We start from the raw sequence: 56,925 nt of genomic DNA, 5'->3' as shown, positions 1-56,925 counted from the left end.
CTTGGGTCGCTGGCGTGCTCTAAGCGCATGGGGCGCCGAAAGCTTGCCGTTGGCCAAGATCCTGGAAGCGCATTACGACGCCCTCGCGATCCTCCAGGAATCAGGAGAGCCTCTGGCGCCGCCCGGCACAGTGTGGGCGGTTTGGGCATCAGGTGGCCCTGACGACTCGGTCCAGTTCGACGCGGAGCGGGGGACCGTCAGCGGCATCAAGCCCTGGTGCAGCGCGGACGAGGCAGTGGTAACCCACGCGCTGGTCACCGTCCAAAGCGGGGCCACCCGGCCGCTTTGCACCGTGGCGCTCGAATCGCGCCATTTCCGGTTGAACGCCCACGAATGGCACGGCCCGGGGATGCGAGAGATTCCCACAGGGCAGGGGCGGTTCAGTGCCGCGCCCGCCCGCCTAGTAGGCGATGCGCGCTTTTACCTGGATCGGCCGGGCTTCTGGCATGGCGGCGCCGGGATCGCCGCGTGTTGGTATGGCGCAGCGGCCGTCATCGCCAGCCGCGTACGCGATTCCAACCGGGCCGCAAACAATCCCTTTTTCGCCGCACATCTGGGTGCGATGGACGAAGGGCTGACCGCCGCCCGCCTCATGCTCCACGACGTGGCTGGAGCCATCGATCGAAACCCGAGCGACAGCCACCGCCTGGCTGTCACCCGGCTGCGTTGCTTCGTGGATCGGATCTGCCGCGATGTCATGGAGCGTGCGGCCCTTGCACTGGGTCCGGCGTCGCTCTGCACCGATGCCGAACACGCGCAGCGCTGCGCTGACCTTGCCGCCTTCATACGTCAGTGCCACGGCCAGCGCGACGAGCAGTGGATGGGCGAAGCCCTGCATCAGGACGGCAGCGAATGGGCGCTTTGAGAGGCGAGCGGATCGAGGGGCAGGGCGTGGATGAGGCGCAATGGGCGGCCTCGCGCCAGCTTGCCGCCCTCAAAAGCGTCACCCCGGACGCGTTGCTCGGCGATGCCAAGCGGCTGGTGGTCGTGGCTCCGCATCCGGACGACGAAGTGCTCGGCTGCGGTGGCTTCATGGCGCTTGCCCACCAGGCAGGCCTGCACGTCCTGGTGATATCCGTCACCGATGGAGAGGCTGCCTATCCGACCGAAACCGCCTGGCCGCCGGAACGGTTGGCCAGGGTGCGTCAGGCCGAGTTGATCAACGCGCTGGCGGCGCTGGGTATCGCCGAGGGCAACATCGCGCGGCTCGACGCTGGCGATGGCGAAGTGGGAGGGCATGGCAGTGAGATGGCCACGCGTTTGGCGCAGATCTTCGTTCCATCCGACCTGGTGCTGGTGACCTATTCGCGCGATGGGCATCCGGACCACGAGGCGTGCGCCGACGCCGCGGCCGATGCGGCGTCGCGATGCGGGGCGCGGCTCGTGCAATACCCGGTCTGGGCATGGCATTGGGACGATCCCGAAAACAGTTCGTTTCTGGATGCGGCGGTCCGACTGCCGCTTCCGGAATTCGCGCATCAGGCCAAATCGAAGGCCATCAAGGCCTTCGAATCGCAGACCGGGCACATCAGCCCCGCGCCCAGCGCTCCCATCCTTCCCCCTTGGGCCCTGGCCCGGTTCCAGCGCCCGTTTGAGGTCTTCATCCGATGAACGCGCAAGAAAGAGCGGACTACTTCGACACGATCTACCAGCAGCAGGATCCGTTCGGATACGGCACCAGATGGTATGAATCGCGAAAGCGCGACATCCTGTTGGCCACCCTCCCGCGTGCCGGATTTGCCCGAGCCTGGGAGCTGGGCTGCTCCAACGGCGAGACCACGCGCGGGCTTGCGGCCCGCTGCCAGACCCTGCTGGCCACGGATATGTCGGGCGAGGCGGTCGCACAAGCCGCGCAACGAGTTGGCGCGTGCAGCAACGTGGAGATCGTGCAAGCGTGCCACCCGCAGCAGTGGCCCCACGGCAGTTTCGATCTCATCGTCGTGAGCGAGGTGGGCTACTACCTCCAGCCCGATGAGCTGAAAGATCTGGTGGAGCGTGTGGAAGACAGTCTCACGACGGAGGGTCTGCTGGTGGCCTGCCACTGGAAGCATGCGTTCGAGCAAGCCCACCAGGATGGCTTGGCCGTGCATCACTGCATTGGACACCTGCTATCGCTTCCGCTGGCCTACCGCTACGAGGACAGCGACTTCCTCTTGGAAGCCTGGACAGCCCATCCGCTTTCGGTGGCCCAACAGGAAGGCTTGAGGTGATTGGCGTCATCATTCCCGCCCATAACGAGGCCGAGTGCATCCAGGCCTGCTTGGCGTCGATCGGGGCCGCCATCGCGCATCCCAAACTCCACGAACGCGTGCAAGTCATCGTCGCCGTGGACCGATGCTGCGATGCGACTGCGGCGATTGCGATGTCCATGGGCGCGGTGATCGTGGACGTGGCAGCGCCCGGCGGCGTGGGCGCAGCCCGTGCAGCAGCGGCTGCCAAGGCGTTGGAACTGGGCGCGGATTGGTTGGCGGTGACCGATGCCGATTCGCGGGTGTCCGACGATTGGCTGGTTGGCCAGAGAAACACAGGCGCAGACGCCTTCTGCGGGATCGTCGAGGTAGAGGACTGGCTGGATTTTCCCGACACCGTGCGCCTGGCCTTTGCTCACACCCAGGCGCGAGGCGTGGGACACGGCCGGATCCACGGCGCAAACATGGGCGTCAGCGCCGCGATGTACAGCAAGTGCGGCGGGTTCCCTCTACTTGGATGTAACGAGGACGTCGGGCTGATCCGAGCCTTGGAGGCGCAATGCGCGCGGATCGCTTGGGCATCCGAACCGGTGGTGTGGACGAGCGCTCGCAGGAGCGCCCGCGCGCGTGGCGGCTTTGCTGACTTTCTAAAAGCATTGGAGGCCGCCCAAGTGCCGACGCTCAATGCTTCGACCCAGCCCGTGTAAGGAGTAGCGCCATGACGACCAGGAAATCGATGTCGAAATAAAGCGCAACGAAGCGTCGGCGAAGTCCTTCCGCGCCAGCGCTTTCCCATTCGGTCCCGCTCATAAGGAGACACACGTGAACACGCCGACAACCGAACCCAACGAGCACAGCGATCAGTCAAAGGGTCACACCCCAGACAAGGTTCTCAACGACGAAGAGGCCTTGAAGAAGAAGCGCGACAACCCGGACGATCCCGACCAACCCAAGGTCGACCCCGAGCACGATTACGCCGATCCAAGCGGTCAGCGCGATTGAGCGACTCCTTTCGCGCATCCCCTTGCGCCTGGATGGCAGCGACCGTCCTCAAACTCAGGAACATTTAATGAAGGCATTGACCTACCACGGATCGAAAGACGTTCGGGTCGAAACGGTCCCCGATCCCACGCTTGTCGAGTCAGACGACATCCTGCTCCGCGTCACCGCCACGGCCATCTGCGGCTCGGACCTTCATCTCTTTCATGGAAAGATCCCCGAAACCAAGCACGGGGACATCTTCGGCCACGAGTTCATGGGGATCGTGGAAGACGCGGGCCCGGGGGTCTCGGCGGTCAAGAAGGGAGACCGCGTGGTGATCCCCTTCGTGATTGCCTGCGGCAAGTGTTTTTTCTGCGAGAACGATCTCTTCGCGGCGTGCGAAACCACCAATCCCGATGAAGGCGCGAGCCTGCGCAAGCGGTCCAAGATGACGCCACCAGCGGCGCTCTTTGGCTATTCCCATCTTTATGGGGGCGTGCCGGGCGGCCAGGCGGAGTATGTGCGGGTCCCGAAAGCCAACGTCGGCCCGTTCGTGGTGCCCGGCAGTCTGGCCGATGAAAAGGTGTTGTTCTTGTCTGACATCCTGCCGACCGGCTACCAGGCTGTTCTCAATGCCAAGGTCCAGCCGGGGTCGACCGTCGCGATTTTCGGAGCAGGCCCGGTGGGCCTGATGGCGGCCGCGTGTGCCCGGATGCTTGGCGCAGAGCAGATCTTCATGGTCGATTCGGAGAAGTACCGCCTGGATTTCGCCGCTTCCACCGACGGCGTCATTCCGATCAATTTCGACGATGGCGACCCCTCGGAGCTGATTCTGGAGAAGACCCACGGACGCGGTGTCGCTGCCTCGATCGATGCCGTCGGGTTTGAAGCCAAGGGCAGTACCACGGAGACGTTACTGGGCACGCTGAAGCTCGAAACAAGCTCGGGCGAAGTGTTGCGGCAGTGCATTACGGCGACCCGTCGTGGCGGCGTCGTCAGCGTTCCGGGCGTCTATGCCGGCTTCATTCATGGCTTCCTGATTGGTGATGCTTTCGACAAGGGGCTGACCTTCGCCCTCGGCCAGACGCATGTGCACAAGTATCTGCCCGAGCTGCTCGAGTTCATCGAAAACGGGGATCTTGCGCCGGACGTCATCATTTCCCACCGCATGAAACTGGCCGAAGCTGCCGAGGGCTACAAGCTCTTCGACGAGAAGAAGGACGACTGCCGCAAAGTGGTCCTGACGCCTTGAGTTGGCGTCAGCGGCGTTGGGAATGACTGCGCCGCAGAATGCGTGCGTCCAACGCAGGCAGGCACGTTGAAGCTGGCGAGTTCGACGGCATGGAACCAACACCTGCGTGGCCAATCTGTCGTATCGGCTGGATGAGGAAGCCGATGCGATGGCGCTACAGGAGCTCAATGTCACCCATCAAAGGTGCGCCATTCTGCTGTCCGGGCACGGTGCATCCCGGCCCGGGGTTGCTTAGTCGCCCGGTAGTGTCAGATCCGCAGGGGGCGCGCCGTCCGGGGCCTTGATTTCCTTGGTCACTACATAGGTGTAGTAGCGCGCGATCCCGATCTCCTCGCTCAGCAGGCCCTCCATGAATTGCTGGTAGTGGTCGATATCGCGGCAGTGGATCATCGCGATGTAGTCGATGCCGCCACCGGTGGCGTAACAGAACGCCACTTCCGGGGCCTGGGCCATGCGCGCGGCGAAACGGCGCATGGCATTACCTCCGTGCATGCCCAGTTCGATCTGCACCAGGACCTGGCTGGTGCGGAACATACGCTGCCAGTCGATCACCGCCTGGTAGCCCCGGATCAACCCGCGCTCTTCCAGCTTGCGGACCCGCTCCCAGGTCGCGCCGACCGAAAGGTTGACCGAGACCGCCAGATTCGACTTGGTGACCCGCGCGTCGCTGGACAACACGCGCAGGATCTTCAGGTCGTAGCGATCCAGCCGCAGCGGAGCAGCGGAGCCGGGAGAGGGCGTTGTCGGGCGGGAGCTGGACATGAGGGCGTGGGTCAGTGGCCGGACATTGCGTTCGGTCCCCCGCGCCTCAGGCGGCCCTGCGCAGGCCGGGGGTGTGGCGTGGCGCGGAGGAAGGAGCGTGACATGGCGATTGGGGCGCAGCGCCCCTGTGCGTCCCGTACCCGCCGGCTCAGCGCTGTGACAGCAGGGGCGCCAGCACCGGTTCCAGATGCTCGCGACGCCAGCCCGACAGGGCGGCCGGCCACTCGCCGCGCTCCATCAGGGCCTCCAGCCAGCGCCGCGAGGCGAGGATGCCGTCGGGCAGCTCCAGCTCGGCCGAGGTCCTGGAGACGGCGTCCTGGAGCTTCTTGAGGCGGTTTCGGTCGCTGTCGCTGGCCTTGGCCAGCGGCGCCTGGTCCTCGTCAGGCAGCGGCGTATCCAGCGCCGTCCAGATCGGATCGGTGAGCTTGCGCGGCGCCTTGGGCAGGGTCTCGAAGAGCTTGGCCAGGGCCTCGCGCGTGGCCGGGGGCGTGCGCGCGAGGGTGGCGGCCAGCTCGTTGTCCAGGATCCAGCTCTTGGGCCGGTCGCTGCTGCGGGCCTGGGCTTCGCGCCAGCGCAGCAGGCGCAGCAGACGCCGTTGCGCGGCGGCGTCGAGGAACTGGGCACTGCGCATGGACAGGTGCGGCCAGCGCTCGCCGTTGTCGTCGCTGGCCTGGGCGACCATGCGCGCGCAGTCGGCTTCCAACCAGGCGCTGCGCCCGCGCGCCTGCAGGCGGGAGGACAGGGTCTCGTACAGTGCGCCCAGGTGGGTCACATCGTCGGCGGCGTATTCCAGCTGGGAGGCGCTGAGTGGACGCTTGAGCCAATCCGAACGGGTCTCGCCCTTGGACAGGGTGACGCCGGTGATCTCGGCCACCAGCTTCTGGTAACCCATGCCGCCGGCCAGGCCGGACAGCGCCGCGGCGATCTGGGTGTCGAAGATCGGGCTGGGCAGCACGCCGCAGGCGCAACGCAGGGCGATCAGGTCCTCACTGGCGCTGTGCATCACCTTGACCACGCCGGTGTCGGTCAGAAGGGGGGCGAGTGCCTCGCACATCCCGGGGACCAGTGGATCGACCAGCAGCGTGGTGTCGCCGATCGCGATCTGGACCAGCGCCAGCTGCGGCCAGAAGGTCTTTTCGCGGATGAATTCGGTATCCAGTCCCACCCAGGCGGGCAGCGTCTGCAGGTGCGCACGCAGCGCGTCGGGGGTGTCGATCCAAAGGGGCACGCGGGTCTCGAGTGGTGAATGCGGGGTTCGCCGGGTCAGGCGACAATAGCCTAACGTCCTTTGTCCGCCGGGACCCGGAAACATGATGGGAGGCACATTGCGGTACATCGCCCCCGGGCTGATCTTGCTGCTGCTGCTGGCGGCCTGTGGCGAACGCCCGCAGGCCGTGGCGCCGGTCTCTTCGCCGCAGGCCTCGCCCGCCGCGCAGGTGACCACCTCGCGCACGCCCAGCGTCACCGTGCGCGACGACGACACCACCGATGCCGGCCTGAACTGGGATGCGCCACAGGTGGAGATCGCCGACGACGCGGTCCGCCAGGCCCGACGCGACGCTGCCGCGGCGCTGCGTGCGGGAGATCTTTTCGAACAGTCGCGCGATGCGATCCCCCTGTACCTGGCCCTGTTGCGGCGCGATCCGGAGGACAAGGTCGCCAGTCGCGGACTGGCGCGTGCGGCCACCGCGCTGCTGGCCCAGGGGGCCAAGGCGGTGGCCGCGGCGGAGGACGATTCCGAGGCACTGGCCCGGGCGGTCAGGATCGCCGCGGTGGTGCGCACGGTCCTGCCGGACGATCCGCGCACCGATCCGTTTCTGTCCCAGGTCGACCTGGCCGAGCAGCTCGCCCGGCTCAACGCCACCGGGGAGAGCCAGTTGCGACAGGGGATCCTGGGCGAGGCGGGCGGGGACGGCGCACTGACCACGTTCCGCAACGTGCTGCAGCTCGCGCCGGGACAGGCGCGGGCCACCCAGGGCATGGCGGCCACCGAGAGCGCCTTCATCGGTCGGGCCGAAGCGGCCGCGCGGGCGTCGGATTTCGATGCGGCAGCGCGCTGGCTAGGGCTGGCGGCCAACATCCGCAAGGACGCCCCGACCGTGGCCGATGCGCAGGCCCGGATCGAACAGGAGCGCGCGCGACAGATCGCGGCCCTGCGTGATGCGGGGCTGGCCGAACTGGGCACACCCATGGGGCTGAAGAGCGCGCGGGAGAAACTGGCGGCCGCGCTGCGTATCGCCATGCCGGGCGACCCGGTGGCCGCCGAGCTGCGCCAGCGCATCGACCTGGCCACCCATTACGGCCTGTTCCGTCCCGGACAGGCCTTCACCGATGCGATGTCCTCCGGCGGCCGCGCGCCGACCATGGTGGTGGTGCCGCACGGCGGCTTCCGCATGGGCGCCGAGGACGACGAGCCTGGTGCCAGCGACGCGGAGAAGCCGGCGCATTACGTCCGCTTCGATCGTGGCTTCGCGGTCTCGCGCACGCCGGTGACGGTGGGCGAGTTCCGGCGCTTCGTCCAGGCCACCGACTACCGCGCCCGTGCCACCCGGCGCGGGCATTCCATCGTCTACGACGAGCGCAGCGGCAACTTCGTGCGCCGCAGCGGGGTGGACTGGCAGTCCGGCTACGACGGCAGCAAGGCCGCCGACGACATGCCGGTGATCCATGTCAGCGTGCGCGATGCCGAGGCTTACGCCGACTGGCTGGCCGAGCAGACCGGGCGCGGCTATCGCCTGCTCAGCGAGGCGGAGTTCGAGTACATCCTGCGCGCCGGCAGCCAGGGGCGCTATCCGTGGGGCAACCAGTCGCCGCCTCCGGAGGGGGTGGCCAACCTGACCGGGGGCAACGATGCCTCGCCCAGCGGGCGCCACTGGGCCAACGCGTTCTTTGGCTATGGCGATGGGTACTGGGGACCGTCGCCGGTGGCGACCTTCAAACCCAACGCGTGGGGCCTGTACGACGTGGGTGGCAACGTGAGCGAATGGGTCGCCGACTGCTGGCATGCCAGCTTCCGCCGTGCCCCGGACGATGGCGTGGCGTGGTTCAATCCCGGCTGCCGGGCTCGTGTGGTCCGGGGAGGAGCCTGGGCCAGTTCGCCGCAGCAGTCACGCGCGGCCTGGCGCGGCTCGCAGGACTCGGACATGACCAGCGCCCGCGTCGGCTTTCGCGTGGTGCGCGGAATCTAGGGGAATCGCATGCAGAACCCGGCCTACGGCAATCGCGGCATGCGGCGTCGCCGCGGCGGGGGCATCCGCTGGTGGATCCTGCTGGCCTTCGCCGGCTATGCCGCCTTCAGCTGGTTCGGTAGCCGCCAGACCGATCCATACACCGGCGAGGATGCCCACTACGGTGCCACCCCGGCCGAGGAGTCCGAGCTGGGCGTGCAGGCCTACCAGCAGGTGCTGGGTGAGGCCCGCCAGCAGGGTGCGCTGTTGCCGGCCAGCGACCCGACCAGCCAGGAGGTGGCGACCATTGCCCAGCGCCTGGTGGCGGTGGCCCCCCAGGTCGCGGCCGATCTGGCCAAGGCGCATGGTCAGCAGCCTCCGGACCTGTCCTCCTACCAGTGGCAGGTCAGCGTGCTGAACTCGGACCAGGCCAATGCCTTCTGCCTGCCGGGCGGCAAGATCGCGGTGTATACCGGGCTGATTCCGATCGCCCAGACCCGCGATGCGCTGGCGGTGGTGATGGGGCACGAGATCGCCCATGCGCTGCTGCGCCACGGTTCCCAGCGCATGGCCCAGCAGAAGCTGGTGCAGATGGGCCAGATCGCCGCGGGCATGTCCGGGATGGACCAGCAGACCATGGCCGCACTGGGCGCCGGCGTGCAGTACGGCGTGGTGCTGCCCTACGGGCGCGGGCACGAGACGCAGGCCGACGAGGTCGGCCTGATGCTGGCGGCAGCGGCCTGCTACGACCCGCGCCAGGCGATCCCGCTGTGGGAGCGGATGTCACAGCTGGACGGCGGCCAGCGCCCGCCGGAATTCGCCTCGACCCACCCCGATCCGGCCAACCGCATCGGCCACCTCCAGCAGCTGATGCCGCAGGCCCAGCAGTTCCATGATCGTTACTGCGGTGCAGGAGCCTTGCCGGCCGATCAGGCGCTGTAGATCGCCAAGGGCTTCAGAACCCCATGAACAAGCCGCCGTTGACCGGCAGGTTGGCGCCGGTGATGTAGCCGGCTGCGTCCTCGCAGAAGAACGCCACCGCGCGCGCGATGTCGGACGGCTCGCCCAGGCGCCCGGCCGGCACCGCGGCCAGTGTCTTCTCCAGCACGTGCGCCGGCATCGCGGCGGTCATCGGCGTGCGCACATAGCCCGGCGACACGCTGTTGACGGTGATGCCCTTGGCCGCGACCTCGCGCGCCAGCGACATCGTCAGCCCGTGCAGTCCGGCCTTGGCCGCGGCGTAGTTGGCCTGGCCGAAGTTGCCGGTCTGCCCGCTGACTGAGCTGATGTTGACGATGCGGCCATGCCCGCGCTGGATCATGCCGTCGATGGCGTGGTGGCACAGCTGGAAGGCACTGGTCAGGTTGACCTGCACCACCGCATTCCACTGCGCCAGGTCCATCTTGCGCAGGGTCGCGTCGCGGGTGATGCCGGCGTTGTTGACCAGGATGTCGATGGCGCCTTCGGCGGCCTGGATGCGTGCAATCAGGTCGGCGCATTGCGCCTGGTCAGACACGTCGGCCGGTTCGAAGCGGACCGCGCCCCCGGTGGCCTCGGAAAAGGCGGCCACGCGCTCGGGCGTGGCCGGCAGGTCGGTGGCGATCACGCGATGGCCGGCATCGGTCAGCGCACGGCAGATGGCCGTGCCGAGGCCGCCGATGCCGCCGGTGACCAGGGCGATGCGTTGGGTCATGGGAGTCCTTCTGTACGGAGAAACAAAAAACCCGCCGTTGAGCGGGTCATGGAACGCGTGCGGGACGGGAGCGTCAGCGTCGCGACTTGCCGGACTCGCGCGGCGGCGGTTCCTTGGTGGCTGACGGGCGCGCGGTGGGACGCCCCATCCCGGCGGTCATGTTGCGCTGGAACTCCTGCCAGATCTCCAGGTTGCGCTCGGTGAGCTGGTTCATCATCGCCCACGGCGTCTGCCCCAGCAGGTTGCCCATCTGCTGGCGGAACTGCGCCTGCTGGTCCATGAACATCTGCATGCTGCGCTCCAGGTAGTTGCCCATGAAGCCCTGCAGCGAGTCGCCGTAGAAACGGATGATCTGGCTGAGCAATTGGGTGGAGAGCACCGGCTCGCCGTCCTGCTCCTGCTCGCTGATGATCTGCAGCAGGACCAGGCGTGTCAGGTCCTCGCCGCTCTTGGCGTCGCGGACTTCGAATTCCTCGCCGTCGACGATGAGCTGGCGGACGTCCTCGATGGTGATGTAGCTGGAAATTTCAGTGTCGTAGAGACGACGGTTGGGATATTTCTTGATGATTCGGGTCGCAGCCATGTAGCGGTCACCTCACTCAATGTGCGCGGAGCATGCGCCTGGGTTTTTTGCGGCGCAACCATACTTTTGGCGCGTCTGTGGTCCGGATGGTCCGGTTCCGATGTGCGCCGTGACAGGTTTCGGACGGGGCTGAATCGGGCTCACCAGCCCATGTACTGGCCGCCATTGGCCGAGAGGTTGGCGCCGGTGATCCAGGCCGCCTCGTCGGGCACGAAGAAGGCCACCGCATAGGCGATGTCGTCCGGCGTGCCCAGGCGGCCAGTGGGGATCTGGGCGACGATCTTGTTGCGGATGTCCTCGGGGACGGCCATCACCATGTCGGTGCCGATGTAGCCGGGCGAGACGGTGTTGACGGTGATGCCGAACTTCGCGTTTTCCTGTGCCAGCGAGATGGTGAAGCCGTGCATGCCGGCCTTGGCCGCCGCGTAGTTGGCTTGCCCGTATTGGCCCTTCTGTCCGTTGATCGAGCTGATCTGGACGATGCGGCCCCAGCGACGCTCGCGCATGCCGCCGATCACCGGCCGGGTCATGTTGAACACGGAGGTGAGGTTGGTGTCGATCACCTCGCTCCACTGGTCCGCTTCCATCTTGTGGAAGGTGGTGTCGCGGGTGATGCCGGCGTTGTTGACCAGGATGTCCACCGGGCCGAGCCGGCCGGTGACCTCATCGACCATGGCCTGGGCCTGGTCCCCATAGCGGACATCGCCAGGAACCAGCAGGATGTCCAGGCCTTCGGCGCGCATCTTCTCCTGCCAGGCCATGGCCCGGTCGCGATCGCGGTAGTTGGTGGCCACGCGGTGGCCCAGGGAGGAGAGCTTTCGGCAGATGGCCGTGCCGATGCCACCGGTGCCGCCGGTGACCATTGCAACGCGAGACGTCATGGAGAGCAATCGCTGTAGAAAGGCGTGGGCCCAACGATTCTAGGGTGCGCCTGCAGCATGGCTATTGTGCGCTGCAGCGTAAAGGCCGGTGCTGCGGGGCAATAACGCCGGGTCGAAGTGCTCTGCCGCCGCTTGCAATGCCTGCAATGGAAGCTTGGCGTTGTCCAGTCGACCGGACGCTTGCCCCAGCTGCCGCCAGGCCGCACGCAGGACCGGCAGCGCCGTGGCCGGCGTCAGGGCGTCGGCGCCCTCGGACTTGGACAGCTTCTGCCCGTGCGCATCGAGTAGGAGCGGCAGGTGCAGATAGCGTGGCGTGGGCAGGTCGAGCGCGCGCTGGAGCAGGATCTGGCGCGGCGTGGAATCGAGCAGGTCGGCCCCGCGCACCACGTCGGTGATGCCCTGCGCGGCATCGTCCACGACCACCGCCAGCTGGTAGGCCCACAGGCCGTCCGCGCGGCGCAGCACGAAATCCCCCACCTCATGTCCGACATGCTGACTTTGCGGACCTTGCAAGCCATCGTCGAAGGTGACAATGCAGTCACCGGGCACGCGCAGCCGCACGGCCGGATCAGGCCTGCGCCGGCGTGCCACGCAGTGGCGATGGATACCGCCGGTGGCCGCCAGATCGGCGCGACTGCAGTGGCATTCGAATGCCAGTCCACGCGCCAGCAGCGTGTCCAAGGCGGCTGCATAGGCGGCACTCCGGGTGTGTTGCCAGAGCACCGGCAAGTCGCTTGAAAACCCCATGATTTCCAGCAATTCCAGCTGTGCCCGGGCGGCCCCGGGCATCTCCCGCGGCGGGTCCAGGTCCTCGATCCGCAAGAGCCATTCGCCGTGCGCATGGCGGGCCAGCAGCCAGCTGCCGAGCGCGGCCAGCAACGAGCCGGCGTGCAGGGGGCCGGTGGGCGAGGGCGCGAAACGGCCGCGGTACGGAGCAGGGGACATGGCGGAAAACGGGCGGGAAATCGCTGAATGCGCGGTCAGCTTCCAGCTTGAAGTGAAAGGGGGGCGTCCACAAGATTCATGCCAGCCAACTTCATTCCCCGGAGTCCACCGTGTTCACCCGTATCGCGCTCTTCATGCTGACCAACTTGGCGGTGCTGGCCCTGGCCAGCGTCGTGATGGCGGTCTTTGGCGTCAATCCGTCCAGCATGGCCGGGCTGCTGGTCGTGGCCGCGCTGTTCGGCTTTGGCGGCTCGATCATTTCCCTGCTCATGTCCAAGTGGATGGCCAAACGCGCGACCGGCGCGATGGTCATCGAAACGCCGCGCAACGAAGCCGAGCAGTGGCTGGTCCAGACCGTGCGCCGCCAGGCCGAGGCCGCCGGCATCGGCATGCCGGAAGTGGCCGTCTACGACGCCCCGGAGATCAACGCCTTCGCTACCGGCGCCAGCCGCAACAACGCGCTGGTGGCCGTGTCCACCGGCCTGCTGCGGCAAATGAACCGCGACGAGGCCGAGGCCGTCCTGGGCCACGAAGTCAGCCACGTCGCCAACGGCGACATGATCACCATGGCCCTGCTGCAGGGCGTGCTGAATACCTTCGTGATCGTGCTGGCTCGCGTGATCGGCGGCGTGATCGACAGCTATCTGTCCGGTAACCGCGAAGGCAACAGCCGCGGCATCGCCTACTACGTCATCGTGTTCGCGCTGGAGATGGTGCTGGGGCTGTTCGCCACGATGATCGCGATGTGGTTCTCGCGTCGTCGCGAGTTCCGTGCCGACCACGGTGGCGCGACGCTGGCTGGCCGGCAGAAGATGATCGCCGCGCTGGAGCGTCTGCAGGCCAACCACGCCACCAGCACCTTGCCCTCGCAGGTCGAGGCCTTCGGCATCGCCGGCGGCGTTGGCGAGGGGCTGAAGAAGCTCTTCCTGAGTCATCCGCCGCTGGAGCAGCGCATCGCCGCGCTGCGCGCGACGCAGGCGCGCGCGGCGACCGTGGCCTGATCCTCGGCTTCTTGATCCGAAAAATGAAAAGCCCGCCGATCAGGCGGGCTTTTTCGTACGCGGCCGCGATGCGGCGTCGACGGCGCCCAGCGCTAGAAGTCGAAGCTCATCTCGGGAGTGGCGTGTCCCACGAAATGCCCCTCCACGTAGTGCAGGCCGGCGCCGAACAGCAAGGACATTGTTGCCGGATCCTGCACATGCTCGGCGATGGTGAGCATGCCGTCGTTGGCCGCCCGCGCGGTGATCTCGCGGATCTTGTCCTGGCTCTCCACCGCGCGGGCGTGATCCTGACTGAAGCTGCGGTCCAGCTTGAGGAAGCTCGGGGTGAAATGCGCCAGCAGCTGGAACGAGTCCAGGCCGGTGCCGAACTGCTCGAGGCCGACGCGGCAGCCAAGCCCCGCGGCGGTGGTGAGGAACTGCTGAGCGCTGCGCAGATGGGTGAACACCTTGGCCTCGGTGGTCTCCAGCCAAAGGCGCTCGCCCGGCACCCCCTGGGCCGCCAACTCGCGGGCGATCACCTCGGTCAGGCGGGTGTCGGCGAAGGAGGCCTGGCTGACCTTCACCATCAGCCGGGTCGGGCGTCCGGCGCGCTCGCGTTCGCCCAGGACGGTAATGGCGCGTGTGATCACCCACTGGTCGATCTGGGCCAGCAGTCCGGCGTCCTCGGCGATCGCCAGGAAGGTCACCGGGTTGACCTTGTCGCCGCCGCCCGATTCCAGGCGCAGGAAGGCTTCGTAGAAATCGCCCGGCTCGCCCAGCAGCGGAATGATCGGCTGGAAGTGCAGGGAAAAGCCTTCGCCGGCCAGCGCGGTGTGCACCAGGTCCAGGATGCGCTGGATGCGTTCCTCTTCGGCGCGATCCACCGCGGAGGGGTCGAAGATCTGCACGCCGTTGCCACCCAGGCTGGCGACCGATGCGAGGTTCTCGCTGGCGCGGGCCAGGACCTGGCTGACGCTGGCGATCTTCTCGCCGACCTGCACGCCGCCCAGGCTGATGGTCACCGTGACCGAGCGCTGGCCGACCTCCAGCACATGGGAGGCGAAGGCCGCGCGCAGCGACTCGGCCAGTGCGGCGGTGCGCGCATGGTCGCCGCGGCACAGCACCGCGAAGCCATGCTCGGAGAAGCGGGCCGCGAGCATGTCCGGCTCTAGCGTGGCCGCGAACTTGGCGGCCATGGCCGCGATCAGCGCGTCGGCCGCGTCCAGGCCGATATCCGGCAGCAGCCGCGCGTAGTGGTCTGGCTCGGCCAGCAGCAGGCCGTACTGGCTGTCCTCGCCGACGCCGACCGCGGCCACGGCGTCTTCCAGCGCATGCAGGAAGGTCGGGCGATTCAGCAGGCCGGTGACCACGTCGCGCTGGCGCAGGTCCTCGACCTCGCGGGCCAGCTCGGTGTCCAGCTCGCGGCGGCGGAACACCACCTGCACGCAGGCCTCGCCCTCATAGGTGGCGGTAGCGAATTCCATGACCGCCGGGAACGCCTCGCCCTCCATCGTGCGGGCTTCGCATTCGTAGCGCGGCGGGGGCGGCTCGCCCTTGCCCAGGCGCTTGAGCAACTGCTTGAAGTCCTCCACGTCCTTGGGCGCGATCAGGTCGAGCAGGGACAGCCCTTCGACGTCCTCAAACTCCTGGAAGCCGAACATCTCCAGGTAGGCCTCGTTGGCCCGGATGTGCATGCCTTCGTGGATATAGGCGATCGGATCACGCGAGGAGGAAATCAGCGCATCACAGCGGCGCTCGGTCTCGCGCAGCTGCGCTTCGAGCCGGCGCAGGCTGCGCCGGGACTCCAGGTCGCTCCATTCCTTGCGGGCCACCTTGAGCAGGTGGTCCGGGCGGCTGCGCATCGCCACGGCGCGGGCGCCGCCCACCAGGTCGTCAATCACGCTGGCATCGCCGACCGCGTCGATCATCACGATGACCGGGATGTCCTTGCTGCCGGCGCCGACCTGGGCCAGCACGGTGGGTACCGGGATCGCCGAGGAGCCCTTGGCCACCAGGATCAGGTCCACCGGCTGGTGGCTGAGCTGCTGGGCGAGCTCGGACGGGTCCAGGGGGCGCAGCGGCCGCACCGCGATGCCATCGTTGCGGAAGGTGCTCACGACGGCCTCGGCCGCTTCGCCGCTGTCGTCCACGATCATCAGCCGCACGGGGGTGTCTTTGCCGATCTGCATTGCGCTGGTTCTGTCGGGGGACGCCGTTTAATACAGCATGGCCGGCACAGCGTCCATTCCGGAACGGCCCGGGCGCGACCTGTCGCAGCGTCCGCCCGAGGCGCTCACAACGGGCGTTTGCCGGTGTCGCCGGGGATCTCTCGGACCAGCTTGGGCACCAGGTAGCCGGACAGTCTGGCCGACAGCTGGGCATGCAGCGCCAGCGCGGTCGCGTCATCGATCTCGAAGTGCGCCACGCCCTGGACCCGGTCGAGCTGATGCAGGTAATAGGGCAGCACGCCTGCGGCGAAGCCGCGTTCGGACAGGTCGGCCAGGGCCTGGACGCTGTCGTTCACCCCTCGCAGCAGCACGGCCTGGTTGAGCAGGCTGGCCCCGGTGCCACGCAACGCGGCCAGCGCCATATCAACCTCGGCGTCGAACTCGTTGGCGTGGTTGGCGTGCAGGACAAAGGCCACAGGCCACGGCAGCGCGGCCAGCCAGCGCAGCAGCGGCGCGTCCACGCGCTCGGGCAGCACCATCGGCAGTCGGCTGTGGAGGCGCAGGCGCTTGAGATGCGGGATCTGCTGCAGCGCGTCGGTCAGTTCGGCCAGCTTGGCGGTCGACAGCGACAGGGGATCGCCGCCGGAAAGGATGACTTCATCGATGCTGCTGTCCTGCCGCACGCGCGCCACGGCCTCGGCCCAGTGGCCGCGGGCGGCGGTCTGCTCGCCGTAGGGGAAGTGGCGGCGGAAGCAGTAGCGGCAGTGGATCGCGCAGCTGCCGGTGGACACCATGAGCGCGCGTCCCTGGTACTTCTGGATCACGCCGGTGGCCGAGCGCGCCGCCGCATCGCCCACGGCATCCAGGCCAAAGCCCTGTACCTGGCGCAGTTCGGCATCCAGCGGCAAAACCTGGCGCAGCAGCGGATCGTGCGGATCGCCGTGGCGCATCCGGCCGATGAAGCCGCGCGGCGCCAGCAGCGGGAACTGCGCCGCCGCCTCGCCGGACATCGCCGGCACCAGGCCCTCCAGGCCCAGCAACGCCAGCAATTCGGCCGGGTCGCGGACGGCCTGGCGCAGCGCCTGCTGCCAGCCGGACGGCTGCAACGGGGCGGGCGAGGAGGCGGGCGAGGCCGGGACCGGCTGTCTGGAGACGTGTGCTGCGGGTATCATGGCGGTTTCAGAAAGCAAGCGCCCGCCGGTCGCGGCGGGCGTTCCCATTGTATCCGGCCGGTCGCCCTGCGCGGCGGGTTAGCCACACCTCCAGGAGTTTTGCGCATGGCCAGTTACGGCATGAACGACGTCAAGAACGGGATGAAGATCCTGGTCAACAACGAACCCGCCATCATCACCGAAACCGACTACGTCAAGCCGGGCAAGGGCCAGGCCTTCACCCGCATGCGCTTCCGCCTGATCCGCTCGGGCCGCGTGCAGGAGCTGACCCTCAAGAGCACCGATGCGATCGAAGCGGCCGACGTGGTCGATACCGACATGCAGTACCTGTACACCGACGGTGAGTACTGGCACTTCATGCAGCAGGAGACCTTCGAGCAGGTGCAGGCCGACGAGGCCGGCATCGGCGATGCCAAGAAGTGGCTCAAGGGCGAGGAGTCCTGCGTGGTCACCCTGTTCAACGGCAACCCGATCCAGGTGACGCCGCCGAACTTCGTCGAGCTGAAGATCACCGAGACCGACCCGGGCGTGAAGGGCGACACCGCCGGCACCGGCGGCAAGCCGGCCACGCTGGAAACCGGCGCGGTGGTGCGCGTGCCGTTGTTCGTGGGCACCGACGAGATCATCAAGGTCGACACCCGCACCGGCGAGTACGTTTCGCGCGTGAAGTGACCTGATGGCGCGGACGCCGCAGCGCGGCGTTCGCCTTTGCCATCACCGGCGGGGGCATGCCTCCGCCATCCCCGCCGACGTGGGGACGACGATCTGAAGGTTCGACGACGAACTGACTGCCTTCCGCTTCCTCGCCTTCCGCGGCCGGGAGGCACTCCTTCCCAAGCGAGCCAGCATGAGCGAATCCACCGGCGTTCCCGAATCCTGTGACCTGTTGATCGAGGCCGGTTTCGTGGTCCCCGTGGAGCCGCATGCGGTGGTGCTGGAACAGCACGCCGTGGCCATCCGCGACGAGGCCATCGTCGCCATCCTGCCCACGGCGCAGGCCCGCGCCCGCTTCGAAGCCAAGCAGGTCGTGCAGCGGCCCGAGGCCGCGCTGATCCCAGGCCTGGTCAACGCCCACACCCACAACCCGATGACGCTGCTGCGCGGCATCGCCGACGACCTGCCGCTCAAGGTCTGGCTGCAGCAGCACATCTGGCCGGTGGAAGCGGCGGTCATGGCGCCGGACTTCATCGCCGATGGCATCACCCTGGCGATCGCCGAGATGCTGCGCGGCGGCACCACCTGCGTCAACGAGAACTATTTCTTTCCCGACGTGCAGGCGGCCACCTACAAGCACCATGGCTTCCGCGCCCGCGTGGGCCTGCCGGTGATCGACTTTCCGACCGCCTGGGCCAGCAGCGACGACGAATACTTCGAGCGCGCCGGCGAGGTCCACGACCAGTGGCGCGACGATCCGCTGATCAGCATGGCCTTCGCCCCGCACGCGCCGTACACGGTCAGCGATGCCAATTTCGAACGGGTCCGCATGCTGTCCGACCAGTTGGACGTGCCGGTGCACCTGCACCTGCACGAGACCGCCCAGGAGGTGCAGCAGTCGCTGGACGACTACGGCCAGCGCCCGATCGCGCGCTTGGACCGCCTGGGGCTGTTCAACGACCGACTCATCGCCGTGCACATGACGCAGCTGACCCAGGGCGAGATCCACCTGTGTGCCGAGCGCGGAGTGTCGGTGGTGCATTGCCCGGAATCCAATCTCAAGCTGGCCTCGGGCTTCTGCCCGGCCTGCGCACTGGCCCGTGCCGGGGTGAACCTGGCCATCGGCACCGATGGCTGTGCGTCCAACAACGACCTGGACATGTTCAGCGAGACCCGCACCGCGGCGATCCTGTCCAAGGCCGTGGCCCAGGACGCCGCCGGCCTGGACGCCTTTGCCGCGCTGCGCGCCGCGACCCTGGGGGGCGCGAAGGCGATCGGCCTGGACGCGCAGGTCGGCACGCTGGAAGTCGGCAAGCGCGCCGACATCGCCTGCGTGGACCTGTCCGCGCTGGAGACCCAGCCCCTGCACCACGTGGTCAGCCAGCTGGTCTACGCCACTGGCCGCCACCAGGTTACCGATGTGTGGATCGATGGGCGCGCACGCCTGATCGAGCGCCAGCCGGTGGGGATCGACATGGCCGGCGTGGTCGCCAATGCGCGCCAGTGGCGCCAGCGCATCGCCGGCCTGCATCCGGGCTGATCACGCCTGGCGACGCGGCGACCCCGCATGCTGGTCGCCGTTTTCCGCAGCCACGTGCTGCGACGTTCCAAGAGGAATTGCGATGAATCCCGCTCCCAACGCCCACGCCAACTATCACCAGGCCGAGCTGGACAAGTTCGGCGCGCTGGCCACCCGCTGGTGGGACCCGGACGGCCCGCAGAAGCCGCTGCACGCGCTCAACCCGGTGCGCCTGCAGTACGTGGCCAGCCGCCTGCCGCTGGCCGGCAAGCGCGTGCTGGACGTGGGCTGCGGTGGCGGCCTGCTCAGCGAGGCCCTGGCCGCGGCGGGTGCACAGGTGGTCGCCATCGACCTGGCGCCGGAACTGCTGAAGGCCGCGCGTCTGCACAAGCTCGAATCCGGTGTTGAAGTGGACTACCGCGAGATCGCGGTCGAGGCCCTGGCCGAGGCCGAGCCGGAAAGCTTCGACGCGGTGACCTGCATGGAGATGCTCGAACACGTCCCTGACCCGGGCGCGATCATCGAGGCCTGCGCGCAGTTGCTCAAGCCGGGCGGGCAGCTGTTCCTGTCCACGCTCAACCGCACCCCGGCCGCCTTCGCCCTGGCCGTGGTCGGCGCCGAATACATCGCCAAGCTGCTGCCCAAGGGCACGCATCGCTATGCCGACTTCATCAAGCCCTCCGAGCTGGCCGCCTGGGTGCGCCGCAGCGGCCTGCAGATGACCGATGTCAGCGGCTTGGTGTACGAGCCCTGGCGCGGCGTGGCCCGCCTGAGCCGGCGCACCGAGGTCAACTACCTGGCCTGCGCGAGCAAGCCCTGAGCCGGTCTTCGATGTCGCACGCCCGTTTTCCGAAGGTCGCCCTGTTCGACCTGGATGGCACGCTGCTGGACAGCGCGCCGGACATGCTGGCCACCGTCAACCGCATGCTGGCGATACGCGGGCGGGCGCCGATGACGCTGGACGCGATCCGTCCGCACGTGTCCAAGGGCGCGCGGGCGATGTGTGGCGCCGCATTCCCGGAACTGTCCATCGAGGCGCGTGACGCGCTGGTGCCGGAATTCCTGCGGGTCTATGCCGAAGAACTGGGCAAGCACGGCGTGGCGTTCGACGGGATCGAGCCGATGCTGGCCGCGCTGGAAGCGGCCGGCAGCCGATGGGGCATCGTCACCAACAAGCCCGAAGGCCTGGCCCGCGACCTGATGCCGCTGCTGGGCTGGCAGGACCGTTGCGCGGTGCTGATCGGCGGCGACACCCTGCCCGAGCGCAAGCCGCATCCGCTGCCATTGCAGGAGGCCGTGCGCCGACTGGAGGCCGACATCGCCGACTGTGTCTACGTGGGCGACGACGAGCGCGATATCCAGTCCGCGCGTGCGGCGGGCATGGCGTCGATCGCCGCGCTGTGGGGCTATCGGCTGGTGCACGACGATCCACGCAACTGGCAGGCCGATGTGATGCTGGAACAGGCCACCGAACTGCTGGACCCGACGGTCTGGCCACAGGGCGGGGCGCGCTGATGTCCGAGGCGCTGCATAGCTTCCTGGAGAAATGGCGCAGCCGTTGGCCGGAATGGCAGCTGGTGCAGACCTTCGTGCCCGAGCCGCAGCGCCGGCTGGCCGAGGCCTGGTTCGCGCTGCTGCAGGAGCTGTTCGACGCGATGAACATCGCCGGCGACCCGCTGCCCGCCGACGCCAAGCTGGCCTGGTGGGGCGAGGAACTGCGCGACTGGTCCAGGCATCGCGCGAGGCATCCGCTGGGCCGCGTGCTCGAGCCGGTCACCGCGCCCTGGGAGGTGCTGGCCGATGCGCTGCCGGGCCTGTCGCTAATGCGCTCGCTGCCCGAATCCCCCGACGCGGCGCTGCCGCTGGTGATGCCGCTGGGCAACGCCATCGCCCGGGTCGAAGCCGCGCTGTTCCCAGGCGCGCGCCAGACCACCGCCCTGGAGCCGATGGCCGCACAGCTGCTGTTTGCCCGCTGGATGGAAGTGCCGCCGCACGCCAACACCTTCGCCTGGCGCGACGCGCTGCTGGCACGCTGGCCAGCGCGCATCGACGGTCCGCGCCCGCGCCGGTTGATGGCCGCGCTACTGCGCCTGCGCCTGGCCAACCTGCACGCCGACGGGCAGGGCAGCACGCCGGCCAAGCCATTCAAGCTGGTGTGGACCGCCTGGCGCGCGGCCAGTGGTGGGCAGTGACGCGACGGATTCGCGTAGAACCGAGCTTGCTCGGCTGCGGCATGGCCGATGGAACCCCAGCCGAGCAAGCTCGGCTCTACAGGAATCGACGAGTCCATGCATAGGCGTGCCCTGCGGGTGCGCCTACAACTTGATTCGCACTGCGCAAAATAAATAGGGTCCGATCAGTCCTCCGTCCCGAGCAGGAGGAAGTTGCCGGGCCTGGGTCCATCATTGTCCAACAGGGTCGGCGCCTGCGCCTCATCCTTGAGCTGCACCCCGGAGAGCTGGCGGCGCATGGCTTCGCCCAGCAGGTAGGCCAGCTTGTGCATGGCGGTGTCGTAAGACAAACCGGCCACGCGGATGTTGGAGATGCAGTTGCGGGCCGCGTCGGTCAGGCCCACGCGCGGGCCGAAGGTCAGGTAGGCGCCCAGGCTGTCGGGTGAACTCAGGCCCGGGCGCTCGCCGATCAGCACGACACAGGCCTGGGCGCCGAGCAGGTCGCCGATCTCGTCACCGATGGCCACGCGCCCCTGTTCGACCAGGCAGATCGGTGCCAGCGACCACTGCTGCGCCAAGGCCAGGTCACGCAGGCGCTGCAGCATCGGGCCGGCGTGTTCGTGCACGGCCAGCGCGGACAGGCCGTCGGCCACCACGATGCACAGCGCGTGCGGCTGCTTGTCCAAGGCCGCGTGCGCACGCAGCGCCTGGGCGCCGTCCTGGTCCAGCTTGCGACCTAGATCCGGCCGCTGCAGGTAAGCATGCCGATCCGTCGCCGCGCTGTGCAGGGCGATGACCTCCAACCCCAGTTCGCCGATGGTGTGCTGCAGGCCGGCGACGTCCAGCGGCAGATGCACCGCGTCGCGCGCCTGCGCATGGGCGAACTGGAACTCCAGCTGCGCCTGGGTGGGCAGGCTGGTACCGGCGCGGCCCAGGGCGATGCGCGCCGGGGTGAGGCGTCGCAGCTGCGCCCAGGCATCGGGCATGGCCAGGGGCGTTGGCGCGTCATGCTCGCTCATAGCTGCGCCAGCGCCTTGCGGAACGGGGCCGGGACATCGCGCCCGAGCTCGAAGCGGCCATTGTCCAGCCGCAGGATCTGCATCTTTTCCAGCCAGGTCTCGAACTCCGGCGCCGGCCGCAGGCCCAGCACCTGGCGCGCGTAGAGCGCATCGTGGAACGAGGTGGTCTGGTAGTTGAGCATCACATCGTCGCTGCCGGGGATCCCCATGATGAAGTTGATCCCGGCCGTGCCCAGCAGGGTCAGCAGCACGTCCATGTCGTCCTGGTCGGCTTCGGCATGGTTGGTGTAGCAGATGTCGCAGCCCATCGGCACGCCCAGCAGCTTGCCGCAGAAGTGGTCTTCCAGCCCGGCGCGGATGATCTGCTTGCCGTCATACAGGTATTCGGGGCCGATGAAACCGACCACGGTGTTGACCAGCAGTGGCTTGAACCGACGCGCGACCGCGTAGGCGCGCACCTCGCAGGTCTGCTGGTCCACCCCAAAGTGCGCATCGGCCGACAGCGCGCTGCCTTGCCCGGTCTCGAAATACATGACGTTGTCGCCGACGCTGCCGCGGCCCAGCGACAGGCCGGCCTCGTAGCCCTGCTGCAGCAGCGCCAGGTTGACGCCAAAGCTGGCGTTGGCGGCCTCGGTGCCGGCAATGGACTGGAACACCAGGTCCACTGGGGCGCCGCGGTTGATCGCCTCCAGGGTGGTGGTGACGTGGGCCAGCACGCAGGCCTGTGTGGGGATTTCGTAGCCACGGATCACGCCGTCGAGCATCTTCAGCAGTTCGATGATGTCGCCTGTGCTGTCGCTTGCCGGGTTGATGCCGATCACCGCATCGCCGTTGCCGTAGAGCAGGCCGTCCAGCACGCTGGCGGCGATGCCGGCCGCGTCGTCGGTGGGGTGGTTGGGCTGCAGGCGCGTGGACAGCCGCCCGCGCAGCCCCAGCGTGTTGCGAAAGCGCGTGGTCACGCGCATCTTCTGCGCCACCAGGATCAGGTCCTGCACGCGCATCAGCTTGGATACCGCTGCGACCATTTCCGGCATGAGCCCCGGGGCCAGGGCCGCCAGGCGGGTCTCGGTGGCGTCCTCGCCCAGCAGCCAGTTGCGGAAGTCGCCCACGGTCAGGTGCGCGACCGGCGCGAACGCCGCGGCATCGTGGCTGTCCACGATCAGCCGCGTGACCTCGTCGTCCTCGTAGGGGATGACCACCTCGTCCAGGAAGTGTTTCAGCGGCAGTTCGGCCAGCGCCATCTGCGCGGCCACGCGTTCGCGGTCACTCTCGGCGGCCACCCCGGCCAGGCGATCCCCGGAACGCGCCGGGGTGGCCTTGGCCAGCAGGGTCTTGAGATCGGCGAACTGCCAGCGCTCACCGCCCGCGATCTGCTGGAAGCCGGACATCAGGCGCGGCTCATGCCCGTTCGACCATGGCATCGGGCTCCGGTCCGCCGCGGCGCAGGCTCAGCCAGCACACCAACATGCCCAGCGCCATCAGCACCACGAACACGCCGGCCACCTGCAGGTTGAACCACACCATCGCCACCAGGCAGACCACCGCCAGCGCCAGAGCGATGCCTGGTACCAGCGGATAACCGGGCGCCCGGTAGCTGCGTTCGAGGGCGGGCTCGCTGCGGCGCAGCTTGAACAGGCTCAGCATGCTCATGATGTACATCACGATGGCGCCGAACACCGACATGGTGATCATCGCCGCGGTCAGGCTCATGCCCTGCAGGGTCACCACGCCGTCGCTGTAGATGGCGGCGATGCCGACCACGCCGCCGGCCAGGATCGCCCGGTGCGGGGTCTGGAAACGCGACAGTTTCGCGAGCCCATGCGGCAGGAAGCCGGCGCGGGCCAGGGCGAAGAACTGCCGCGAGTAGCCCAGGATGATGCCGTGGAAACTGGCGACCAGGCCGAACAGGCCGATCCACACCAGCATGTGCAACCAGCCCGAACTGTCGCCGACCACCGCCTTCATTGCCTGCGGTAGCGGGTCGTTGATGTTGCTCAGCGCCTTCCAGTCGCCCACGCCGCCGGCCATCACCATCGTGCCGAACGCCAGCGCCACCAGGGTCAGGATGCCGGCGATGTAGGCGCGCGGGATGGTGCGTCGTGGATCGCGGGCTTCCTCGGCGGCCATCGCCGCGCCCTCGATCGCCAGAAAGAACCAGATGGCGAACGGGATCGCCGCGAAGATGCCGGCGATCGCCGCGCCGCTGAAATGGTCCTGGCCGGCCCAGCCGTTGGCGGCGAAGTTGGCGAAGCTGAAACCCGGCGCCACCACGCCCATGAACACCAGCAGTTCGATCACCGCCAGGATGGTCACCACCAGCTCGAAGGTCGCCGCGATGCTCACCCCCAGGATGTTCAAGGTCATGAACACCCCATAGGCGCCCACCGCGGCCAGGCGCGGATCCAGATCGGGGAACTGCACGTTGAGATACGAGCCGATGGCCATCGAGATCGCCGGCGGGGCGAAGACGAACTCGATCAACGTGGCGATTCCGGCCACCATCCCTGCGGTATTGCCGAAGGCCCGCCAGCTGTAGGCGAACGGCCCACCGGCGTGGGGGATGGCGGTGGTCAGCTCGGTGAAGCTGAAGATGAAGCAGGTGTACATGGCCGCCACCACCAGCGTGGTGACCAGAAAGCCCAGCGTGCCGGCGACGCCCCAGCCATAGCTCCAGCCGAAGTATTCGCCGGAAATCACCAGGCCCACGGCGATCCCCCACAGGTGCAGGGTGCCCAGGGTGGGTTTGAGTTGTTCGCTCGACATCACGCGCATCTCCAAAGCAGGGGGAGGAGATGGAGCGCGGCCCAGCCTGGACCGGCCCCGCGACGGCTGTTGCAACTGCGGTAGGTCCCGCGCCGTGCCGGAGGTTCGTGGGGGAACGGCCAGGACGCGATGACGTTTCGGTTATACAACCAAAGCGCCAGGCGTGCAGGCCCAGGCCGGGCCTTTAGGGCATCGGCGCCTGGTCAGCGCCGGGCTGGTCGCGACTGGCTACTGGCCCCGATCCAGAACTAGCAGCGGATCGATGCGGGTCTCGAACCAGCTCATGCCCCAGTGCAGGTGCGGCCCGGTCGCGCGTCCGGTGCTGCCGGCCGCGCCGATCACCTGGCCCTGTTCGACCCGATCGCCCACCTTCACGTCCAGGCGTGAGAGGTGCAGGAAGTTCGAGCTCACCCCGTAACCGTGGTCCAGCAGGATCGTGCCGCCGGTGAGGTACAGGTCCGGGTTGGCGAAGGTGACCACCCCGGCTGCCGGCGCCTTGACCGGGGTGCCGGTGGGCACGGCGATGTCCATGCCCGAATGGCCGGCCGGGGAGGGCTGTCCGTTGTAGACCCGGGCATTGCCGAAGCGGCCGCTGATGCGGCCGGTGACCGGCCAGATGAAGGGCTGGGCGAAATCGACGCGATCGTCATCGCGGTCGCGCGCGGCGCTGACTTCGGCCTGTTCGCGGGCGATGCGCGCGGCGATGGCCGGCGGTGGGTTGACGCTCTTGGGCGGCACGCCGTTGACGCGTTCGGTGGGCCAGTCGCGCGGGGTGACCGCGATGGACACGGTCTGCGGCGCACCGCCGGGGGCGGTGACCTGGACCTGCAGCGGTCCGGCTTCGTTGCGGCCCACGCCGAACACCACGGTGCCATAGCCGGTCACCCGCAGGGTGCGTCCGGCGTAGCGCACGTCGCTGCCGGGCGCGACCTTGCCGAACACCAGCGCGCCCTGGGAGACCGAGGTCGGGAACACCACCTGCGCCTCGGCCTGGGCCCGCGCGGGCATGGCCGTGGACAGGGCCAGCGGGGCGCCGGCCGCAGCCAGCAGCAGGGCCAACAGTGCCGGCCTCATCGATTGAACTCCAGCCGCATCCCGCGCGGGGTCCCCACCAGTTGCTCGCCGTTCCAGACCATGCGGCCGTTGACCCAGGTCGCCCCGATCCTGTGGTGGAAGGTGGTGTCTTCGAACGGCGACCAGCCACACTTGGACAGCACGTCCTCGCGCTGCACGGTGAAGTCCTCGTCATCGATCAGCACCAGGTCGGCCCAGTAGCCTTCGCGCAAGAAGCCGCGCTCGGCCACGTCGAACAGCTGCGCCGGCGCGTGCGCGGTCTTGCGCACGACCTGGGTGATGCTGGTCTTCTTCTCGTGGACCAGCTCGAGCGCGGCGACCAGCGCGTGCTGCACCAGCGGCAGGCCGCCGGGCGCCTGGAGGTAGCCGGTCTGCGACTTCTCGTCCAGCGTGTGCGGCGCGTGGTCGGTGGCCAGCACGTCGATCACGTCGTCGTTCAGGGCCTTGATCAGCGCCAGGCGATCGGACCTGTCCTTGATCGCCGGGTTGCACTTGATGAAGTTGCCCAGGCGCGCGTAGTCGCCGCGTTCGAAATGCAGGAAGTGGATGCAGGTCTCGGCGGTGATCTGCTTGCGCGTGCCGTCCGCGCCCACCAGTGGGGCCGCCTTGAACAACGCCAGCTCCTCGGCAGTGGACAGGTGCAGCACGTGCAGGCGGGTGCCGTGTCGCTTCGCCAGCGACAGCGCCAGTTGCGTGGACTTGAGGCAGGCCTCGCGCGAGCGGATGTCCGGATGGAATTCCACCGGGATCTCATCGCCATACCGGGCCTGGTAGCGGGCGAGGTTGGCCTCGATCGTCGGGGTGTCCTCGCAGTGGGTGATGATCGGCACCGGCGCATCGCGGAAGATCGCCTCCAGCGTGGCCGGGTCATCGACCAGCATGTTGCCGGTGGAGGCGCCCATGAACACCTTCACTCCTGGGGTGGCCTTCGGATCGGTGCGCCGGATCTCGTCCAGGTTGTCGTGGCTGGCGCCCATGTAGAAGCCGTGGTTGCCCCAGGCGCGGCCCTTGGCCAGCGCGTACTTGGCTTCCAGCGCCTCGGCGCTGAGCGTGGGTGGGCGGGTGTTGGGCATCTCCATGAAGCTGGTCAGCCCGCCGGCGACCGCGGCGGCCGATTCGGTGGCGATGTCGCCCTTGTGGGTCAGCCCCGGTTCGCGGAAATGCACCTGACCATCGATCATGCCCGGCAGCAGCCAGCGCCCGCCGGCCTCGATCACCGTCTCGTTGGCCCCGACCTTGATGCTGGGGGCGATGCGGGTGATGCGACCGTGCTCGAACCGCAGATCAGCTTCGGCCACGCGGCCTTCGTTGACCAGGCGGGCGTTCACGATCACGGTGGCGGGCATCGGCAGGATCCTTTGGCTGAAGATGAATGGGGAGAGGGCGGCACTGGGTCGTAGCCGCCGGGATGCAGGGGGTGGCAGCGGCCGATGCGTTTGATCGCCATCCAGCCGCCGCGCGCCGGGCCAAACCGGTCGATGGCCTGCATCGCGTATTCCGAGCAGCTGGGCTCGAAACGGCAGCGTGGCCCCAGCAGGGGGCTCACGAAGCGCTTGTAGCCGCGCAATAGGGCGATTAGTCCGCGCCGGAGCATGCCCCCGATGATAAGCGATGCTTCCTCCACCCGGTTGCCCCCCCTGGCCGGGTAGGCTATAAAGGCCCGCTTTTCCCGGCCCGGGAATCATCAAGGACGCTGTTCGTGGCAGCCAAGAAACCCGCAAAACAGGCCGTCAAGGCCGCCAAGAAGCCCGCCGTTGCGAAGAAGGCACCCGTGGCCAAGGCTGCGGCCAAGCCGGCGACGCCGAAGAAGACCGCCCCTGTGGTCAGAAAGGCGGCGACCAAGGCGGCGCCTGCCAAGAAGACCACGAGCACCGCGACCGCCGCCAGGAACGCGACGGTGAAGAAGCCGGCCCCCGCGCCGGCCAAGAAGGCCACGCCACAGACGGCCGCGCCCAAGTCCGTACCGAAGACGGCTGCAAAGTCCGCTCCGGCCAAATCCGCCACCGCCAAGGCCCCCGGCCGCAGCGAGGCCACCGTGGTCAAGAAAACCGCCGCGACGCCCGCGCCTGCTGCGTCCACCGCCAAGGCCGCCCCCGTAAAGAAGACTGTGCCTGCCTCCAAGACCCCATCCAAGACTGCCAAGCCCGCCGCCCCGGCCAAGCCGACCGCCTCGCGCGTGACCGGCAAGATCGCCGTGGCCGTCACCGCGCGCGCGGCCGAGCCCACCCCCAAGACCAAGCTGCGCAAGGTCGAGTACACCGTCGATGAGGCCACCGGCCGCCCCGTGCTGCCCGCCGGCTACAAGCCCAAGGCCGACGAGGAGTACATGAGCCCCCTGCAGCTGGAGTACTTCCGCCAGCGCCTGCTGGGCTGGCGTGCCGACCTGGTTGAAGAATCCAAGCAGACCATCGAGAACCTCAAGGACGAAGTGCGTGATGTCGGCGACGAAGCCGAACGCGCCACCCGCGAAACCGAGAACTCGCTGGAACTGCGCACCCGCGACCGCTACCGCAAGCTGATCGGCAAGATCGACAGCACGCTCAAGCGCCTGGATGCCGGCGACTACGGCTACTGCGTGGATACCGGAGAGGAGATCGGCCTGGAACGCCTGGAAGCGCGCCTGACCGCCGAGCGCACCCTGGATGCGCAGGAACGCTGGGAACACCTGCAAAAGCAGCAGGGCGACTGATCCCTGACCCGATTGTCATGAGAGAAAAAGCCCCGCTCGCGCGGGGCTTTTTCATGTGCATTCGTGGGAGCCGGCATGGCGGCGAAGGACCAGCCAAAGCTGGGCCCATCGTCGTCATGCCGGATCAATCCGGGTCGTAGTCCAGATTGGAGGCCAGCCAGCGCTCGACCTGGGTTAGCTCCACGCCCTTGCGCTTGGCGTAATCCAGCGCCTGCTCCTTGGAGACGCGGCCGACGACGAAATACTGCGACTTGGGATGGCTGAAGTAATAGCCGGAGACTGCCGCGGTGGGCAGCATCGCGAAGCTCTCGGTCAGGCTCATGCTGGCGTTGCCGGGCGCGTCGAGCAGATCGAACAGCAGGCCCTTCTCGCTATGCTCGGGGCAGGCCGGGTAGCCCGGGGCCGGGCGGATGCCGCGGTACTTCTCGGCGATCAGCGCCTCGTTGTCCAGCGTCTCGCCCGCGTCGTAGCCCCAGAACTCGGTGCGCACGCGCTGGTGCAGGCGCTCGGCCAGGGCTTCGGCCAGGCGGTCGGCCAGCGCCTTGAGCAGGATCGCGTTGTAGTCGTCGTGCTGCGCCTCGAAGCGCGCCACGTGCGGTTCGATGCCGATGCCGGCGGTGACGGCGAACGCGCCGATCCAGTCCTGCTTGCCGCTGTCCTTCGGCGCGATGAAGTCGGCCAGGCAGAAATCCGGGCGATCGGCCGGCTTGTCGACCTGCTGGCGCAGGAAGCGCAAGGTCGACGGACCGCGCTCGTGCTGCAGCACCACGTCGTCGCCGATGCTGTTGGCCGGCCACAGGCCGAATACGGCCTTGGCCGTCAGCCACTTCTCCTTGACGATCTGCTTGAGCATGGCCTGGGCATCGGCGAACAACTCGGTCGCCTGCGGGCCCACAACCTCGTCGGTGAGGATGGCCGGATACTTGCCGGCCAGTTCCCAGGCCTGGAAGAACGGGGTCCAGTCGATCAGTGCCACCAGCTCGGCCAGCGGATAATCGTCGAACACGGTGATGCCCGGCTTGGCCGGCGTCGGCGGGGTGTAGCTGTCCCAGCCGCCATCGAATTTCTGACCGCGCGCCTTGCTCAGGGACACCAGGCGCTTGGCGTCGCCGCGGTTGGCGTGGCGCTGGCGGATCTCGGCGTAATCGGCATCGTTGGCCGCGACGAAGGCCGCGCGCATGTCGCGCGAGATCAGCGACTGGGCCACGCCGACCGCGCGCGAGGCGTCCTTCACCCAGACCGTCGGGGCGCTGTAGTGCGGGTCGATCTTCAGCGCGGTGTGCGCGCGCGAGGTGGTGGCCCCGCCGATCATCAGCGGCATCTGGAAGCCCTGGCGCTGCATCTCGCGCGCCACGTGGGTCATTTCCTCCAGCGAGGGCGTAATCAACCCGGACAGGCCGATGATGTCGGCGTTCTCGGCCTTGGCGCGGTCCAGGATGGTCTGGGTCGGCACCATCACGCCCAGGTCGACCACGTCGAAGTTGTTGCAGGCCAGGACCACGCCGACGATGTTCTTGCCGATGTCGTGCACGTCGCCCTTGACCGTGGCCATGATGATCTTGCCGTTGGACTGGCCGGCATCGCCGGTGCGCAGCTTTTCCTCCTCGATGAAGGGCAGCAGGTAGGCCACGGCCTTCTTCATCACCCGCGCGGACTTGACCACCTGGGGCAGGAACATCTTGCCGGCACCGAACAGATCGCCGACCACGTTCATGCCATCCATCAGCGGGCCTTCGATGACGTCCAGCGGACGGGTCGCCTCGGCACGGGCTTCCTCGGTATCGGTCTCGACGAAGGCGTCGATGCCGTGGACCAGGGCGTGGGCCAGCCGCTCGCGCACGGATTTGCTGCGCCAGGCCAGGTCCTCGACCTTCTTTTCGCCCTTCTTGCCCTTGTAGCGCTCGGCGATCTCCAGCAGACGCTCGGTGCCGTCCTTGCGGCGGTTGAGGATCACGTCCTCCACGCGCTCGCGCAGTTCCGGCTCCAGGTCGTCGTAGATCGGCAGCGCGCCGGCGTTGACGATGCCCATGTCCATGCCGGCCTTGATGGCGTGGTACAGGAACACCGAGTGGATCGCCGCGCGCACGGTCTCGTTGCCGCGGAAAGAGAAGGACACGTTGGACACGCCGCCGGACACGTGGCAGTGCGGCAGGGTCTGTTTGATGACGCGCGTGGCTTCGATGAAGTCCACCGCGTAGTTGTCGTGCTCCTCGATGCCGGTGGCCACGGCGAAGATGTTGGGGTCGAAGATGATGTCTTCGGGCGGGAAGCCGACCTGCTCGGTGAGGATCCTGTAGGCGCGCGTGCAGATCTCGACCTTGCGCGCGCAGGTATCGGCCTGGCCGGTTTCGTCGAAGGCCATCACCACCGCGGCCGCGCCATAGCGCAGCACCTTGCGCGCGTGTTCGATGAAGGCGGCCTCGCCCTCCTTGAGCGAGATCGAATTGACCACGCCCTTGCCCTGCAGGCACTGCAGGCCGGCCTCAATCACGCTCCACTTGGAACTGTCGACCATCACCGGGATGCGGGCGATGTCCGGCTCGGAGGCGATCAGGTTGAGGTAGCGCACCATGGCCTTTTCCGAATCGATCAGGCCCTCGTCCATGTTGACGTCGAGGATCTGTGCGCCGCTCTCCACCTGCTGGCGGGCGACCTCGACCGCGTCTTCGTAGCGCTCTTCCTTGACCATCTTGCGGAACTGCGCGCTGCCGGTGACGTTGGTGCGCTCGCCGACATTGACGAACAGCAACTGCGGGGTGATGACCAGCGGTTCCAGGCCGGACAGACGGGTATAGCGGGGAGAAGTCATACGGCGACCAGATTCGGGTAGCGGTGCAGGTGCAGGGGGATCAGGCGGCGTCGGCCAGGCGCTGGGGCAGGGCGCGTGGGGCGAGACCGGACACGGCGTTGGCGATCGCGCGGATATGGTCCGGCGAGGTACCGCAGCAGCCGCCGACCAGGTTGAGCAGGCCGGCGGTGGCGAACTCGTGCAGGGTCTCGGCCATTTCCTCCGGGGTCTCGTCGTATTCGCCGAAGGCGTTGGGCAGGCCGGCGTTGGGATGCGCGCTGACGTAGCAGTCGGCCACGGTGGACAGGGTTTCCACGTGCGGACGCAGGTCCTTGGCGCCCAGCGCGCAGTTCAATCCGATCGACAGCGGCCGCGCATGCATCAGCGAGGTGTAGAAGGCCTCGGCGGTCTGGCCCGACAGCGTGCGCCCGGAGGCATCGGTGATGGTGCCGGAGATCATCACCGGCAGCCGCGCGCCGCGCGCATCGAAGGCTTCCTCGATGGCGAACAGCGCGGCCTTGGCGTTGAGCGTGTCGAAGATGGTCTCGACCATGATCGTGTCGGCGCCGCCGTCGATCAGGCCATCGACCGCCTCGCGGTAGGTCACGCGCAGCGCGTCGAAGCTGGTGTTGCGAAAGCCCGGATCGTTGACATCCGGGCTGATCGAGGCGGTGCGACTGGTCGGCCCGACCACGCCGATCACGAAGCGCGGCTTGTCCGGCGTCTTGGCTTCAATCGCGTCGCAACATGCGCGTGCGATGCGCGCACCTTCCTTATTCAACTCGTAGACCAGGTGCTCCAGGTGGTAGTCGGCCTGGCTGACCGAGGTCGCGTTGAAGGTATTGGTCTCCAGCAGGTCGGCACCGGCTTCGAGATACGCGGTGTGCACCCCGGCGATGACCTGCGGATTGCTGAGCAGCAGCAGGTCGTTGTTGCCTTTGAGGTCATGGCCGTGGTCGCAGCCCGGGCCGTGCACGTGGCCTTCCTCGGCATGCTGGCTGTCGAAGCCGCCGGCGAAGCGTTCGCCACGGTAATCGGCTTCCTCCAGCTTGTGACGCTGGATCATGGTGCCCATCGCCCCGTCGATGATCAGGATACGGCTGGCCAGTGCGTCCAGCAGCTGCTGGGTACGGGCGGGGTTGAGCCAGGGCAGGGATTGGGTGGTGCTCATGCGGCGCTCCTCACGGCTTGATGCCGGTCAGCGAGATGACTTCGAAATGGGGCGGACGGCGTTCGCGGGTGACCACTTGCAGGCTGGCGACCTGCAGGCCGGCCTTGGTCGCGAAACGGCGCAGTTCGGCGTCGGAAAACCCCAGGTTGACGTGGCCGTAGGCGGTCACCACCGACTGGTGTTCGTGCTTGCCCAGGCTGGACAGCAGCAGCTTGCCGCCCGGGCGCAGCACGCGCGCGGCCTCGGCCACGGCCTTGGCCGGCTGCTCGGAATAGGTCAGGGCGTGCATCAGCACGACCAGGTCGAAGGTGCCGGCCTCGAAAGGCAGGGCATGCATGTCACCCTCGCGCACCTCCACATTTGGAAAGCGACGCAGGCGCTCGCCGGCGGCGGCGACCACGCGCGCGCTGGTATCCACGCAGACATAGCGGTGCGAATGCGGCGAGAGCAGTTCGGCCAGCACGCCATCGCCGGAGGCGATGTCCAGCACGTCGCCGGTTTCCAGCAGCGGCAGCGCGGTACGCGCCAGCGCCTCCCAGGTGCGGCCGGGCGAGTAATGGCGCTCCATGTCGCCGGCCACGCTGTCGGCCCAGTTCTGGGTGGCCGCGCGCGCGGCCAGGACTTCGGCCACGCGCTCTGCGTCCTGGCGCAGCAGCGGATCGTCGCTGCCGGCGCGCAGGCTGCGCCACAGGTCGCGCTGGGACGGGTCCAGGTTGTCCTCGTCGAAGCGATAGTAGGCCGAGACGCCGGCGCGACGGTCGCGCACCAGGCCGGCATCCTTGAGCTTGGCCAGGTGTGTGGACACGCGCGGCTGGGCTAGGCGGGTGATTGCCGAGAGCTCGGCCACGGTCAGTTCCTCGCCGGCCAGCAGGGCCAGCAGGCGCACGCGCGTGGCATCGGCAAACACTTTGAGCCGGGCAGACCAGGCTTCGAGATCCATCATTTATCTCTATATCGCGATGGCGAGATATTTTGATGGCGAAGGCGCTCCGGGTCAATTCCATACGCAACCGCATGGTGGTCGGCTACAATCGCGGCCACCGCAGCTTTTGGAAGGGAAAGACCGTGGATTTCGGATATACCGAAGAGCAGCTGATGATCCAGGACGTGGCCCGCCGGATCGCCCAAGAGAAGATCGCGCCCAGCGCCGAACATTTCGACAGGACCGGCGAGTTCCCGCTGGAAAACATCCAGCTGCTGGGCGAAAACGGCCTGATGGGCATCGAGGTGCCCGACGAGTACGGCGGCGCGGGCATGGATCCGATCTGCTACGTGCTGGCGATGATCGAAGTCGCTGCCGGCGACGCGGCGCACTCGACCATCATGTCGGTCAACAACTCGCTGTACTGCACCGGCCTGCTCAAGTTCGGCAGCGAGGCGCAAAAGCAGACCTATGTGCGCGCCATCGCCGACGGCAGCCAGATCGGTGCCTTCGCCCTGACCGAGCCGCAGTCCGGCTCGGACGCCACCGCGATGCGCTGCCGCGCGGTCAGGCAGGGCGACGGAACCTTCGTGATCAATGGCAAGAAGAGCTGGATCACCTCTGGTCCGGTGGCCAAGTACATCGTGCTGTTCGCCATGACCGACCCGGACAAGGGCGCGCGCGGCATCACCGCCTTCATCGTCGATACCGAGCGTGCGGGCTTTGGGCGCGGCAAGACCGAGCCCAAGCTGGGCATCCGCGCCTCGGCCACCTGCGAGATCGAGTTCAACGATTACATCGCCCAGCCGGCCGAGGTCATCGGCGAGGAAGGGCAGGGCTTCAAGATCGCCATGGGGGTGCTGGACGCGGGCCGCATCGGCATCGCCTCGCAGGCCATCGGCATCGCCCGCGCCGCCTATGAAGCGACGCTGGCGTACGTGAAGGAGCGCAAGGCCTTCGGCGCGGCCATCGGCACCTTCCAGATGACCCAGGCCAAGATCGCCGACATGAAGTGCAAGCTGGATGCGTCGCTGCTGCTGACGCTGCGCGCGGCCTGGCTTAAGCAGCAGGGCAAGCCCTTCAGCAGCGAGGCGGCCATCGCCAAGCTCACCGCCTCGGAGAGCGCCATGTGGATCACCCACCAGGCCGTGCAGATCCACGGCGGCATGGGTTACTCCAAGGAAATGCCACTGGAGCGCTACTTCCGCGATGCCAAGATCACCGAGATCTATGAAGGCACTTCGGAAATCCAGCGTCTGGTGATTGCCCGCGGCGAGACCGGGTTGCGCTGAGCGGCTGCCGCGCGCCAGCACGTTGTCTTTCGACGACGTCCGCCGGAGCGCTCAACCGCGACGCCAAGATCACCGAGCTCTACGAAGGCACCAGCGAGATCCAGCGTCTGGTGATCGCGCGCGGCGAGACCGGGCTGCGCTGAGCGGCTGCCGCGCGCCAGCACGTCGTCTTTCGACGACGCCCGCTGGAGCGCTCAACCGCGACGCCAAGATCACCGAGCTCTACGAAGGCACCAGTGAGATCCAGCGCCTGCTGATCGCCCGCGGAGAAACCGGGCTGCGCTGACACGCGCTTGTCATGATGGTGTGCAGATGGCGCCTGCGGGCGCCATCGTCGTGTCTGGGTGCTTGGAAACCGTGGTGCATTCGTGGGTTTGTCGCGACACGGCCGGACAGAATCGGCGGTTCCCCCGATGCAAAAGGAGTTGTCATGGCAACACGCACGACGCGTTCCACCCTCGCCCTGGCCGTGTTCCTTGCCCTCAGTGGGCAGGCGCATGGCGCGGTGTTCATCAACGAGCTGCACTACGACAACAGCGGCACGGACACCGGCGAGGCGGTCGAAGTGGTCGCCACCGCTGGTGAGTCGCTGGCCGGCTACCAGGTGGTCCGCTACAACGGTGGCACGCCGTACGGCACCAACACTTTGTCCGCCGGCACGGCCGCCAGCTGCGGCAGTGCGACCATCGCCACGCTCAGCTATCCCAGCAATGGATTGCAGAACGGCAGCGCCGATGGCCTGGCCCTGGTGGATTCGGCCGGCAATCTCGTCCAGTTCCTCAGCTACGAGGGCCAGATCACCGCCTCCAGCGGTCCGGCCGCCGGCGCGACCAGCACCAACCTGCCGGTGAGCGAAGGCAGCAGTACGCCGTCCGGCACATCGCTGCAACTGAGCGGCACGGGGTCGGAGGCTGCGGATTTCAGCTGGAATGCGGCGGTGGCCGAGACCTTTGGCGCCTGCAATGCCGGGCAAAGCTTCGATGGTGATGGGGGCGGTGGTTCGAGCAATACCGCACCGACGGTGGTCTCGACCACGCCGCTCGACGGCGCGACGGGCTTTCCGGCGGCGGGCGACCTGGAGGTCACCTTCAGCGAGCCGGTCACCCTGGGCAATGGCGCCCTGAGCCTGAGCTGCGCGAGCAGTGGTAGCGTCCCTCTGACGTATGCGAGTGCCAGTGGCAGCGGCTTTTCCGCCTCCACCGATACCGCGCTCTATGCGGGGGAAGCCTGCACCTTCACCGTCCTGGCCTCCGCGGTGAGCGATGCGGAAGGGGCGCATCCGGCGACGAACACGGTCGTCGATTTCACCGTGGCCGACGCCGGCGGCGGCGGGAGCGACGGCTATTACAGCCGGGTCAACACCAGCAACGCGAGCCAGCTGCGGTGTTCGCTGCACGAAACCATCAAAGGCCACACCGCGTATCCCTACAGCGGCAGTGGGACCAGCACCTGGTCGATCCTGGAGATCGCAGACGAGGACCCGACCGACAGCGGCAAGGTCCTGGACGTCTACAAGAACCACCGCTATACCAAGGGCAGCGATCGGGCAGGCACGGGCTCGGGCACCACCTACAACCGCGAGCACACCTGGCCCAACTCGTTGGGATTCGGCAGCGCCACCGGCGACATGGGCCTGCCTTACGCGCCCTACACCGATACCCACATGCTGTTCCTGACCGACAGCAGCTACAACGCCAGCCGCGGCAACAAGCCCTACGCCAACTGCCCGTCGTCGTCCAACTGCAGTGAGCTGACCACTGAATCCAACGGAGGCCAGGGAGGGGGAAGCGGAACCTACCCGGGCAATTCCAACTGGGTGCAATCGCCCGATGGCAATCAGGGCTCGTTCGAGGTCTGGGGTGCACACAAGGGCGATGTGGCCCGTGCGGTGATGTACATGGCGATCCGCTACGAAGGCGATGCCGATCCCAATACCGGTCAGTCCGAGCCGGACCTAGAACTGACCGACGACCGCAGCAAGATCGTGATCACCTCGTCCTCGCCGGCCTACATGGGGCTGTTGTCCACGCTGCTGGCCTGGAGCGCGGCCGATCCGCCGGACGATGCCGAGCGCGCCCGCAACGAGGTGATCTACAGCTTCCAGGGCAATCGCAATCCCTTCGTCGATCACCCCGAGTGGGCCACCGCGGCCTTGTTCACCTCATCCAAGCCGGCGACCTGCCAGCTCGCCAACTGAGCGCTCGCCTCTTGCGCTGAAAAAGAAAGCCCCGGCTTGGCCGGGGCTTTTTCGTTTCTCGTCGGACCTGGCGGTCAGTGGCCGCCGTGTCCTGGCGTGGCCTCGCCCGCATCTTGGTCGCGGTGAGTTTCCAGGTATTCCTTGGAGGGCTCGTCCATCTTGTCGCCCAGCAGGCGCCGCACCACGATGAAGAACATCGGGATCAGCAGCAGGCCCAGCACCGTGGCGAAGAGCATGCCGCCGATCACGCCGGTGGAGATGGCGTGGCGGGCATTGGCGCCTGCGCCGCTGGAGATCGCCATCGGCACCACGCCCATGATGAAGGCGAAGGACGTCATCAGGATCGGGCGCATGCGCAGGTGGGCGGCGTTGACGATGGCGTCGTGCAGGGTGCGTCCCTGCGCGCGTTCCATCACCGCGAACTCCACGATCAGGATCGCGTTCTTCGAGGCCAGGCCGATCACCGTGATCAGGCCGATCTGGAAGAAGATGTCGTTGGACAGGCCGCGCAGCATGGTGAAGGCCAGGGCGCCCAGGGCGCCCAGCGGCACCACCAGCAGCACCGAGACCGGGATCGACCAGCTCTCATACAGCGCTGCCAGGCACAGGAACACCACCACCAGGGACAGCACCAGCAGCAAGGTCTGGCTGTTGCCGGCCAGGATCTCCTGGTAGCTCATGCCCGACCAGTCATAGCCGAAGCCGGCTGGCAGCTTCTCGTTGACCAGCTGCTCCATGGTGTTCATGGCTTGGCCCGAGGAGCTGCCTGGCGCCGCCGAACCGTTGATGTTCACCGCCGAGTAGCCGTTGTAGCGCGCCAGCGACGGCGGCTCGGACTGCCAGCTGCTGGACACCACGTTGGACAGCGGGATCATCGCCGCGTTGCCGTTGGCATCGGTTTCGGTGGAACTGGGCGTGTAGAAGCGGTCCAGCGACTCGGGCCCGGTGCGGAACTGCGCATCGGCGCGCATGTTCACGCGCTTGATGCGGCCACCGTAGAAGAAGTCATTGACGTACACCGGGGCCAGCATCAGCTGGATGGAGGTGTAGATGTCGCTGACCGACAGGCCCATGGACTGCGCCTGCACGCGGTCAACCTTGAGCTGCAGCTGCGGCGCGTTCTCCAGCGTATTGGGGCGGACCTGCATCAGGCTCTTGTCCTGTGCGGCCAGGCCCAGCAACTGGTTGCGCGCGGCCATCAGCGCATCCTGGCCGGCGCCGGTGCGGTCCTGCAGCCACATGTCGAAGCCGCCGAACTGGCCCAGGCCCTGGATCGTGGGCAGGTTGACCACGAAGATCTGCGCGCCCTTGATTCCCTGCAGCGCCCCGTTGGCCTGGCCGATGAACTGGGTCACGCCACCCGGACGCTCATCCCAGGGCTTGAGCTTGATGAACGCCATGCCGACGTTCTCGCCCTGGCCCAGGAAGCTGAAGCCGGTGATCTGCAACATGCCCTCGAACCCGTCGATCTTGTCCAGCGTCCCGCGGATCTGGGTCATGACCTCGTTGGTCTTCTGCAGGGGCGTGCCCGGGGGCGCCTGCACGATGGCCAGCGCATAGCCCTGGTCTTCCTCGGGGATGAAGCTGCTGGGGATGCGGGTGAACAGGAACCCGGTCAGCACCACCAGCACTGCGAACAGGATCATCCAGCGCGGCGCATGCCGCACCTGCCGGCCGATCATGCCTACATAGCTCTTCTCGGTCTTGCCGTAGTACTTCTCGAAGGTGCGGAAGACGATGTTCTTCTTCTTCTCGTGGCTGTCGTGCGCATGCTGCTTGAGGAAGCTGGCGCACAGCGACGGAGTGAAGCCCAGCGCCAGGAAGGCCGAGAAGGCCATCGAGATGGCGATGGTGAGCGCGAACTGCTTGTAGATCTCACCTGAGGCGCCGCCCTGCAGCGCCGAGGGAATGAACACCGCCGCCAGCACCACGGTAATGGCCACCACCGCGCCGGTGATCTGCTCCATGGCCTTGATCGTCGCCTCCTTGGGGGGAAGCTTTTCCTCGGCCATGATGCGTTCGACGTTCTCGATCACCACGATCGCGTCATCGACCACGATGCCGATCGCCAGGACCATGGCGAACATGGTCAGCTGGTTGATGGTGAAGCCGATGATGTCCAGGCCCATGAAGGTGCCCAGGAGCGCCACCGGAATGACCAGGGTGGGGATGATCGTCGCGCGGAAGTTCTGCAGGAAGATCAGCATCACCAGGAACACCAGGATGATGGCCTCGATCAGCGTGTGGACCACTTCCTCGATGGAGATCGTGACGAAGGTCGTGGTCTCATAGGGCGTGAACCAGCTGACGCCGGGCGGGAAGCTGGCCGCCAGGTCGTTCATCTTGGCCTCGACCGCGTCGTACACGCTCAGCGCATTGGCGCCCGGCAGCAGCTGGATGGCGAAAGCGCCCATCGGCTTGCCGTTGTACTGGGTGTCGAAGCCGTAGTTCTGCGGGCCAAACCCCACGCGCGCCACGTCCTTGAGCTTGACCGTGGTGCCGTCGGCATTGGCGCGCAGGATTACGTTCTCGAACTGCGACGGATCGGTGAAGCGACCTTCCGCGGACACCGTGGCCTGGAAGGCCTGGCCGTCCGGCGCAGGGTCGGCACCGAGCGAGCCGGCGGCGAACTGCACGTTCTGCGCCTTCAGCGCCGCTTCCACGGTGCTGGCCGACATGTTGTAGCCCTGCAGCTTCTCCGGGTTGAGCCAGATGTTCATGGCGTACTCGGAACCGAAGTGCTGGGTGCTGCCCACGCCCGGCACGCGCGCGATCTGGTCGAGCACGCGCGAGGCGATGATGTCGTTGAGGTGGTTGCGGTCGATGCTTGCGGTGTCGGAACGTACGCCAACCACCATCAGGAAGCCCGCATTGGCCTTGGCCACCACCACACCCTGCGCGGTCACTTCCGAGGGCAGGCGTGGCTGGGCCAGCGAGACCTTGTTCTGGACCTGGACCTGGGCGATGTCCGCATCGGTGCCGGTCTGGAAGGTCAGGGTGATGGTGACCCGGCCTGACGAACTGGAGGTCGAGCTGAAGTACAGCAGGTTGTCGATGCCGGTCAGCTGCTGCTCGATGACCTGGGTCACCGAGCGCTCGGCCGTCGAGGCACTGGCGCCCGGATAGCTGGCCGTCACCGTGATCTGCGGCGGGGCCACGTTGGGGTAGGACTCGACACCCATGTTGAGGATCGAGATCACGCCCGCAAGCGAGATCAGGATCGCCACGACCCAGGCGAAGACCGGGTGGTTGATGAAGAACTTGGGCATTGGGGGAATTCCTTACTGGGCCTGACCCTGGTCAGACTGCTTGGCGTCGCCGCCCGGCTGGTCGGAAGCGGAAGCATCGGCCGGAGCCTGTGCGCCGCCTGGCTGCTGGCCCTGTCCGGCACCACCCGGCTGGGCCTGGGCCTTGGCCTGGTCGTAAGGAACCGCCTTGACCGGGGCGCCTTCGCGGGCCTTCTGCAGGCCGAGCGCGATCACCTTGTCGCCGGTCTTGAGGCCGCCGGTGACGATCCACTGGCCCTTGAGCGCGCGATTCTCGATTTGCACATCCTTGCGTGCGACCTTGCCATCGCCGCCCACTACCAGGGCATAGGCGCCGTTGGTGTCACGCTGCACGGCCGCCTGCGGTACCAGGAAGACGTCCTTGCGTGTCCCCAGGTTGACTTCGACGGTGACGAAGCTACCCGGCAGCAGCACCTTCTGCGGGTTGGGCAGGGTGGCGCGCAGCGAGACCGCACCGGTGGCCTGGTCGACCACGACATCGGAGAAGTCCAGCGTGCCCTGCTGGTCGTAGCGAGTGCCGTTGTTCATCACCACATCAAGCTTGGTGTGGGCGGTATCTGACAGGTTGACCTCGCCCTGGCCCTGCGCCTGGCGCAGCGACTGCAACTCGGACGAGCTCATCGAGAAGTTCACGTACAGCGGATCGATCTGATCGACGGTGGTCAGCAGGGTGACGCCCTCCGCGCCCACCAGCGCGCCCTCGGTGACCTGCTGCTTGCCAGCGCGTCCGGAAATTGGCGCGGTGACATCGGCATAGCCGAGATTGATCTTGGCATTGGTGACGGCGGCCCTGGCCTGCTGCAGCGAGGCAGCGGCGCTGCGCTCGGTGGCCTGGGCATTGTCCAGGTCGGACTGCGAGACATACTTCTGCGGCGCCAGCTGGCGCGCGCGCTCGGCGGCGACATGGGCATTGGTGTAGGTCGCCTGGGCCGAGGCCAACTGGCCCTGCGCCGAGGAGAGGTCGGCCTGCAGCGGTGCCGGGTCGATCTTGAACAGCACCTGGCCTTCCTTCACGTCGGTGCCTTCTTCATAGGTGCGCTTGAGCAGCACCCCGGGCACACGCGCACGCACGTCGGCGCTGCGGACCGGCGCCAGACGCGCGCTGAAGTCGCGCACCAGCGGCACGTCCTGCGGCTGCACGGTGACCACGCCCACCTCCGGCGGCGGCGGGGCCTGCTGTTCTTCCTTCTTGTTGCAGGCGGCCAGTGCCAGCACGATGGCGGAGCCGAGCAGGAGCGAGCGGGTTGGGGCGGTCATGAGGAGTGCTCCAGATAAAACGTTGGGTAGTGATGTAATGAGTAGAAAGCCTGGCGTGGCGCTCAGCAGGCGGCCATGCGCGAGGTGGGGGCGAACGCTTTGAGGAAGGTATCGGTGGCGAACTCCACCCAGGCCCGGCGAGCGGCCGGGTCGCGCTGGGACAGCGAGAAGCGCTGTCGATCCGCGTCCAGCCCGACGAGCATGCCCAGCAACAGCTCGGCTGCCGCGTGCGGTTGGTCATGCCGCAGCAGACCCGCGTCCATGGCCTGGCGCAGCCAGTCGGAGACGCGCGAAACCAGCCGCTCGGCGCCTTCTTGCCAAAGACTGCGCGCCTCGTCGGGGTATTGCGGCGCCTCCGCACTGAGCAGCCGCAGGCTGGCGACCGCGCCCGGCTCGCTGATGCGCTCGATGTGCTCAAGGCCGAATCGGAGCAGTGGCTCGCGCAGGCGGCCATCGAAGGACTCCAGTTGCGAGGTGGTCAACTCCAGGTGCTCATGCATCAAGGCCTGCATCAACGCCTGCTTGCTGCCGAACTGTGCATACAAGGTCTGCTTCGAGCATCCCGCCCGCTGGGCCACCGCATCCATGCTCACGCGGAACCCGTGCTCGGCCATGAGCTCACGGGTGGCATCGAGCACCCGCTGGCGCCGCTCGGCGCCAAGAGGGGAGGGGGTAGGGGCGTTCATTGGGGCTGGACTATACCGTCCAGTTTAGAATTTGAATACCCCCAGAAGTCCTGACCTGGCGCCACTTCAGCCGGTTGTGAAACGCGCGTGATGTTGCCCTGACGACGCGGTCATCCGAGGTCAGTACCACTGGCAAAAAGGACCCTCACTTCATCGATCGGGCACCGCGTGTGCGGACCTTGCACGCAGATGAAAGCCCGTGCGTTTTTGATGCCGCGCAGCACGGTTGTCACGGGGGGCGGGCATACAATGGCCAATTACCTTCATTGTGTGTACGCACTGTTATGAGCACCACCGGCAGCAGCAGGCTCCGCGCGAAATCCGCCCCTACCGCCAAGGCCAAGCAGGCCGAGACCAAGGGCAGTCCCAAGGGCACCAAGTCGAGCCGGCCGACGCCCGGCAAGCGGGTCGCCGATGCGGTGGCCCGCTCCACACCCAAGGCGGGCGCAGCCCTGGTCGCCTTCTCCCTGCAACCCATCCATGACGCGCTCAAGGCGCGGTTGCCTGCGGCCAAACGCGAGCAGGCGCGTCTGTTCGCCGAGGCGTTCTACCGGCGCATGGAGCAAGACGAGTACCCGCATCACACGCCCGAGGGCTGGGCGGCGATGGCCACCGACATGCTGGAATTCGCCCGGGTGCGCAAGCCGGGCACGGCGAACGTGCGCGTGTTCAACGCCACGGCCAAGGCCAATGGCTGGGAGTCGCCGCATTCGGTGCTGCAGATCGTCAACGACGACATGCCGTTCCTGGTCGACTCGGTGAGCATGGCGCTGGCCGCAATGGGCGTCGGCGTCCATGTGCTGGGCCATCCGGTGGTGCGCTTCGAGCGTGACAAGGCCGGCAAGATCATGGCGGTGGGCGAGGGCAAGGCCGAATCGCTGATGCTGCTGGAGATCGACCGGCAGCCGGCCGACGCCATGCCGCGCATCACCGCGCAGGTGCAGGCTGTGCTGGACGAGGTGCGCCAGATCGTGCGCGACTGGAGCGTGATGCGCGAGAAGATGCTGGCCGTGTCCGAGGACCTGGCCACGCGCCGCATGCCGGTTTCCGATGCGATGCGCCGCGAAACCCAGGAGTTCCTGCGCTGGGCGGCCAATGACCACTTCACCTTCTTCGGTTACCGCGAGTACCGCGTGCAGAAGCAGGGCGGCCAGGAGGTGCTGGTGCCGCAGGAAGACACCAGCCTGGGCATGCTGCGCGGCCACGCCTCCGGCCAGCCGCGACCAGTGCAATCGCTGGCCGCCAACCTGCTCAACGAGGCAGGCGAGGGCGAGGCGATGATCCTCACCAAGACCAACGCCCGCGCCACCGTACACCGCAAGGGCTACATGGATTACATCGGCGTGCTGTCCTTCGACGGCAACGGCCGCATCACCGGCGAGCAGCGCTTCCTGGGACTGTTCACTTCCAGTGCGTACAACCGGCGTCCGTGGGAGATCCCGCTGGTGCGCGAGCGCCACGATCACGTGATGCGCCAGTCCGGCCTGTCGCCCAACAGCCACAGCGGCAAGGCGCTGCGCCATATCCTGGAGAGCCTGCCGCGCGAGGAGCTGTTCCAGTCCCGCCAGGACGAGCTGGCCCGTACGGCCATGGGCATCCTGGGCCTGCAGGAGCGCGTGCGCAGCAAACTGTTCCTGCGGCGTGACCGCTACGGGCGCTTCTGGTCGGCGCTGGTGTACATCCCGCGCGACCGCTTCAACACCGAGCTGCGACTGCGCATCGAGGCCTTGATGAAGCAGGCCCTGCACGGCGAGGCCGTGGACACCTCGGTCCAGCTGGGCGAGTCGCCCCTGGCGCAGTTGCACCTGACCGTGCGCCCGCGCGCGGGCGAGGAAGTCAGCGTGGACGCGGCCGAACTGGAATCCCAGCTGGCCCACCTGCTGCGCAACTGGCAGGACGATCTGCGTGAAGTGCTCATCCATCGCCACGGCGAGGCCCGTGGCCTGGTGCTGGCCTCCGCCTATGGTCGCGCGTTGCCGCAGAACTACATCGAGAACGTGTCGGTGCAGCTGGCCGCCGACGACGTGGAGCGGCTGGCTGCACTGGAAGGCCCCCACGACCTGCGTCTGAGCCTGTACCGCTCCAGCCTGCACCGCGCCGGCGAAGGCGCGCTGCGGCTCAATCTGTATCGTCTCGGCCAGGACATCCCCTTGTCCGACGCGCTGCCGCTGATGGAGAATATGGGCCTGCGGGTCATCTCCGAGCACCCGTTCCGCCTGGAGGTCGACGGCCAGGTTGCCTACATCCAGGAGTTCGAGGTCGAGTCGGCCACCGGTGCCCCCATCGATGTGGTGGCCCGCGCGGCGGATTTCGACGAAGCCTTCGCCCGGGTCTGGCGCGGCGATGCCGAAAACGACCGTTTCAACCGTCTGGTGCTGCGCGCCGGTCTGGACTGGCGCCAGGTCGCGGTGCTGCGCGGTTACACCAAGTATCTGCTGCAGACCGGAGTGCCGTTCTCGCAAGGCTCGGTGGAAGACACCCTGAGTCGGTATCCGTTGCTGGCCGCGCTGCTGGTGCGGCTGTTCGAGGCGCGCTTCGATCCGGCCCTGGACCAGCCGGCCAAGGCACGCAACAAGGTGCGTGCCGAGGCGCTCGTCGCCCAGTTGCGGGTCTTGGGCGATGAAGCCGACGAAGACACCGCCAAGGTGCTGGCCCAGCTCGCGCAGGCGGCCGGCCAGGACCGCGCCGCGCAGGGCGAGGCCGTGCATGCGGCGCTGGTCAAGCTGCTCGACGGCGTCTCCAGCCTGGACGACGACCGCATCCTGCGCAGCATCATGGGCTGCATCGAGGCCACGCTGCGCACCAGTTACTTCCAGACCGGTCCCGATGGCGCGCCGGCGCACACCATCAGCTTCAAGTTCGACTCGGCCAACGTGCCGGACCTGCCGCGTCCACGGCCGTATCGCGAGATCTTCGTGTGCGGACCCCGTGTGGAAGGTGTGCACCTGCGCTTCGGCGCGGTGGCCCGCGGCGGCCTGCGCTGGTCGGACCGACGCGAGGACTTCCGCACCGAAGTGCTGGGCCTGGTCAAGGCGCAGATGGTCAAGAACACGGTCATCGTGCCGGTCGGCGCCAAAGGCGGGTTCTACGTCAAGCAGCCACCGGCCAGCGGTGAGCGCGAGGCGATCACGGCCGAGGGCATCGCCTGCTACAAGATGTTCATCCAGGGCCTGCTGGACATCACCGACAACATTGTCGGCGGCAAGATCGTGGCGCCGGCCGACGTGGTCCGCCATGACCAAGACGATCCCTACCTGGTGGTCGCGGCGGACAAGGGCACGGCGACCTTCTCCGATATCGCCAACGGCCTGGCCATCGACCATGGCTTCTGGCTGGGCGATGCCTTCGCCTCGGGCGGCTCGGTCGGTTACGACCACAAGGGCATGGGCATCACCGCCAAGGGCGCATGGGAATCGGTCAAGCGCCACTTCCGTGCGCTGGGGCGCGACAGTCAGACCCAGGACTTCACCTGCGTGGGCGTGGGCGACATGTCCGGCGACGTGTTCGGCAACGGCATGCTGCTGTCCGAGCACATCCAGCTGGTGGCGGCCTTCGACCACCGCCATATCTTCCTGGACCCCGCGCCGGATGCGGCGCGCTCGTACGCCGAGCGCGCACGCATGTTCAAGCTGCCGCGCTCGTCGTGGGCCGACTACGACACCAAGCTGATTTCCGCCGGTGGCGGGGTGTATCCGCGCACGCTCAAGACCATCGCCATCACCCCGCAGGTGCGTGACGCCCTGGGTCTGGACGCGCAGGTCACCAGCCTGTCCCCGACCGAGCTGCTCAGCGCCATCCTCAAGGCGCCGGTGGACCTGTTGTGGAACGGCGGCATCGGTACCTACGTCAAGGCCGCCTCCGAGTCGCATGCCGACGTGGGCGATCGCGCCAACAACGCCCTGCGCGTCAACGGTCGCGACCTGCGCTGCAAGGTGGTGGGCGAGGGCGGCAACCTGGGCCTGACCCAGCTGGGCCGCATCGAGGCCGCCCAGGCCGGTGTCCTGCTCAACACCGACTTCATCGACAACTCCGCCGGCGTGGACACCTCCGACCACGAGGTCAACATCAAGATCCTGCTCGACGGGGTGGTGCAGCAGAAGAAGCTGGCCGAGAAGGCCCGCAACACCCTGCTGGCGCAGATGACCGACGAAGTTGGCCAACTGGTGCTCACCGACAACTACCGCCAGAACCAGGCGCTGAGCCTGATGGAGCGCATGAGCGTGCCGCGCCTGGGCTCCAAGCAGCACTTCGTGCAGGTGCTGGAGTCGCGTGGCCTGCTGGACCGGCAGATCGAATACCTGCCCTCGGATGCCGAGTTCGCCGAGCGCAAGGCGCGCGGACAGGGCCTGACCCGCCCCGAGCTGTCGGTGCTGCTGTCCTACGCCAAGCTGGTGGCCTTCTCCGAACTGCTGGAGACCGACATCCCCGAGGATCCGTACCTGTCCAAGGAGCTGCAGCGCTACTTCCCGCAGCCGCTGCAGAAGAAGTACGCCGCGCAGATGGAGAAGCACCGCCTCAAGCGCGAGATCATTGCCACCGCGGTGACCAATTCGACCATCAACCGCATGGGCGCCACCTTCCTGATGCGCATGCAGGAGGACACCGGCCGCGACATCGGCGAGGTCGCCAAGGCCTATACGATCACTCGCGAGACGCTGGACGCGCGTGCCCTGTGGACTCAGATCGACGCGCTGGACGGCCAGGTCGCAGAGTCGGTGCAGATCGACGCCCTGCAGGTGATCTGGGGCCTGCAGCGCAGCTTTACCCGCTGGCTGCTGACTCGCCCCGGCGCGATTCCCGGCATCGCCACGGCGGTGGAGCGCTATCACGGTGGCTTCAACGACATCCGTGCGGCCGATGGCGTGCTGCCCGATTCGCTGCGTCCGGCCTATGAGGCCAGCCTGGCCGACTGGATCGCCAAGGGCGTGCCGGAGGCCCTGGCCGGGCAGCTGGCCGCATTGCCGTACCTGGAGCCGTCGGCGGACATCATCGAGCTGGCCCGCTCGCGCAAGCTCTCGCCGGTGGCCGTGTCCAAGGTCTACTACCGGCTGGGCGACGCGCTGCACCTGCCGTGGCTGTTCACCCAGATCGACGCACTGCAGGTCGATGGTCGCTGGCATGCCGTGGCCCGTGGCGTGCTGCGCGACGAGCTGGGTGCGCATCTGCGCGCGCTGACCCTGCAGGCCCTGGCCCTGCCGGGCGACACCGCCGAGGCCAAGGTGGCCCACTGGCTGGAGCGCGATGACCCGGCCCTGCGCTTCACCCTGTCCATGCTGGACGAGGTCGCCGCGCAGCGGTCGCTGGACTATCCGACCGCCTCGGTGGCGGTGCAACGGCTCTCGCAGCTGACCTGATCGTCGCGATCAGGGCGTCAACCAGCGCGGGGCGGGATGCCAGGCATCCCGCCCCGCGTGTTTGCGCGTGTCGGCCACACGTCATTGCGCGCGTGGCGCGCTATCCTTCGCCGCATGACGCCCCCCCGCCTTGCCTTCCTGGCCAGTCCCGCCCCCTCGGCGCAGCAGGCCCTCGAAACCCTGTCCGCCCGCTACGGGCAGCACGCGCCCGAACAGGCCGACATCCTGGTCGCCCTCGGCGGCGACGGCTTCATGCTGCAGACGCTGCATCGGCACGCGCAGCTGGGCAAGCCGGTGTTCGGCATGAAGCTGGGCACGGTGGGATTTTTGATGAACCTCCAGCGCGAGGCCGACCTGCACGAGCGCATCGCCGGCGCCGAGCCGACCAAGCTGCGTCCGCTGGAGATGACCGCGCAGACCGAGTCGGGGATCGAAGTGCAGTCGCTGGCCTACAACGAGGTCTCGCTGCTGCGCCAGACCCGCCAGGCCGCGCAGCTGCGCATCGACCTCAATGGCCAGACCCGCGTGGACGAGATGACCGGCGACGGCGTGCTGGTGGCCACCCCGGCCGGCAGCACCGCCTACAACTATTCGGCGCATGGCCCGATCCTGCCGCTGGCCAGCAATACCATCGCCCTGACCCCGATCGCACCGTACCGGCCGCGGCGCTGGCGCGGTGCCATCCTCAAGGCCGATACCGAGGTGCGCTTCACCGTCCTGGACCCCTACAAGCGGCCGGTCAGCGCGACCGCCGACTCGCACGAGTTCCGCGGGGTGACCGAGGTGACGATCCGCGAGTCGCGCGACCGTACCGTGACCCTGCTGTTCGACCCGGAACACAACCTGGAAGAACGCATCTTCAGCGAACAGTTCGTTTTCTAGCCTCATGCCCGACAACACGCCCCGCCTGCTGACCGTCGCAGTGACCTCGCGCGCGCTGTTCGACCTGGAGGAGAGCCACGCGCTGTGGCAGGCCGAAGGGCTGGAGGCCTACGCGGCCTACCAGCGCGCGCACGAGGACGACGTGCTGCCGCCTGGGGTGGCCTTTACCGTGGTGCGCAAGCTGCTGGCGCTCAACCATGGTGCGCCCGAGGACAGTCCCCGAGTCGAGGTGATCCTGCTGTCGCGCAACTCGGCCGACACCGGGCTGCGTATCTTCAATTCGATCCAGCACTACGGGCTGGACATCGTGCGCGCCACCTTCACTGCCGGCGAGCCGACCTGGCCCTACGTCAAGCCGTTCGGCACCGACCTGTTCCTGTCGGCCAACCCCGATTCGGTGCGCAGCGCCCTCAGCCACGGCATCGCCGCGGCCACCATCCTGCCCAAGCCGCCGGGCGAGCGCGCCGAGGAAGCCGCTGCCGCGGCCGGCGAACTGCCGGCCGGGCGCCTGTCCACCCAGCTGCGCATCGCCTTCGACGGCGACGCGGTGATCTTCGGCGATGAGAGCGAACGCATCTCGCGCGAGCAGGGCGTGGAGGCCTTCGGCCGGCACGAGCAGCAGAAGGCGCGCGAGCTGCTCTCCGGCGGGCCGTTCCGCAACTTCCTCTCCGCGCTGCACCAGCTGCAGGCGGCGTTCCCGCCGGGCGAGGACGCGCCGATCCGTACCGCGCTGGTCACTGCACGGTCTGCTCCCGCGCATGAGCGGGTGATCCGCACCCTGCGCGAGTGGGGCGTGCGCTTGGACGAGGCGCTGTTCCTGGGCGGCCGCCACAAGGGGCCGTTCCTGGCCGCCTTCGGCGCGGACATCTTCTTCGACGACTCCCAGCACAACATCGACAGCGCCCTGCAGTACCAGAGCTTCGCCGGGCATGTGCCGCATGGGGTGGCGAACGAGTGAGGTCGGCAACCGGAGGCTCAGCATGAAAGCAAAGCGCATCGCGCTGTTCCTGTTCGTGCTGTTCTCGGTAGCAGAAGCGATTGCTTCGCAATGGCTGATGAGCGCATCGATGCACGAGATGCTGCGCATCACCCTGCTTCTGATGTCGGCCGGCGCTATTTTTGCCTGGTTCCGGGCCGACGCCATCGGTCGCGCCTATCGACGATCTTCCTTCCTCAATGTCGCGGTGTTCGGATTGGCCGGCTTGGCGCTTCCCTACTATTTCATCCGTTCACGTGGATGGAAGCGGGGAAGGGATGGCAGTGCTTGCGAGCATCGGGATCCTGCTGGCGACAGGCGTGTTTGCCGAAATCTGCACGATGCTGATCGAACCGCTTCGTTGAGCAGGCTCGGTCACCGCGCGATCAGCGCGGCAACCGGACATCCGTCAGCTTCCACACCAGGCCCTGGCGGTCGAACACGAAGGTGAGCGTGCCGCCGCCGTCGGTCTGGGTGGTGGCGGTGAAGCGCGAGAGCGAGGTATAGCGGCCCTGGGCGTGCTCGAGCGGCTCGGCCGGGCGCGGTGGGCCGTAGGTGTCGCCGTTGGCGGTGTCGCCGCTGGCGCGCTTCCAGATCGCGCGGCCATGCAGGATCGCGGCGATGCCGGTCGGGGTGACCATCGCGTCTACGCCGAGCCCCGCGGCACCGCCGGCCAGGGACAGCGCCAGCGCGCCGAAGAAGCTGGATTGTGATTCGGCGCCGGCCGCGCGCACGATGCGGTCCTGCAGCTGTGCGCGCAGGTTCGTGCGCAGGGTGGGAAAGTCCACGTAGCGCTCCAGCTTGCCGGTGTCCTGCTCGGCCAGGGCGGACTGGATGCCATGGATGGCGATGTACGGCCCGGCCGCGACGAAGCCGCCCAGGGCGAGCAGCACGACCAGCACCAGCGCGATCCACTTCTTCATCGTCCGCTCCGCTTCAGAATTCCAGGTCCAGCGCCGCGCATAGATAGTCCACGAACGGGCCCAGCGCAGCCAAGTCCGCAGCGAGGGTCTGGCGCAGCTTCGGCCCGGTCATCGTCGCATCGTCCAGCGCCCGCCAGAACACGAAGTTCTTGTGTTTGAGGTCTTCGATGAACTCGAATTCGGCCGGAAATCCGCGCGGCGGACGGCTGAGCATCTCCGATTCCTCGAAATCGAAGCGCCTGCGGAAGGCCGGAGCATGCGCGGCGGCCTTCCATGTCGCGGGGTTGTCGAAGATGAACTGGCGCAGCTTGCGCAGCGTGTCGCTTTCCGGATGCCACACGCCGGCGCCGACGAAGCTTTCGCCCGGCTGCAGGTGCAGATAGAACGACGGCGCAGGCACCTGCTTGCGGCGCTCGTGGTACAGGCGCGCGCCCTGCCACAGCTTGTAGGGCGACTTGTCGTTGGAGAAGCGCGCATCGCGATAGATGCGGAACAGTGAGCCACCGACCGTCTTGGGGTCGGAGCGGAACTTGTCGCTGACCGCGGCCAGGTCCGGCTGCAGGTCGGTCAGCAGATGCAGGAACGGCTGGCGCACATGGTCTTCGTACTGCTGCTTGTGCGCGTTGAACCAGGTCTTGTCGTTGTGGCGCGCCAGGGCCTTGAGGAACTTGAAGCTGGCGTCGGAGAAATAGGTACTCATGCAGCGCGGATCTTGAAGAAAGGGAACAGGGTGACGATGGCGGCAGCAAGGGCGCGTGGAAGGCTCAGAGCCCGGCCTGCAGCGCCCGTCCGTAGGCCTGCAGCTGGTCGAGCAGGGCCAGTCTGGCGCCATCGCCGGCATGCGCCACGCGCAGTCCGTCGATTTCGGAGAAGAACTCAGGGAATCCATATTCGGACAGCGGGCTGCCTGCGGACAGGCGCTGTCGTCGGTAGTCGTCCCAGCGGGCGCGTTCGGTGGCCTCTAACGTGTCGGGCCAGTTGCGCGCGCGATAGCGGAACAGCAGTTCCTCCAGCCGTGCATCCTTGAAGCCGAACGCGCGCGTGCCCAGTTGCGCCGGTGGGGTGCCGCGCACCTCGGCCAGCTTGCGTTTGTCGCCCTCGGCCAAAAAGCCCCCGTAGAGCGACGCATCCGGGTCGGGCGTGTCGTGCGCGCGCTCGCTGGCGAAGACCTGGCGGACCTTCTCTGCCACCAGACCGGCATGTTCGCGCAGCTGCCTAGCCTGGACCTCGATGGCGGTCGGGTCGATGCCCAGCCGCGCGAAATCGGCCTCGCGCAGGTAGTGCCAGGGCACCAGGGCCGGGCAGCGGTTGAGGTGGACCTCCTTGAGCGGTACCCGGCGCACCCCTTCGGGCAGGTCGGCACGCGGGGTGTAGAGGCGGTCGGCGATGTCCCCCGGGTCCAGGTCCAGCAGGGCCTGTCCGGCGTCATCCTCCAGGTCCAGCACGATCACCCGGCTGTCGATGTGCGGATGACGCGCCAGCGGCAGCACCGGCGCGGCGCACAGGCGCTGGGCGGGATAGCGTTGCGAGACGTGCAGCAGTGGCGTCATCGCCACGGTGTCCAGCAGGCTGGCGGCAAAACGTTTGTTGCGCAGCTGCAGGGCGTAATCCCACAGGCGCGGCTGCGCGTTGCGCATGGCCCGCGCGATGCCCAGCGTTGCGCGCACGTCGGACATGGCCTCGTGCGCGTCACCGACGCGCACTTCATTGGCCAGGGCCAGGTGTTCGAGCTTGAACGAGGTGCCCTTGCCGTCCTCGCGCTGCGGCCAGTGCACGCCCTCCGGGCGCAGGGCGTGGAACAGCCGTGCCACGTCCAGCAGGTCCCAGCGGCAGTTGCCGCCGCGCCACTCGCGTTCGTAAGGATCGAAGAAATTGCGGAACAGACCGTGGCGCACGAACTCATCGTCGAAGCGCAAGGTGTTCCAGCCCAGCGTGCAGGTTTCCGGCCTGGACATTTCCTCGAAGATGCGCGCCATCGCCTCGCACTCGCGCACCCCGTCGGCCAACGCCTGCTGCGGGGTGATGCCGGTGATCAGCGTGGCGACGGGCGAGGGCAGCAGGTCGTCGGCCGGCTGCACGTAGAAGGTGACCGGGTCCTCGATGGGATTCAGCGCCGCATCGGTGCGCTGGGCGGCGAACTGGGCGATGCGCGTGCGGCGCGGATCCTGACCGAAGGTCTCCAGGTCGTAGAAGAAAAAACTCTCAGCCATTGCGGATACGGCGCGATGAACGGCCGCACAGTATGCCGCCGGCGCACACCGGCGGCCGAGCGAGCGATTTAAAGACTGAGATCGAACCTCAGCCCGGCGACCCAGGCATTGGGCAGGTCCCGCAGGCGACCCGGCGCGTTGAACTGGTCCGGATGCATCACGTAGTGCAGGCTGGGGGCGATGCGCAGGTGCGGGTTGATCGCGATCCCGTAGCTCAGTTCCATCATCGTCTGTCCGCTGGGGGGCGTGCCGACGCCCCCGGCCGCGGCGCGGGCCAGGCGCAGGTTTTCCAGCGCCGCATCGCTGTATTGCTGGCGCGTGATCACAAACGCGACGTCGTCCTGCGGGCGGCGGGCGAAGGTGCCCTTGTGCACCACGCCGGCCTGCGCGAACCAGTCTTCGATCAACTGGCCCGAGGTGCCTTTGAGCACCGCACCGAACACGGTGAGTCCATGCATGGCATCGGGCCCACTGACCTGCTGTTCGAAGCGCGCGTACATGCCAGAGCGGCCGTGCCGGCTGGCGTACTCCTGGCCGCTCTGCACGGCCGGCGTGCCGGTGGCGTCGTACAGCGGATCGCGGTAGGGGGCGTTGTCCTGCCAGCCGCCCAGTTCGTACATCGCCTTGTGGCGCGCGTCGGCCGGGCTCTGCCAGCCGACCGCATAGGGCACGATCCAGCCCGTGGCCTCGCGCGTGCTCCAGCGCAGGCCATGCTCACCGTCTTGCGCCTGGCTGGGGTCGATCTGATACGCACCGACGTGCACGTAGACCTGTGGGGTCACCCAGGCCTTGGCATCGGCCATCCAGCTGGACACCGGCCACCAGGTGAAGCTGCTAGTCCGGAACACATAGGTGGGATTGCCGCAGGCCGAGTTGCCCTGGAAGTACTGGCACAGGTCCGAGCCCAGGAAGTGGATGTTGGCCACGCTGCGCCCGGCCTCGAGCACCAGGCGGTCGTCGAGCAGCTTCTGTTCGATCGTCAAGTTGGCCAGGCGCGTGCCCTGGCCGCCATAGATCTCCTGCACCGAGGTACTGCTGCCCAGACTGCTGTTGACCAGGTTGGTCCCGTGCCGGTTGATGACATAGGCCTTGAGCGTGGCGCCAGACCAGCCCATGGCCTTGTCCAGGTCGACGTCCATGCCGACCAGCGCCTGTCCTGCGTAGGCGCTGCCCGAGTCCTCGCCGCCGCCGAGCATCGCGGCGGCCTCGCCGGTATAGGCCAGTTTGGGCGTCACGACGTCCTGCGCATGGGCCAGGGGGACCAAGGCCAGGGTCAGTGCGGCGGACAGGGCGCGATGGAGGAGGGTGGACATGCGTGGGGGCTCCTGAAGAGAGAAAGGCGAAGAGAGAACGCGCGGCCACGACGCCGCGCGAGGCAGTCGCTGCAAGCCGGGTTGGCGGGGGGCGTCAGCCCTTGGCCGTGATCGGTTTCTTGAACAGGCCCAGGGCCAGGGCGGTGAGGACCACGCCGATGACCAGGGCCAGCAGGTAGATGCCCAGGTGCGTCACCGCGTTCGGGATCGGCAGCACGAACACGCCGCCATGGGGCACCTTGAGTTCGGCGCCGGCGGCCATCGAGATCGCGCCGGCCACGGCCGAACCCAGCACCAGTGCGGGAATCGTGCGCAGCGGGTCGCGTGCGGCGTAGGGGATGGCGCCTTCGGTGACGAAGGCCAGGCCGAGGACGCCGGCCGCGCCGGCGGTGCCGCGCTCCTCGGCGGTGAAGCGGCTGCGGAACAGCCAGGTCGCCAGGGCGATGCCCAGCGGCGGGGTCATGCCGCCGATCATGGTCGCCGCCATCGGCGTGTAGACCTGGCTGGAGATCAGCGCGGTCGAGAACGCGTAGGAGGCCTTGTTGACCGGTCCGCCCATGTCCACGGCCATCATGCCGCCCAGCAGCAGGCCCAGCACGATCGCACTGGTGCCCTGCATGCCGCGCAGCCACTCGGTCAGCCAGGCCAGCAGGTGCGCCACCGGGGTGCCGATCACGTACATCATCAGCAGGCCAACCAGCAGCGTGCCCAGCACGGGCAGGATCAGGACCGGCTTGAGCCCCTGCAGGCTGCGCGGCAGGCGCAGCACGCGGTTGATCCAGGCCACGCCGTAGCCCGCCACGAAGCCGGCCAGGATGCCGCCGATGAAGCCGGCGCCCATGTTGGCCGCGACCACGCCGCCGATCATGCCCGGCGCGATTCCGGGCCGGTCGGCGATGGAGTAGGCAATGTAGCCGGCCAACGCCGGCACCATCAGCAGGAAGCCGCCCTTGGCACCGATCTGTAGCAGGCTCCAGGCCAGCGTGCCGCGATGCGCATCGTCGCCGGCGTAGATGCCGCCGATGGCAAAGGCCAGGGCGATCAGCAGGCCGCCGGCGGTCACGAAGGGCAGCATGAACGACACGCCGGTCATCAGGTGCTTGTACGGGCCGGCGGCTTTGGTCTTCTCGCTCGGTGCGGCCTGGTCGGCGCCGCCGGCCTGCACGCTGGCCTCGGCCAGCGCCTTGCGGATCAGGGCCTGGCCATCGTTGATCGCCGGCTTGGTGCCGCTCTTGAACACCCGCTTGCCACCGAAGCGCGACAGCTCCACCTCGCGGTCGGCGGCGATGAGGACCACGTCGGCCTGGGCGATCTCTGCCGCGCTGAGCGTGTCCTGCGCGCCGACCGAGCCCTGGGTCTCCACGCGCAGGTGGTGGCCCAGCGCCGCGGCGGCCTGTTGCAGACCCTCGGCGGCCATGAAGGTGTGCGCGATGCCGGTCGGGCAGGAGGTGATGGCGACGATGTGCTTGCCGTCGCTCTGGGTCGCTGGCGCGGTCGCCGTCGTCGTCGTGCCGATCCAGCCGGCCAGGACGCCCTCGGGATCGTCCAGCACCGCGTCCAGGCTGACCTGGGTGATCGCGGCCTGGCCGAAGCGCGCGGGCGCGCCATCGCCATCCTCGACCAGCAGCACGGCGCTGGCCTGTGCGCATTGCCCCCCCGGCAGCGCGCCGGTGACGCCCTGGTCGCTGCGGATCTCGATGTCCGGTTCAGGACCGCGTTGACGCGCCGCGCGGCGCAGGGCCTCGGCGGCGAGGACCGCCTCGGTGCTGCGCGCGCCGGCCGCGATGACCACGATGGAAGCTTGCATGCGAGAACTCCTGGAAATCTGGGGTGTGCCGTCTGCCCGATGTCAGGCGACGCGTTCGATCTGGACTTCGCCGGCCCAGGCGCGGACCTGGGCCGGGTCGAGCCGGCGGGCATCGCCGCTGTGCAGGCGGCTCATGGAAAAGGCCGTGGCCAGCCGTGCGCAGCCGGCCAGGTCGAAGGACGGCTCCAGCAGCGCGGCGGCGATGCCGGCCACCATCGCATCGCCCGCGCCGACGGTGCTGCCGTCGGCCAGGCGCGGCGGCCGGGCAAGCAGGGCACCGCTGTGGTCGAGGAACAGCGCGCCGTCGCTGCCCATCGAGACGGCGGCCAGCGACACGCCGCGCGCCAGCAGGGCGCGGCCGGCGTCCAGCACCGCGTCGCGGTCGGCCAAGGTCCGGCCGGTCCAGGCTTCCAGTTCGTGGCGGTTGGGCTTGACCGCGAATGGCACCGTGTTGCCTTCCAGCGCGGCCACCAGGGCGGGCCCGCTGCTGTCCAGCAGCACGCGTGCACCGGCGGCCTGGACCTGGGCCTGCAGCAGCGCCCAGGCGGTGGGCGGCAGGCCGGCAGGCAGGCTGCCGGACAGGACCACCGGCATCTGTGGCCGTAACAGCGTCGCCAGGCGCTGGGCGACCGCGTCGAGCACGCCTTCATCCAGGCACAGGCCGGGCAGGTTGATGTCGGTGGTGCGGCCGTCGCGTTCGACCAGCTTGACGTTGGTGCGGGTCTGCCCGGGCACGCGCAGGCAGGCATCGGCGATCCCGCGCAGCTCGAACAGACCGCGGAACACGGCCTCGTTGTCCACCCCGATCACGCCCAGCGCCGTGGTTGGGACACTCCAGTCGGCCAGGCAGGCGGCCACGTTGATGCCCTTGCCGCCGGCGTCTTCGCGGCTGCGTCCAGCGCGGTGCACCTGGCCGGGCTCCAGCGTGGTCAGACGCACGGTCTGGTCGATCGCCGGGTTCAGGGTGACGGTCAGCACGCGCGCGCTCATGCGCTAGCTCCGTCGAGGGCGCGGACCTGGGTGGCATCGGCGCAGGCCAAGGCCCGCTGCGCCAGCGCCGTCAGGTCGGCCCGCGCCGCGGCGCGCAGGCGTGCCTTGACCGCGGGGATGTCGTTGGGCGTCATCGACAGTTCGTCCACGCCCAAGCCGGCCAGCAGGCAGGCGCCGAACGGATCGCCCGCCAGGCCGCCACACACGC

At 67.8% G+C, this 56,925-nt stretch carries 50 protein-coding genes (1 of these 50 only partly in view); 23 read left to right on the top strand and 27 right to left on the bottom strand.

From position 1 onward, the window contains the following. Positions 1-49 precede the first annotated feature (49 nt). The 6 genes from ACORQU_RS18925 (at position 50) to ACORQU_RS18900 (ending at position 4,422) form a co-directional block, all read left to right on the top strand. Positions 50-865 carry an acyl-CoA dehydrogenase family protein gene (locus ACORQU_RS18925; protein WP_491642562.1) on the top strand — a complete coding sequence of 272 codons (816 nt, stop codon included), beginning with the start codon at positions 50-52 and terminating at the stop codon, positions 863-865. Then, positions 853-1,611 carry a PIG-L deacetylase family protein gene (locus ACORQU_RS18920; protein WP_491645180.1) on the top strand — a complete coding sequence of 253 codons (759 nt, stop codon included), beginning with the start codon at positions 853-855 and terminating at the stop codon, positions 1,609-1,611. The genes ACORQU_RS18925 and ACORQU_RS18920 overlap by 13 nt, the downstream gene beginning before the upstream one ends. Beyond that, positions 1,608-2,210, top strand: a complete 603-nt coding sequence (locus ACORQU_RS18915) for a class I SAM-dependent DNA methyltransferase (protein WP_491642561.1) — start codon at positions 1,608-1,610, stop codon at positions 2,208-2,210. The genes ACORQU_RS18920 and ACORQU_RS18915 overlap by 4 nt, the downstream gene beginning before the upstream one ends. Next, positions 2,207-2,896, top strand: a complete 690-nt coding sequence (locus tag ACORQU_RS18910; protein WP_491642560.1) for a glycosyltransferase family 2 protein — start codon at positions 2,207-2,209, stop codon at positions 2,894-2,896. The genes ACORQU_RS18915 and ACORQU_RS18910 overlap by 4 nt, the downstream gene beginning before the upstream one ends. 115 nt (positions 2,897-3,011) lie before the next feature. Further along, positions 3,012-3,191 (top strand): hypothetical protein, encoded by a 180-nt coding sequence (locus tag ACORQU_RS18905; protein WP_491642559.1) that lies wholly within the window; start codon positions 3,012-3,014, stop codon positions 3,189-3,191. 67 nt (positions 3,192-3,258) lie between these two features. Then, a complete protein-coding gene (locus ACORQU_RS18900; RefSeq protein WP_491642558.1) occupies positions 3,259-4,422 on the top strand; it encodes a zinc-dependent alcohol dehydrogenase in 1,164 nt (387 codons plus the stop codon). 231 nt (positions 4,423-4,653) lie between these two features. Here ACORQU_RS18900 and ACORQU_RS18895 read toward each other — a convergent pair whose 3' ends face one another. Together ACORQU_RS18895 and rnd are read right to left on the bottom strand one after the other, a co-directional pair. Next, positions 4,654-5,184 (bottom strand): Lrp/AsnC family transcriptional regulator, encoded by a 531-nt coding sequence (locus tag ACORQU_RS18895; protein WP_491642557.1) that lies wholly within the window; start codon positions 5,182-5,184, stop codon positions 4,654-4,656. A gap of 148 nt (positions 5,185-5,332) precedes the next feature. Further along, entirely contained in the window at positions 5,333-6,412 is a 1,080-nt protein-coding gene (gene rnd / locus ACORQU_RS18890) for a ribonuclease D (RefSeq protein ID WP_491642556.1), read from the bottom strand. A gap of 85 nt (positions 6,413-6,497) precedes the next feature. Between rnd and ACORQU_RS18885 the strand changes: the two genes are divergently transcribed. Together ACORQU_RS18885 and ACORQU_RS18880 are read left to right on the top strand one after the other, a co-directional pair. Beyond that, complete coding sequence (locus tag ACORQU_RS18885; protein WP_491645179.1) at positions 6,498-8,372, top strand: formylglycine-generating enzyme family protein; 1,875 nt, start codon at positions 6,498-6,500, stop codon at positions 8,370-8,372. Between the two features lie 9 nt (positions 8,373-8,381). Next, a complete protein-coding gene (locus ACORQU_RS18880; RefSeq protein WP_491642555.1) occupies positions 8,382-9,293 on the top strand; it encodes a M48 family metallopeptidase in 912 nt (303 codons plus the stop codon). A gap of 13 nt (positions 9,294-9,306) precedes the next feature. Here the strand turns inward: ACORQU_RS18880 and phbB (ACORQU_RS18875) are convergent, their stop codons facing one another. The 4 genes from phbB (ACORQU_RS18875) to gluQRS all read right to left on the bottom strand — a co-directional run bounded on the left by phbB (ACORQU_RS18875) (position 9,307) and on the right by gluQRS (position 12,453). Next, positions 9,307-10,044: an acetoacetyl-CoA reductase gene (gene phbB, locus ACORQU_RS18875; RefSeq protein WP_491642554.1), complete on the bottom strand. Its 738-nt coding sequence runs from the start codon at positions 10,042-10,044 to the stop codon at positions 9,307-9,309. A gap of 73 nt (positions 10,045-10,117) precedes the next feature. Continuing rightward, entirely contained in the window at positions 10,118-10,627 is a 510-nt protein-coding gene (phaR, locus tag ACORQU_RS18870) for a polyhydroxyalkanoate synthesis repressor PhaR (protein ID WP_491642553.1), read from the bottom strand. A 140-nt stretch (positions 10,628-10,767) separates the two neighbouring features. Continuing rightward, complete coding sequence (phbB, locus tag ACORQU_RS18865; RefSeq protein ID WP_491642551.1) at positions 10,768-11,508, bottom strand: acetoacetyl-CoA reductase; 741 nt, start codon at positions 11,506-11,508, stop codon at positions 10,768-10,770. Between the two features lie 39 nt (positions 11,509-11,547). Beyond that, entirely contained in the window at positions 11,548-12,453 is a 906-nt protein-coding gene (gene gluQRS / locus ACORQU_RS18860; protein WP_491642550.1) for a tRNA glutamyl-Q(34) synthetase GluQRS, read from the bottom strand. A gap of 110 nt (positions 12,454-12,563) precedes the next feature. Between gluQRS and htpX the strand changes: the two genes are divergently transcribed. Further along, complete coding sequence (gene htpX / locus ACORQU_RS18855; RefSeq protein WP_491642549.1) at positions 12,564-13,454, top strand: protease HtpX; 891 nt, start codon at positions 12,564-12,566, stop codon at positions 13,452-13,454. A gap of 92 nt (positions 13,455-13,546) precedes the next feature. Here the strand turns inward: htpX and ACORQU_RS18850 are convergent, their stop codons facing one another. Together ACORQU_RS18850 and epmB are read right to left on the bottom strand one after the other, a co-directional pair. Then, on the bottom strand, positions 13,547-15,622 hold the full coding sequence (locus tag ACORQU_RS18850; protein ID WP_491642547.1) for an EAL domain-containing response regulator: 2,076 nt from the start codon (positions 15,620-15,622) through the stop codon (positions 13,547-13,549). Between the two features lie 104 nt (positions 15,623-15,726). Beyond that, positions 15,727-16,773, bottom strand: coding sequence for an EF-P beta-lysylation protein EpmB (gene epmB, locus ACORQU_RS18845; protein ID WP_491642546.1), 1,047 nt, complete (start codon positions 16,771-16,773; stop codon positions 15,727-15,729). A gap of 105 nt (positions 16,774-16,878) precedes the next feature. Between epmB and efp the strand changes: the two genes are divergently transcribed. From efp to ACORQU_RS18820, 5 genes are all read left to right on the top strand, one after another. Next, a complete protein-coding gene (gene efp, locus ACORQU_RS18840) occupies positions 16,879-17,445 on the top strand; it encodes an elongation factor P (RefSeq protein WP_271645564.1) in 567 nt (188 codons plus the stop codon). Positions 17,446-17,620: 175 nt separating this feature from the next. After that, entirely contained in the window at positions 17,621-18,967 is a 1,347-nt protein-coding gene (locus tag ACORQU_RS18835; protein WP_491642544.1) for a TRZ/ATZ family hydrolase, read from the top strand. An 82-nt stretch (positions 18,968-19,049) separates the two neighbouring features. Then, positions 19,050-19,766, top strand: a complete 717-nt coding sequence (gene ubiG, locus ACORQU_RS18830) for a bifunctional 2-polyprenyl-6-hydroxyphenol methylase/3-demethylubiquinol 3-O-methyltransferase UbiG (protein ID WP_491642543.1) — start codon at positions 19,050-19,052, stop codon at positions 19,764-19,766. Positions 19,767-19,777: 11 nt separating this feature from the next. Further along, a complete protein-coding gene (locus ACORQU_RS18825) occupies positions 19,778-20,461 on the top strand; it encodes a phosphoglycolate phosphatase (protein WP_491642541.1) in 684 nt (227 codons plus the stop codon). After that, positions 20,461-21,138, top strand: coding sequence for a phytoene/squalene synthase family protein (locus ACORQU_RS18820; protein ID WP_491642539.1), 678 nt, complete (start codon positions 20,461-20,463; stop codon positions 21,136-21,138). The genes ACORQU_RS18825 and ACORQU_RS18820 overlap by 1 nt, the downstream gene beginning before the upstream one ends. Positions 21,139-21,302: 164 nt before the next feature. On the opposite strand, the gene eutC is transcribed toward ACORQU_RS18820, so the two are convergent. From eutC to yidD, 6 genes are all read right to left on the bottom strand, one after another. Then, positions 21,303-22,136, bottom strand: a complete 834-nt coding sequence (gene eutC / locus ACORQU_RS18815) for an ethanolamine ammonia-lyase subunit EutC (protein WP_491642537.1) — start codon at positions 22,134-22,136, stop codon at positions 21,303-21,305. Next, positions 22,133-23,524, bottom strand: a complete 1,392-nt coding sequence (locus ACORQU_RS18810) for an ethanolamine ammonia-lyase subunit EutB (protein ID WP_491645178.1) — start codon at positions 23,522-23,524, stop codon at positions 22,133-22,135. Before ACORQU_RS18810 ends, eutC begins: the two co-directional genes overlap by 4 nt. Before the next feature lie 10 nt (positions 23,525-23,534). Further along, entirely contained in the window at positions 23,535-24,899 is a 1,365-nt protein-coding gene (eat, locus tag ACORQU_RS18805) for an ethanolamine permease (protein WP_491642536.1), read from the bottom strand. A gap of 228 nt (positions 24,900-25,127) precedes the next feature. After that, on the bottom strand, positions 25,128-25,973 hold the full coding sequence (locus tag ACORQU_RS18800) for a M23 family metallopeptidase (protein WP_491642535.1): 846 nt from the start codon (positions 25,971-25,973) through the stop codon (positions 25,128-25,130). Continuing rightward, entirely contained in the window at positions 25,970-27,319 is a 1,350-nt protein-coding gene (locus ACORQU_RS18795; protein WP_491642534.1) for a dihydroorotase, read from the bottom strand. Before ACORQU_RS18795 ends, ACORQU_RS18800 begins: the two co-directional genes overlap by 4 nt. Beyond that, entirely contained in the window at positions 27,304-27,567 is a 264-nt protein-coding gene (yidD, locus tag ACORQU_RS18790; protein WP_271645573.1) for a membrane protein insertion efficiency factor YidD, read from the bottom strand. The genes ACORQU_RS18795 and yidD overlap by 16 nt, the downstream gene beginning before the upstream one ends. 105 nt (positions 27,568-27,672) lie before the next feature. On the opposite strand from yidD, the gene dksA reads away from it, so the two are divergent. Then, positions 27,673-28,662, top strand: coding sequence for an RNA polymerase-binding protein DksA (gene dksA, locus ACORQU_RS18785; protein ID WP_491642533.1), 990 nt, complete (start codon positions 27,673-27,675; stop codon positions 28,660-28,662). Positions 28,663-28,786: 124 nt separating this feature from the next. On the opposite strand, the gene metH is transcribed toward dksA, so the two are convergent. The 3 genes from metH to ACORQU_RS18770 are packed head-to-tail and all read right to left on the bottom strand — an operon-like array spanning position 28,787 to position 33,561. Next, positions 28,787-31,471, bottom strand: coding sequence for a methionine synthase (metH, locus tag ACORQU_RS18780; protein ID WP_491642532.1), 2,685 nt, complete (start codon positions 31,469-31,471; stop codon positions 28,787-28,789). 40 nt (positions 31,472-31,511) lie between these two features. Then, a complete protein-coding gene (locus ACORQU_RS18775; protein WP_491642531.1) occupies positions 31,512-32,621 on the bottom strand; it encodes a homocysteine S-methyltransferase family protein in 1,110 nt (369 codons plus the stop codon). Positions 32,622-32,631: 10 nt separating this feature from the next. After that, complete coding sequence (locus ACORQU_RS18770; RefSeq protein WP_491645177.1) at positions 32,632-33,561, bottom strand: ArsR/SmtB family transcription factor; 930 nt, start codon at positions 33,559-33,561, stop codon at positions 32,632-32,634. Positions 33,562-33,635: 74 nt separating this feature from the next. Between ACORQU_RS18770 and ACORQU_RS18765 the strand changes: the two genes are divergently transcribed. From ACORQU_RS18765 to ACORQU_RS18750, 4 genes are all read left to right on the top strand, one after another. Beyond that, positions 33,636-34,835, top strand: a complete 1,200-nt coding sequence (locus ACORQU_RS18765; RefSeq protein ID WP_491645176.1) for an acyl-CoA dehydrogenase family protein — start codon at positions 33,636-33,638, stop codon at positions 34,833-34,835. Further along, on the top strand, positions 34,832-34,978 hold the full coding sequence (locus tag ACORQU_RS18760; RefSeq protein ID WP_491645175.1) for an acyl-CoA dehydrogenase family protein: 147 nt from the start codon (positions 34,832-34,834) through the stop codon (positions 34,976-34,978). Before ACORQU_RS18765 ends, ACORQU_RS18760 begins: the two co-directional genes overlap by 4 nt. Beyond that, complete coding sequence (locus tag ACORQU_RS18755) at positions 34,975-35,121, top strand: acyl-CoA dehydrogenase family protein (RefSeq protein WP_491645174.1); 147 nt, start codon at positions 34,975-34,977, stop codon at positions 35,119-35,121. Before ACORQU_RS18760 ends, ACORQU_RS18755 begins: the two co-directional genes overlap by 4 nt. A gap of 144 nt (positions 35,122-35,265) precedes the next feature. Then, positions 35,266-37,032, top strand: a complete 1,767-nt coding sequence (locus ACORQU_RS18750; protein ID WP_491642530.1) for an endonuclease — start codon at positions 35,266-35,268, stop codon at positions 37,030-37,032. Positions 37,033-37,106: 74 nt separating this feature from the next. Here the strand turns inward: ACORQU_RS18750 and ACORQU_RS18745 are convergent, their stop codons facing one another. The 3 genes from ACORQU_RS18745 to ACORQU_RS18735 form a co-directional block, all read right to left on the bottom strand. Beyond that, positions 37,107-40,301, bottom strand: a complete 3,195-nt coding sequence (locus tag ACORQU_RS18745) for a multidrug efflux RND transporter permease subunit (protein ID WP_491642529.1) — start codon at positions 40,299-40,301, stop codon at positions 37,107-37,109. A gap of 12 nt (positions 40,302-40,313) precedes the next feature. Then, positions 40,314-41,576, bottom strand: coding sequence for an efflux RND transporter periplasmic adaptor subunit (locus ACORQU_RS18740; protein WP_491642528.1), 1,263 nt, complete (start codon positions 41,574-41,576; stop codon positions 40,314-40,316). Between the two features lie 62 nt (positions 41,577-41,638). Continuing rightward, the gene (locus ACORQU_RS18735; protein WP_491642527.1) at positions 41,639-42,262 is read right to left on the bottom strand and encodes a TetR/AcrR family transcriptional regulator; all 624 of its coding nucleotides are present in this window, start codon (positions 42,260-42,262) and stop codon (positions 41,639-41,641) included. 284 nt (positions 42,263-42,546) lie between these two features. Between ACORQU_RS18735 and ACORQU_RS18730 the strand changes: the two genes are divergently transcribed. From ACORQU_RS18730 to ACORQU_RS18715, 4 genes are all read left to right on the top strand, one after another. Beyond that, positions 42,547-47,616 carry an NAD-glutamate dehydrogenase gene (locus ACORQU_RS18730; protein WP_491642526.1) on the top strand — a complete coding sequence of 1,690 codons (5,070 nt, stop codon included), beginning with the start codon at positions 42,547-42,549 and terminating at the stop codon, positions 47,614-47,616. 114 nt (positions 47,617-47,730) lie between these two features. Then, positions 47,731-48,498, top strand: a complete 768-nt coding sequence (locus tag ACORQU_RS18725) for an NAD kinase (RefSeq protein WP_491642524.1) — start codon at positions 47,731-47,733, stop codon at positions 48,496-48,498. A gap of 4 nt (positions 48,499-48,502) precedes the next feature. Continuing rightward, a complete protein-coding gene (locus ACORQU_RS18720; protein ID WP_491642523.1) occupies positions 48,503-49,456 on the top strand; it encodes a 5'-nucleotidase in 954 nt (317 codons plus the stop codon). A gap of 22 nt (positions 49,457-49,478) precedes the next feature. Then, positions 49,479-49,925, top strand: coding sequence for a hypothetical protein (locus tag ACORQU_RS18715; RefSeq protein ID WP_491642522.1), 447 nt, complete (start codon positions 49,479-49,481; stop codon positions 49,923-49,925). Here ACORQU_RS18715 and ACORQU_RS18710 read toward each other — a convergent pair. The 7 genes from ACORQU_RS18710 to ptsP form a co-directional block, all read right to left on the bottom strand. Further along, a complete protein-coding gene (locus ACORQU_RS18710) occupies positions 49,861-50,397 on the bottom strand; it encodes a DUF2939 domain-containing protein (protein ID WP_491642521.1) in 537 nt (178 codons plus the stop codon). The two genes, ACORQU_RS18715 and ACORQU_RS18710, sit on opposite strands and share 65 nt — an antisense overlap. A 13-nt stretch (positions 50,398-50,410) precedes the next feature. Continuing rightward, positions 50,411-51,097: a DUF2461 domain-containing protein gene (locus ACORQU_RS18705; RefSeq protein ID WP_271645619.1), complete on the bottom strand. Its 687-nt coding sequence runs from the start codon at positions 51,095-51,097 to the stop codon at positions 50,411-50,413. 64 nt (positions 51,098-51,161) lie between these two features. After that, the gene (gene sbcB / locus ACORQU_RS18700; protein ID WP_491642520.1) at positions 51,162-52,607 is read right to left on the bottom strand and encodes an exodeoxyribonuclease I; all 1,446 of its coding nucleotides are present in this window, start codon (positions 52,605-52,607) and stop codon (positions 51,162-51,164) included. A gap of 68 nt (positions 52,608-52,675) precedes the next feature. Beyond that, complete coding sequence (locus tag ACORQU_RS18695; protein WP_491642519.1) at positions 52,676-53,920, bottom strand: carbohydrate porin; 1,245 nt, start codon at positions 53,918-53,920, stop codon at positions 52,676-52,678. Between the two features lie 94 nt (positions 53,921-54,014). After that, positions 54,015-55,727 (bottom strand): PTS fructose transporter subunit IIC, encoded by a 1,713-nt coding sequence (locus tag ACORQU_RS18690; protein WP_491642517.1) that lies wholly within the window; start codon positions 55,725-55,727, stop codon positions 54,015-54,017. A 42-nt stretch (positions 55,728-55,769) separates the two neighbouring features. Beyond that, entirely contained in the window at positions 55,770-56,717 is a 948-nt protein-coding gene (pfkB, locus tag ACORQU_RS18685; protein ID WP_491642516.1) for a 1-phosphofructokinase, read from the bottom strand. Then, positions 56,714-56,925, bottom strand: partial view of a phosphoenolpyruvate--protein phosphotransferase gene (gene ptsP / locus ACORQU_RS18680; protein WP_491642515.1) — the final stretch only. The gene runs 2,296 nt beyond the window's last position; 212 of the gene's 2,508 nt are visible here — the last part of the coding sequence; the start codon falls outside the window, past its right edge; its stop codon occupies positions 56,714-56,716. Before ptsP ends, pfkB begins: the two co-directional genes overlap by 4 nt.

Source organism: Pseudoxanthomonas sp. JC1303 (assembly GCF_058448525.1).
This window is presented reverse-complemented; position numbering and strand designations above follow the sequence as displayed.

What these genes read in the sequence shown, in the direction of transcription:
- ACORQU_RS18920 (WP_491645180.1), top strand. Translation starts at nt 853, where the DNA reads ATGGGCGCTTTGAGAGGCGAGCGGATCGAGGGGCAGGGCGTGGATGAG.
- ACORQU_RS18915 (WP_491642561.1), top strand. Translation starts at nt 1,608, where the DNA reads ATGAACGCGCAAGAAAGAGCGGACTACTTCGACACGATCTACCAGCAG.
- ACORQU_RS18900 (WP_491642558.1), top strand. Translation starts at nt 3,259, where the DNA reads ATGAAGGCATTGACCTACCACGGATCGAAAGACGTTCGGGTCGAAACG.
- ACORQU_RS18895 (WP_491642557.1), bottom strand. Translation starts at nt 5,184, where the DNA reads ATGTCCAGCTCCCGCCCGACAACGCCCTCTCCCGGCTCCGCTGCTCCG.
- ACORQU_RS18885 (WP_491645179.1), top strand. Translation starts at nt 6,498, where the DNA reads ATGGGAGGCACATTGCGGTACATCGCCCCCGGGCTGATCTTGCTGCTG.
- ACORQU_RS18880 (WP_491642555.1), top strand. Translation starts at nt 8,382, where the DNA reads ATGCAGAACCCGGCCTACGGCAATCGCGGCATGCGGCGTCGCCGCGGC.
- phbB (WP_491642554.1), bottom strand. Translation starts at nt 10,044, where the DNA reads ATGACCCAACGCATCGCCCTGGTCACCGGCGGCATCGGCGGCCTCGGC.
- phaR (WP_491642553.1), bottom strand. Translation starts at nt 10,627, where the DNA reads ATGGCTGCGACCCGAATCATCAAGAAATATCCCAACCGTCGTCTCTAC.
- phbB (WP_491642551.1), bottom strand. Translation starts at nt 11,508, where the DNA reads ATGACGTCTCGCGTTGCAATGGTCACCGGCGGCACCGGTGGCATCGGC.
- gluQRS (WP_491642550.1), bottom strand. Translation starts at nt 12,453, where the DNA reads ATGTCCCCTGCTCCGTACCGCGGCCGTTTCGCGCCCTCGCCCACCGGC.
- ACORQU_RS18850 (WP_491642547.1), bottom strand. Translation starts at nt 15,622, where the DNA reads ATGCAGATCGGCAAAGACACCCCCGTGCGGCTGATGATCGTGGACGAC.
- epmB (WP_491642546.1), bottom strand. Translation starts at nt 16,773, where the DNA reads ATGATACCCGCAGCACACGTCTCCAGACAGCCGGTCCCGGCCTCGCCC.
- efp (WP_271645564.1), top strand. Translation starts at nt 16,879, where the DNA reads ATGGCCAGTTACGGCATGAACGACGTCAAGAACGGGATGAAGATCCTG.
- ACORQU_RS18835 (WP_491642544.1), top strand. Translation starts at nt 17,621, where the DNA reads ATGAGCGAATCCACCGGCGTTCCCGAATCCTGTGACCTGTTGATCGAG.
- ubiG (WP_491642543.1), top strand. Translation starts at nt 19,050, where the DNA reads ATGAATCCCGCTCCCAACGCCCACGCCAACTATCACCAGGCCGAGCTG.
- ACORQU_RS18825 (WP_491642541.1), top strand. Translation starts at nt 19,778, where the DNA reads ATGTCGCACGCCCGTTTTCCGAAGGTCGCCCTGTTCGACCTGGATGGC.
- ACORQU_RS18820 (WP_491642539.1), top strand. Translation starts at nt 20,461, where the DNA reads ATGTCCGAGGCGCTGCATAGCTTCCTGGAGAAATGGCGCAGCCGTTGG.
- eutC (WP_491642537.1), bottom strand. Translation starts at nt 22,136, where the DNA reads ATGAGCGAGCATGACGCGCCAACGCCCCTGGCCATGCCCGATGCCTGG.
- ACORQU_RS18810 (WP_491645178.1), bottom strand. Translation starts at nt 23,524, where the DNA reads ATGTCCGGCTTCCAGCAGATCGCGGGCGGTGAGCGCTGGCAGTTCGCC.
- eat (WP_491642536.1), bottom strand. Translation starts at nt 24,899, where the DNA reads ATGTCGAGCGAACAACTCAAACCCACCCTGGGCACCCTGCACCTGTGG.
- ACORQU_RS18800 (WP_491642535.1), bottom strand. Translation starts at nt 25,973, where the DNA reads ATGAGGCCGGCACTGTTGGCCCTGCTGCTGGCTGCGGCCGGCGCCCCG.
- ACORQU_RS18795 (WP_491642534.1), bottom strand. Translation starts at nt 27,319, where the DNA reads ATGCCCGCCACCGTGATCGTGAACGCCCGCCTGGTCAACGAAGGCCGC.
- yidD (WP_271645573.1), bottom strand. Translation starts at nt 27,567, where the DNA reads ATGCTCCGGCGCGGACTAATCGCCCTATTGCGCGGCTACAAGCGCTTC.
- metH (WP_491642532.1), bottom strand. Translation starts at nt 31,471, where the DNA reads ATGACTTCTCCCCGCTATACCCGTCTGTCCGGCCTGGAACCGCTGGTC.
- ACORQU_RS18775 (WP_491642531.1), bottom strand. Translation starts at nt 32,621, where the DNA reads ATGAGCACCACCCAATCCCTGCCCTGGCTCAACCCCGCCCGTACCCAG.
- ACORQU_RS18770 (WP_491645177.1), bottom strand. Translation starts at nt 33,561, where the DNA reads ATGGATCTCGAAGCCTGGTCTGCCCGGCTCAAAGTGTTTGCCGATGCC.
- ACORQU_RS18765 (WP_491645176.1), top strand. Translation starts at nt 33,636, where the DNA reads ATGGTGGTCGGCTACAATCGCGGCCACCGCAGCTTTTGGAAGGGAAAG.
- ACORQU_RS18750 (WP_491642530.1), top strand. Translation starts at nt 35,266, where the DNA reads ATGGCAACACGCACGACGCGTTCCACCCTCGCCCTGGCCGTGTTCCTT.
- ACORQU_RS18745 (WP_491642529.1), bottom strand. Translation starts at nt 40,301, where the DNA reads ATGCCCAAGTTCTTCATCAACCACCCGGTCTTCGCCTGGGTCGTGGCG.
- ACORQU_RS18740 (WP_491642528.1), bottom strand. Translation starts at nt 41,576, where the DNA reads ATGACCGCCCCAACCCGCTCGCTCCTGCTCGGCTCCGCCATCGTGCTG.
- ACORQU_RS18735 (WP_491642527.1), bottom strand. Translation starts at nt 42,262, where the DNA reads ATGAACGCCCCTACCCCCTCCCCTCTTGGCGCCGAGCGGCGCCAGCGG.
- ACORQU_RS18730 (WP_491642526.1), top strand. Translation starts at nt 42,547, where the DNA reads ATGAGCACCACCGGCAGCAGCAGGCTCCGCGCGAAATCCGCCCCTACC.
- ACORQU_RS18725 (WP_491642524.1), top strand. Translation starts at nt 47,731, where the DNA reads ATGACGCCCCCCCGCCTTGCCTTCCTGGCCAGTCCCGCCCCCTCGGCG.
- ACORQU_RS18720 (WP_491642523.1), top strand. Translation starts at nt 48,503, where the DNA reads ATGCCCGACAACACGCCCCGCCTGCTGACCGTCGCAGTGACCTCGCGC.
- ACORQU_RS18715 (WP_491642522.1), top strand. Translation starts at nt 49,479, where the DNA reads ATGAAAGCAAAGCGCATCGCGCTGTTCCTGTTCGTGCTGTTCTCGGTA.
- ACORQU_RS18710 (WP_491642521.1), bottom strand. Translation starts at nt 50,397, where the DNA reads ATGAAGAAGTGGATCGCGCTGGTGCTGGTCGTGCTGCTCGCCCTGGGC.
- ACORQU_RS18705 (WP_271645619.1), bottom strand. Translation starts at nt 51,097, where the DNA reads ATGAGTACCTATTTCTCCGACGCCAGCTTCAAGTTCCTCAAGGCCCTG.
- sbcB (WP_491642520.1), bottom strand. Translation starts at nt 52,607, where the DNA reads ATGGCTGAGAGTTTTTTCTTCTACGACCTGGAGACCTTCGGTCAGGAT.
- ACORQU_RS18695 (WP_491642519.1), bottom strand. Translation starts at nt 53,920, where the DNA reads ATGTCCACCCTCCTCCATCGCGCCCTGTCCGCCGCACTGACCCTGGCC.
- ACORQU_RS18690 (WP_491642517.1), bottom strand. Translation starts at nt 55,727, where the DNA reads ATGCAAGCTTCCATCGTGGTCATCGCGGCCGGCGCGCGCAGCACCGAG.
- pfkB (WP_491642516.1), bottom strand. Translation starts at nt 56,717, where the DNA reads ATGAGCGCGCGCGTGCTGACCGTCACCCTGAACCCGGCGATCGACCAG.